Raw genomic sequence first — 57,671 nt, 5'->3', positions numbered from 1 at the left:
CCGCGAGGGCGGAGGGAGAAAAAATGGATTTAATTGTTCAGAGACGAATTAAACAAGTAATAAAAGGAGATCAAAATGCGTTTGGAGAAATTGTCGAGCTTTATAAGGACAAAGTGTACCAAATCTGTTTTCGAATGCTCTGGGATCGTTACGAGGCGGAGGACGCGGCTCAGGAAACCTTTTTAAAGGCCTTTTTAAATATTCATACGTACAATCAGGACAAAAAGTTCTCGACCTGGCTTTACCGGATCGCGACCAATTTATGCATCGATAAAATTCGCAAAAAAAAGCCGGATTATCATCTGGATGCAGAAATTGCCGGTACGGATGGCCTGAATATGTATGCTCACCTGGCTTCTGGAGATCAGCTTCCTGAAGATGAAGTGGAAAGCCTGGAGGTGCAAGCGTCGATTCATGAGGCGATTTTACTGCTTCCTGATAAGTATCGTGCGGTCATTGTGTTGAAATATATTGAAGAATTGCCGCTGCAGGAAATAGCAGATATATTAGAACTGCCCCTTGGTACGGTGAAAACACGTGTTCATCGGGGACGTGAAGCACTGCGAAAGCATTTGCGGCATTTGTGAGAAAGGGTGCGGTGAACGATGACATCTTGTTCAAAACAGATTGTTCATTCTATGCATGAATATCTGGATGGGGATATTCAAGAGGAAAAAAAGCAAGAGCTTAAATTTCATATAGAAACGTGTGCAGATTGTAAACAGCATTTTACGGAGTTGGAAAAAACAATCGCGCTTGTGCAAAGCGCTTCTCATATTGAAGCACCAGCAGGGTTTACATCGAGAGTAATGGCGCTGCTTCCAAGGGAAGGAAAAAAGGTCGGCATTGAACGGTGGTTTCGCCATCATCCGTTTCTTACCGCAGCTGCATTATTTCTGATCCTTATGAGCGGCGGATTTGCTTCTTTATTCACCCAGGAGGATGAACATTTTGCTTTCACGAAAAACAGTGAATTAAAGGTGGAAAATGAAACGGTTATTGTCCCGGCTGGTGCTATTATTGAAGAAGACATTGTCGTGAAAAACGGAGATATCCGAATTGAGGGATCTGTTGATGGAAATGTCACGGTCATTAACGGAGAACGGTATATGGCGTCTGCGGGAAATGTAACAGGCGAAATTGAGGAAATTGACCAGTTATTTGGACGGATCTGGTATGAAATGAAGTCATTATTCCGATAAGAAGCAGGCGAGTATCGTCTGCTTCTTATTAGGTTGTATGTTATAATGGACAGGTTAAGGAAGAAAGTGATTTTCTTCACGGCTCCGTAATTCCAACCTGGAGGATCTAGTATGCCGTTTACGACTTATTTTCAAGATTATACGTTTATTGATTATTTATCGAATGCGATTGATATATTGCTCGTTTGGTACGTTGTGTACAAATTATTAATGGTCATCAGAGGGACAAAAGCAGTCCAGTTATTAAAAGGGATTTTTGTTATCGTCATTATTCGAACGGTGGCTGGTTTTGCCGGTCTGGACACATTAAGCTGGATTATGCAGCAGGCGCTCACATGGGGCTTCCTGGCGGTCATCATCATCTTTCAGCCAGAGGTTCGGCGCGCGCTTGAGCAGCTAGGGCGCGGGCGGATTTTCTCCCGCAGTGCGATTCAAGAAGATGAAGAGCAGCGGAAGATTATCGATGCACTAGTTAAATCCGTCCGGTATATGGGCAAGCGGCGCATCGGTGCCCTGATTTCCATTGAAAAGGAAACGGGCATGAATGATTACATCGAAACCGGTATTCCGATGCATTCCGTTATCACATCAGAATTGCTCATTAATATTTTTATTCCGAATACTCCGCTGCATGATGGAGCGGTCATTATTCAAAAAGATCAGATTGCGGCGGCAGCCTGTTACTTGCCGTTGTCAGAAAACCCGTTTATCTCAAAGGAGCTCGGTACACGTCACCGGGCGGCCCTTGGCATTAGTGAAGTAACCGACAGCTTGACGATTATCGTCTCGGAAGAAACAGGCGCTATTTCCGTCACGCGAAATGGTGATCTGTACCGTGATTTAACGGAAGAAGAATTTCAAGACATTTTAGAGCATCAATTGTTAACCGGCCTTGTTAAAAATGAATCTCCAAATCGCTGGACGTGGAAGGGGCGCAGAAACAATGGATAGTTTTGTAGAAAGCAAATGGTTCGTACGGATTGTCGCATTTCTATTGGCCTTTTTACTTTATATGACGGTGAATTTTGGTGACTTTGAAGCTGTCCAGCAGGCGGGAGATTCTGCACTTGATACAACAGAGGTATTGACGAATGTACCGTTAAAGACCTATTATGATACAGAAAATTTATATGTATCCGGGGTTCCGGAGCAGGTACGGGTTGAACTGTCCGGTCCTAAAAGCATTATCGAGTCCACAAAGCGGCTGCGTGACTTTGAACTGGCCCTTGATTTAACAGATTATGAAATCGGCGAGCACCGTGTGGCGATCAAACACAATAACTTCTCTGAAAAGCTGGACGTTTCCATTCTGCCGGCTTCCGTCGATGTAAATATTGAGGAAAAAGTCACAACGACCAAAACGGTGACGCCTGAGTTTAATGATTCTGCTCTTGCTGAAGGGTTTCAAGTGGAGAATGTCACCGTGGCGCCGCGTGAAGTAAAAGTAACCGGATCAGAATCTGACATTGAGAAAATTGCGTTTGTCCGGACTGCGCTGACAAGCGAAGATGAGATCAACGAAGAAACAACTGCGACGGCCGCTGTTCAAGTGCTGGATGGAAACTTGAATAAGCTGGATGTCAAAGTGGAGCCGGCGACAGTTCAAGTATCGATTTCGGTTAAAAATCCAAGCAAAAAAGTACCGCTTAAAGCTGTCTCAAAAGGAACACCAGCAGATGATGTGACGATTACCTCGCTGGAGCCGGATGTCGATGAGATCACCATTTATGGAAAAGAATCGGCTCTTGAGGAGCTGGAAGAACTTTCTCTTCCGGTAGATGTAAGCGGCGTAACAAAGGATACAACACTGACGGTACCGGTTAATCTCGGAGAGCAATTTAATTTTTCATCACCGCAAGAAGTAAAGGTGAAGGTAACAGTGGAAAAATCAACGGATGAATCATAAAAAGGCCGTTTGAATAAAAGGAGAGAAAACAATAGATGGGTAAGTATTTTGGTACAGATGGTGTCAGAGGTGTCGCGAATGCAGAGCTGACACCGGAACTTGCATTTAAGCTTGGCCGGTTCGGTGGCTATGTATTAACGAAAGACGCTGAACGTCCGAAGGTATTAATTGGACGGGACACCCGTATTTCAGGACCGATGCTTGAAGGAGCGCTAGTTGCAGGGCTTCTTTCTATTGGAGCAGAAGTCATGCGCCTCGGCGTGATTTCTACGCCGGGGGTTGCGTATTTAACAAAAGCAATGGATGCGCAGGCGGGCGTCATGATTTCGGCTTCTCATAATCCGGTTCAGGATAACGGCATTAAGTTTTTCGGTTCAGACGGTTTTAAGCTTTCTGATCAACAGGAAGCAGAAATTGAAGCGTTGCTTGACCAGCAGGAAGACATACTGCCACGCCCTTCAGGAGCCGATCTGGGTTCTTTAAATGATTATTTTGAAGGCGGGCAAAAATACATTCAATTCTTGAAGCAGTCGGTTGATGAAGATTTCGAAGGCATTCATGTGGCGCTAGATTGTGCTCACGGTGCGACCTCCTCTCTTGCTGCTCATTTGTTTGCGGATCTTGAAGCGGATATTTCCACAATGGGTGCATCGCCAAACGGGTTAAACATCAATGAGGGTGTAGGGTCTACACATCCAGAAAAGCTGGCTCAGTTTGTAAAGGAAAAAGGCGCAAACCTCGGCCTTGCCTTTGATGGAGATGGCGACCGTCTCATTGCCGTGGATGAAAAAGGGAACATCGTCGACGGTGATCAGATTATGTTCATCTGTGCCCGTTTTATGAAAGATCAGGGAACGTTGAATAACGATACCATTGTGTCAACCGTTATGAGCAATCTCGGCTTTTACAAGGGCATCGAAGAGCATGGTATCCAAAGCGAACAAACGGCCGTTGGGGACAGATATGTAGTAGAAGCAATGAAGAAATACAACTACAACCTGGGCGGCGAGCAGTCCGGTCATATTATTTTCCTTGATTACAATACAACAGGTGACGGTCTTTTGAGCGGCCTGCAGCTTGTAAACATTATGAAAGCAACGAAAAAGCCGCTGTCTGAGCTTGCTGCTGAGATGAAAAAATTCCCGCAGACGCTCGTAAATGTCCGTGTGACAGATAAGCATCATGTGACAGATAATGAAAAGGTAAAAGCGGAAATTGAGCAGGTGGAAGCAGAAATGGCTGGAAATGGCCGTGTGCTTGTGCGTCCATCCGGAACAGAGCCGCTTGTGCGTGTGATGGTTGAAGCCGCAACGGAAGAGCAGTGCCGTTCGTATACAGACCGCATCGCGAAAATTGTGGAAGAAGAAATGGGTCTTCGCGTATAAGCTTCAAAAAAAGAGTCCAGCTGGGCTCTTTTTTTGGTTCTGCTCAAAGGGTTGAAATGTACGGAGAACTGCATAATAATAGAAGGAAAGCGCTTTACATGGTGGGAAAGGCAGGATGGAGATGCAAAAAGAGGGTTCACAGCCGGTGATTGGGCGAAAAGACCATGCGTTTTTCCTGGCAGCGGTGTTTTGTTTTTGGTTTGCGATTTATATTTATGCGCCCGTCTTTGGCGTGTACCTTCAAGAAAAAGGGTTCAGCTTTTCAGCGATTGGCATTATTCTCGGTGCATACGGCATTACACAGATTCTGCTGCGCTTTCCATTCGGCGTGCTGTCGGATTTTCTTCATAAAATTCGTAAGCAGCTGTTTGTCGGCGGCTTTATCGTTGCGCTTGTCAGCAGCCTCATGCTCGTTTATTTCGATTCGTTTGTGATGGTGCTGACGGCGCGCCTTCTTGCAGGCGTGACGGCATCGATGTGGGTAATGGCTACGGTGCTTTACTCTCACTATTTCAGTGCAGCACGTGCGTCAAACGCGATGGGCATTATGCAGTTTGTAACGGTGGCAACACAATTCCTCAGCATGGCGGTCAGCGGCTGGCTCGTTCACCAGTTCGGCTGGGTATTCCCCTTTTGGGTCGGTGCCGCCGCGTCCATTTTAGGGGCGATATTTGCCTGGAATATTCAAGAAGCGAGAACAGAGGTCACGTCTTCTCCGGCGAATGCCCTTCGTCACATAAAAGAAACGGTGCAAATGCCTCATTTAAAAATGCTGACGTTTTTGTCCCTAGTGGCACATGCTGTTTTGTTTATTACGATTTTCGGGTTTAGCCCGATTTATGCGACGGCACTTGGCGTAGAAGAGCAGTCCTTTATCTGGCTGACGTGTGCTTTTTTTATTCCGCATGCGGCAGCTTCGCTCAGCCTTGTTTTTTACCGGCTTGATCCGCGCTTCAACAAGCGGGTGCTGGCTGTTTGCTTTATTGTCACCGCTTTTTTCCTTATCGCCGTTCCGTTTGCCGGTTCACTTGCATCTCTTAGTGGTGTGCACTTCTTTATTGGTCTGGCATTGGGCTTTATTTTTCCGATTTTGCTCAGCGAAGTGGTGCTTGTCAGTCCGCCTGCGTTTAAAATGTCAGCGATGGGGTTTTTTCAGTCGTTTTATGCCCTGGGTATTTTTCTCGGACCGCTCGGAGCAGGTGTGATTGCCGATCAATGGAGTCTTGGCGCTGTTTTTATGCTGACCGGTGTTTTGTGTTTGGCAGCAGCACTCCTTGTTTTCCTGTTTTTGGGACAGCGGAAATGAGTTTTTGATTGACGAAACAGATAGAACACGGTATGATTATCGTGTTTTTATCTGTACATAGAAAGGAGCGAAAGAGCAGGCAAGGATTTCAACCAAAAGCGCCAGGACTGAGCGGGACGACCATGCGCTCAGTTGACGAGGAGGAGGTTTATCGATGATTCGGCGGATACCTCCCGGCTGCAGGCACACAGCTGTTACGTTCATCCTTAAAACAGGGGGGCAACCTCTTGCACAAAGGGAGCGGACATGTGCTTAAACTAAAAAACGAGGAGCGCGGCAGGCATTGTGCCCCAGCCGGCGCTTGTTTGCCGACGCCTCTACTCAGGAGGAAACAGTTATGTGCGGAATAGTTGGATATATCGGCAGCGAGGATACGAAGGAAATTTTATTGAAAGGGCTTGAGAAGCTCGAATACCGCGGCTATGACTCAGCCGGTATTGCTGTGCGCAACGAAGAGGGTGTGCACATTTTCAAAGAAAAGGGACGTATCGCTGATTTGCGTGAAGTGGTGGACACAGCTGTTCAATCTCATGCAGGAATCGGTCACACTCGCTGGGCGACTCACGGCGTACCAAGCCGTTACAACGCGCATCCACACCAAAATGAATACAGCCGCTACACGCTCGTTCATAACGGCGTCATTGAAAACGATGAGCAGCTGAAAAGCGAATACTTGCTCGATGTCGCTCTTCAAAGTGACACCGATACAGAAGTGATCGTGCAGCTTATCGGTCTGTTCGCAAAAGAAGGCCTTTCAACAGAAGAAGCATTCCGTAAAACGCTCGGCTTGCTAAAAGGCTCTTATGCGATCGCGCTTTTAGACAATGAAGACGAAGAAACGATTTACGTAGCGAAAAACAAAAGTCCACTTCTTGTTGGTCTTGGCGAAGACTGCAATGTTGTCGCGTCTGATGCGATGGCAATGCTGCAAGTAACAAACCAATTTGTCGAGTTGATGGATAAAGAAATGGTCATCGTCACAAAAGAATCTGTAACCATTAAAAGTGAAAACGGCGAACCTATTGAACGCGCTCCTTATACAGCGGAACTTGATGCCGGTGATATTGAAAAAGGCACATATCCGCATTACATGTTAAAAGAAACGGATGAACAGCCATTCGTCATCCGTAAAATTATGCAGGCGTACCAAAATGAGCAGGGCGACCTTCATGTAGACGAAAGCATTCTGAATGCAGTCAATGAAGCAGACCGCCTGTACATCGTCGCATGCGGCACAAGCTACCATGCCGGTCTTGTTGGAAAGCAATATTTGGAACAAATGGCGAATATTCCGGTTGAAGTGCATGTCGCGAGCGAATTCGTGTACAACATGCCGCTTCTGTCGAAAAAGCCGTTGTTCATCTTTATTTCCCAGAGTGGCGAAACAGCAGACAGCCGTGCCGTCCTGGTAAAAGTAAAAGAGTTGGGCTATGAAGCACTCACGATCACAAACGTAGCAGGCTCTACGCTGTCACGTGAAGCGGATTACACGCTTCTGCTGCATGCAGGTCCTGAAATCGCGGTGGCGTCTACAAAGGCGTATACAGCGCAAATTGCGGTCCTGTCAATTTTGGCAGACGCGGCAGCGAAAAAAGCAGGCATCGACACAGGCTTTGATCTAGCTCACGAGCTCGGTATTGTTGCCAACGCAATGGAAGTGCTTTGTGACGGCAAGGAAGAGTTCGAGCAAATCGCGCGCGACTACTTGTCAACAACACGCAACTGCTTCTTTATCGGCCGTTCAGTTGACTACTATGTCGGCTTAGAGGGTGCCTTGAAGCTAAAAGAAATTTCGTACATTCAAGCAGAAGGCTTTGCCGGCGGTGAACTGAAGCACGGCACAATCGCGCTCATTGAAGACGGCACACCGGTCATTGCCCTTGCAACACAGGGGTCCGTCAACCTGAACATCCGTGGCAACGTGAAGGAAGTCGCAGCACGCGGCGCCAACACGTGCGTCATCTCGATGAAAGGCCTTGAGCAGGAAGGCGACCGTTTCGTCCTGCCAGCCGTTCATGAGCTGCTGTCACCGCTAGCCGCCGTCGTTCCATTCCAGCTGATTGCTTACTACGCAGCGCTTCACCGCGACTGCGACGTGGATAAGCCGCGGAATTTGGCCAAATCCGTGACGGTTGAATAAGCGAATTGAAAACAGTGTAAAAAAGTGTGGCTTTTTAAAAAAGCTCGATAATTTATAAAAAAGATTGATCATTTTAAAAAAAGTTCGATAATTTATAATAAAGTTTGATAAAAAAGACCCCTTAGGATAATCTTTCCTTAAGGGGTTTTTTGCTTTTTGAAAAAATAAAAGAGAACGGAGCTGAAGCTGTGTCTTATCCAAAATACGATCCAACTAATCCACAATTATTAGAATCAATTGTGTGTTTTGCTGATATTTTAGGTTTTTCTAACTTAATTATCCAAAGCGATCAGCAAGATAAAGGAACTGATTTACTGAGGGACTTACATAATATACTATCTAATCAATATAGAGAGATGTCTGAGTTGAATCCATTAGGCTCTTTCAAATCTTTTACTGACAACGTTATATTGGCTTATCCAAAGGTTGAAGATGGAGAAGGGCAGTCAGGAAGTATTTTCATGTCATTTGTATATTTTCAATTAACAATGACGCTTAATAGTTACTTCATACGCGGTGGAATTTCTTTAAATAAATATTATGGTGACGAACACTTCGCCTACGGCCCAGCGTTAATCGAAGCTCACGATTTAGAATGTAAAGATGCAATATATCCACGGATAATATTAAGTGCAGAAATGATTAAAATGGTTAAAGTGCATCTGGATTATTACGGAAAAGTCAGTTATGCTCCGCAATACTGGCATTTACTCCGTGATAACGAAGATGGTCAATGGTTTATTAATTATTTACATGGTCTCCAGGAAGATTATGATGAAACTCGGGATTTTGAAAATTATGCAGACCTCTTAAAAAAACATAAAAACTGCATAGAAGTTAAACTAAAAGAATTCCAAGGTATTGAAAAGATTTTAACGAAATATGAGTGGACTGCAAAATATCATAATTATTTCTGCTCAATGCACATTACAGAAGAAGGACTTCAGAAATACGACCTATTAATTGATGGCATAGAAGATGGAAATTTTTCTAGAATCGTGGAGGATTCTGACAGTTATTAAATAATACACAGGGGAGGGTGTAATGGCCAAGCGTACCAGATCGAATTCAATCGATAAAAAACTCAAAGACGGCAGAGGACAAGGAATTGAAGTTAACTACACACCATGGCTAAAGATCCAAGATGTTTCTTCCTCAGGAAGGGCTACTCGTCTAAAAGGAATGAAAATACCAAGACAATTTGAATTTCTTTCTGATTTGGAACAGAACTATTTTTATCTGTTAGAATATTCTGATTTAGTTATTGATATTCGTGAGCAATATCCTCTCTTGCCTATTGAGGAAACTTTATTGATTGCAGAAGAGTTAGGAATTATACATCCAAGGGATCCGAAAACGAAAGAGCCTATTGTTATGACTACCGATTTTCTTGTGACAGTTTCGGAAAACAAAGAACGAAAAGAATATGCACGTACAGTTAAAAGCAAGAACGACTTGATGAATGAACGTGTGCTAGAGAAGTTCGAAATTGAACGTGTGTTTTGGAAACGTCGTAATGTAGATTGGAGTATTGTAACGGAAAAAGAGATTCACAAAACGATGGCATTTAATATTAAGAATGTTAGAGAATATAAAGAGCTTCACGACATTGAAGGATTTGACATGATGATTACAGAGCATCTAGAAGATTTGATTATTGATTATATCGGCCGATTGCTAACAAAAGATGATTCAATACGCGCTCTGTCCTATGAATTTGAGAAGGATTTCGATTTGCTCTTGGGAAGCGGTATCGGTATTTTTAAGCATCTTGTCATTAATAAAATCATTGAAGTAGATCTTTTAGAAAAGATCGATGTAAATCAAGCTATTCCTATAAAGGCGGTGCATAAGGATTTTTCACAGAAGGTGAAGTCAATATGATTTTTAACAATCAAGTGTACCAATATGTGAACAGAGATGAGAAAGATAGAATCCGGATTATTGAGTTGGATGATTCCATTGTTTATTACGTGGAACTTCATGGCGATACAGCAATGCCTAAGAAAATTTCTTCTGCAACAATTGAGGCTGAGGTCCAAGGTGAAGTATTAATAGCCATTTCTGATCCATATTTTAAGAGCTATGCTGAAAAAGATCTATCCGAGAAGCAAATTAAGAAGCGAGACAAGGATTGGCAGGTTGTCTCAACTTATTGGAATGTATACAAAGAAAGCTTATTAGAGAAAAAGAGAAGAGAAGATGCGTTTGAGAAAATAGCGGCTGAAACAAATTTAAGTAAGCTGAAGCTCAAACGCATCTTTACTCGTTTTTGGCAGCGGGGACTTAATAAAAATGCTTTGCTTCCTGACTATATACACTCCGGCGGGAAAGGAAAAGAAAAATTACTATCCGGCAAAAAAATAGGAAGACCACGTAAATTAAATGTAGCCGATGATATGAAACAAGGCATTAATATTACAGAAGAAGTGAAGAAGCAATTTGCTTATGTCATTAAAAAGTATTATCGACGAAAAAATCAAGTAACTCTAAAAGAGACTTATGATTATTTGTTAAAAGAATTTTATTCAAATTCTTATATTGAAAACAATATAGTGAAATTTAAGATATACGATAGTTCCAGAATTCCGACATACAATCAATTTTATTATTGGTTTAAAAAACATGAAGATCCGCAGCTCGACATTGTGCTTAGAACAAGCTCGAAAGAATATGACCTAAAGCATCGACCTATTTTAAATAATTCGACGAATGAAACAGATGGACCGGGTACCCGTTTTCAGATCGATTCCACTATTGCGGATATTTATTTGGTAAGCTCATTTGATCGAACACTAATTATTGGGAGGCCGATTATTTATGCAGTAATAGATGTATATTCGCGTATGATTGCAGGAATCTATGTAGGTTTAGAGGGTCCCTCTTGGGTGGGTGCAATGATGGCATTAGACAATATGGCTGCTGATAAAGTTGAATTTTGCAAAGAGTACAATATTGATATCAATGTTTCTCAATGGCCGGTAAAGCATTTGCCTGAAATTATTATTGCTGACAGGGGAGAATTTGAGGGTTATTCAGTTGAAAACTTGATTAACAATTTAAATATTAAAATCGAAAATACCTCGGCATACCGGGGAGATTTAAAAGGAATTGTAGAACGTCAATTTCATACAATAAACGGCAAGATAAAGAGAAAAGCACCCGGTGCCATTCAAAAAGAGTACCGGGAACGTGGAGATCGTGACTACCGTTTAGACGCTAATTTAAATTTAGATGAATTTATAAAGATCGTTATTCACCTTGTATTGCAACATAACCAGAAGGTTATTGAGAAATATCCTTTAGAAAAAGGAATGGTGGCCAGCGGCTTAACAGCTACACCACTTAATTTATGGAATTGGGGCATTGCGAATAAAAAAGGACGGCTTAGAATGATCACAGATCGGAATGTTTTTAGGCTGAATCTTCTTCCAAGAGGTAATGCAAGAATTACAAGAGCTGGTATCCGGTTTAAAAGCTTATTTTACGGTTCAGACACAGCACTGAATGAACAATGGTACACAAAATATAAAAATATAAGCATTGAAGTTCTTTATGATCCACGAGATATGAGTTACATATACATTCCTCATGCTGACGGGAAAAGCTATGATTCATGTTACTTGCTTTCAACGAGTGAGCAATACCAGGGAGACACATTAGAAGAAATTGAATTTTACCAAGAGATGATAAATGAGCTTAAGTTGGTTCAAGTTGCTGAACAACATGAATCAGCAATTAATACAGATGCGGTCATCGAAGAGATTGTAAAGTGTGCAATGAGAGAAAAGAGAAAAGTAGAGCAAAAAGAGATCAATAAATCAGAAAAATTAAAAAATATCCGTAATAATAGAGAAGCCGAAAAAGTGGTGAATCGAAAAGAGGAAAGATTTGATTTAACATCTTCTTTTGTGGAAACAAGAGCGAAATTAATTGATTTGTCAACGAATCAAAAAAATGATGAAGCTAAGCCTAGGAGCAATTCTCGGTTAATGGAAAAACTGAGAAAGAAAAGAGATGAGGAATTTGAAAAAAAATGAAGACATTGTTGTTTTAAAAGGAGAATTTGAGAAGGCTCAATATAAACAACAGGTTCTGTCTGAATATAAACAAAATCCATTTATTGAGGCACTGCCCCCAATTTTCACAGAAAACGATGTATTGGAACGTTTTATGGTAGCTCCACGCATTACAAGTCAGGACAAAGCCCAGGAAACGAACATCCGTTATCATATTTTAAAAAGGATAAAAACCTTTATACAGCCGCTGCCGATTCATTTTGAAGTGGAACGTAAATTAGCTACTTTAATTCGCGGAGGATATTTGGCAAGAAACCCATTAAATAAAACTTACTTTGAACGGCTTCGTGTTTTAAATGAACTGCAAGCGGAGGAAAAAAAATCGCTCCGAGATATAGATCAAAGACTAAACTATATTCGCTCGACTGCTGACAGCTTATCAATAATCGGCATTTCGGGCATCGGCAAAACGACAGCGATTGAACGATTATTGCTGATGTATCCGCAAGTGATTAAACATGATGAGTACAATGGTCACCCGTTTAACCGCACTCAAATTGTATGGCTTAAAATTGATTGTCCATATGATGGAAGTCTATCAACACTATGTAAAAGCTTCTTTAAAGCAATTGATGACTTATTAGGAACCCGTTATCTTGAGAAATTCGGCTATTTAAACAGAGTTACGTCAACAATGTTATTGCACATGACATCATTAGCAAGTATGTATGGCATTGGAGTGCTAGTCATCGATGAAATACAGCACTTACTGCATGCAAAAAATGACCAGGAAGAAATGCTTAATTTCTTTGTCACTTTATCCAATACAGTTGGCATCCCAACAATTCTGATCGGAACCACCAAAGCCGAGAAGCTGTTTAAGGGCAACTTCCGACAAGCAAGACGAGCTGCCAGTGAGGGATCTATCTTTTGGGATCGCATGAAGGAAGATAGCGAGGAATGGCAATTCTTTTTAGAAACATTATGGGAGCTGAACTGTTTAAAACAATGTTCAGAATTAACCGAGGAAGTTAAAAAGACATTTTATGAAGAATGTCAGGGGATTACAGCTATTGCGGTTAACTTGTTTATATTAGCGCAGGAACGTGCTTTATTTGATGAAAGTAATCCTAATGAAGTCTTAATCTCGCGGACAATAAAACAAACAGCTAAAAAGGATATGAAAATGATCCAGCCAATGCTAAAGGCAGTCCGAACAAATAATTGGCGAGACATGATGAAGTATGAGGATATTATGTTTAGCTTGGATGAAGTCATGTTGCAACACAAGCGTGATACGGAGCTGACAGGCCGTATTCAAGAAGCATTTAGAGAAAGAAAAAAGACGATGGACTTCAAAAGACGTGATACAACCGAAAGTTTGGTGGTGGAGCTATTTTCTCTTGGCATTTTTGACAGTCTAAAAGAAGCTGATATGAAAAAGCTTGTTCAGAAAATTGTAGAAAACCAGCCAATGGATACTGACTACAATTTGCTAAAAACAGATGCTGTTCAAGCAGCACTTATGTTGAACCAGCAGAAAAAAGAACAACAAAAAAAGCCAAGACAGAAGAATACTGATATATTGCCGTTGTTGACACTCAGGAAAAAAGCATTGGATCAAAAAAAACATCCATACGAATTGCTAAAAGCAAGCGGATATATTAAAAATCCGATAGAAGAATTTTATTAATAACTTTTGGCATAGCAGCCTATTAATTTAGCAAGTAGAACAAGAGGAGTGAAATACGGTATAGGAGCTAACGTCTCTAAAGAAAGGAAAAATAATTATGGGAAAAGACTATTCAATGAATCAAAGTACATTTGACTTTATTATAGAATATGAAAAAGATATTGCTTCCGGAAAGTTGGTAACAGTGGATGAGTTGATTAAACTATTCGAAAAAAGCCGTTACTATAACGCAATTATTAAAACTTATGCAAAAACACCGCATAGCTCAATTTGGTATGCACTAAAGCGCAGTGGAAACTGGGAACGTGTTAAACCTGGGTTATATCAGAGAACCTAAATATTTCACTTACCTGAGCCAAAGATTCTTATTTTGACATAAGCAGGAGGCGATTTAAATGCTGTCGTTTTTTCCAGAACCATATCCTGGTGAATTAATCTATTCAACCATAGCCCGTTACCATTTATACAGCGGTAATTTGGACTGTAAAGATACATTAGAGGAAGTGTTTCAAAAGCGCACTGTCATACCAAGCGTGGAAATTGGTAGTCATTTAAACATTCTTGCGCAGCAAATGGGACCGCACTTTTCGATGGAGAATCTTTTAGGAAACCACACTATTTATTCGTTTTATGCATTATTTCTTTCGTGTGAAAAACGACAACAGATCCTCAAAGATGTTCAAAAAGATGGCAAAGGGCTATATGCAAGGCTTGGGATGCTGGCAGGGAGTATATGCAGGAAGGACGGTCTTTATTATTGCCCTCAATGTGCCGTTAATGATATCGACCAATATGGTGAACCATATATTCATAGAGAGCATCAATTGCAAGGAATTGATGTCTGCCCACATCACCAGTTGCTGCTAAAAAAGTACCCCATTAATCCTTCTGTACAAAGCAGAATTGCTTTTATCCGCTTTGAAGCCAAACGAATGAATTTATCCTTCTTACAAAGCACAGAGCCTTATTTTTATGATCTTCAAGTTATGCTGGCTAAAATGTCGTATAAGCTTTTACAAGTGAATATAAATCAGATCTCACGTGAAAAAATTGCTAAAAAGTATAGATTACTTTTGAGAGAACGAGGCTTGATTACAACTTCTAATCATGTGAGGCAGAATGATTTATATCAAATGTTCATAAGCAAATTTCCGATCGGTTTTTTAGAAAAATATGAATCTGCTCTTGATATGGACAATGAATATAACTGGCTGAGAGTTATAACAAGAAATACAAAGCGCCACGTTCATCCATTCCGCCACTTGCTGTTTCTTTATTTTTTAGAGAAAGACATAGAAGAATTTTTTAAAGATGTTAAGGAAGACCATGGACCTTTCGGAAGCGGACCGTGGCCATGCCTAAATAAAGCTGCTGCTCATTATAAAGAACATATCATTCAGGAAGTTTCGGTTACAAGAGACTTTAAATCGAAATTTCCTATTGGCACTTTCTCTTGTTCTTGTGGTTTTGTTTACGTTAGAAAAGGACCAGACACATCTTTAAAAAATATATATCGTATTGGGCGGACAAAAGTATTTGGAGAAGTTTGGCAGGCTAAATTAAAGCAGTTAAAGGGAGACGGGACATATAACGCAAGAGAGATAGGTAGAATACTTGGTGTAGATTCTAAAACAATCAAAAAATTTTTAGAAACGAGCATTGAAACATCAAATCCATCAAAAACCAATGGTTATTCTCAACGGTTACAGCAGTATCGTCAGCAACTATTAGAAGGGCTAAAAGAATACTCTGATTACACCCGCACTCAAATTCGGAATCTTTTTTCTAAAGAATACTCTTATCTATACCGTAATGATAAAGAATGGCTTTTTGATAATTTGCCTCAAAAGCAATCGAGAGTAATGCCAACAGGACATGTTGATTGGGAAGCACGGGACAAAGAATATTTATCAAAGATAAAGGCGCTTTATAGACAGTTGATCGTTAAAGACAAGCCGGTTCGAATCACCATATCCCTTATTGGCAAACAAACGGGTATATTATCAAATCTAGAAAAACGTTTAGATAAGCTGCCGAAAACAGCGAGGTATCTTGAAGAAATTACAGAATCTACACAAGAATTTCAATTTCGACGCTGTTGCAAAATTATTGAGCTGTTTTTGCATAAAGGAGAACCTGTGCTGCTTTGGAAAGTACAGCGTATTGGCGCTGTGAAATCGTATCATTTTCAGGAGATAAAACCCCTTTTAGAAAAGTATTTACGAGCAAGACAAGCAGTGGATAACTATAAGCAAACAACAAGTTAAAAGTTGCTTGGCTTTTTCCCGGAAATGAAGAGGCTCAGCATATTTGGATTAGTGCCCATTCCCTTTGTTGGCAATTGATATACTCCACAATGGTTTCTCGAAGGAGTTGATTAAATGTTACCGTTCTTTACTGATCCATATCCTGATGAATTGTTGTATTCATCGATTGCTCGTTATCATTTTTATAGCGGAAATACAAATTATAGAGATACAATAGAGGAATTATTTAAAAAACGTTCTGTAATTCCAAGTGTAGAAATTGGAAGCAACTTTTCTATATTAGCTAAGCAACTCGGTCCAAGTTATTCAATAGAAAGTTTACTGAATAAGCATACCATTTATCCATACTACTCTCTTTTTCTTTCTAAGCAACGCCAACAGGAAATTATAGAGGACGTTCAAGGAGACGGAAAAGGTCTGTATGGGAGGCTTGGAATGGTCTCGGGAGGCATTTGTAAAAAAAATGCTTTATATTATTGTCCAAAATGTGTAATTAAAGATATTCATCAATACGGAGAACCTTATATTCATCGTGAACATCAATTAGAAGGAATAGATTACTGTGCTCACCATGAATTAAAACTAAAGAAGTACATTACTGAATTTGAAACTCAGAGTAGATTCGAATATATTCGATTTGATAGTAAACATCTGGATTTATCTCCACCAAAAGAAAGTGAATTAGATAAATTTGAAGTAATTCAAGTTAAATTAGCGAAGATGGCTTATCAGTTGTTGCAACTACCGATTAATCAATTCTCTAGAGAAACAATTAATCTTAAATACCGCACCCTTTTAAGAGATCGTAATTTAATTGCACTTTCAAATACAGTTCGACAGAACCAATTACAGAAGGAATTTCAGTCGAAGCTCCCTTTTACATTCCTGGAAAAATACGAATCGCGTATTGATGGAGATGATACCTATAATTGGCTGAAAGTAATTGTAAGGAATTTAAAACGTCATGTGCACCCATTCCGACATTTACTAATGCTGTATTTTTTGGAGCAAGATGTTGATTCCTTTATTCAAGTGGAAATAGACAAAGGTCCATTCGGCGAAGGTCCGTGGCCATGTTTAAATAAAGTTGCTTTACATTACAGGCAAAATGTAATTGATACGGTAACGCTTAAAAGAGATTTTACTGGAACGAAACCTGCGGGGTTCTTTTCATGTTCTTGCGGCTCTGTATATACTCGAAAAGGTCCTGATAAGGTAGAATACGACAAATATCATATTAATTACATAAAAGAGTATGGTCATATTTGGATGGAGAAATTATATCAATTAGAAAAAGAGGGACTACACTTAAAGTTAATTGCAAAGGAGTTAGGTGTTCATCCACAAACAGCAAAAAGTTATTTAGATGCAAAAGAAGAATTAATAGAAAGAAAAACGGAGACCAATGAAAGGCTCATTAAACAATACAGAGAAGAATTGTTACAAGCTATGGAACGCTTTCCTAACTATAGAAGAACACAACTTCTGGAACAATTTAGAAAGCCATATAGATATTTATATAAACATGATAAAGAATGGATGTTGGCTAACTTACCAGCAAAGAAAGAGGTGACATAATCTAATAAAAGAGTTGATTGGAATATGCGAGATCAAGAATATTATGAAAAAATAAAGCTTCTATATAAAGAATTATTAGATCTTAAAAGGCCATTAAGAATTACAAAATCAGTAATCGGTAAAAGATTAAATATCCTTGCAAACTTAGAAAGACGTGGACATAAGTTACCTAAGACGACTCAACTGTTAAATGAGATTACTGAATCGGTCAGAGAATTTCAGATACGTCGCTGTTGTCAAGTAATTGATCAGATGATTGAAGAAAATGAGCCGGTTCTTTTTTCGGGGGTAAGAGCAATTTCTAATATACAAGCACATCATTTTAAAGCAATAAAGCCACAATTAGAGGCTTATATTAAATTAAAAATCATGGCAGAAATAGATAAGTAAAAAATTAGCCAAAAGGAAAATAATTTGATTAGTGCATTGACAGAAGGAGGGCTTTTCATGGAGCAAATAGCTATTTCAATGATGCCAGCATCATATGGAGATTCTTTTTTAATTTCTTGTAAAAATTTATCAGATACGAATATCCTAATAGATACAGGATTCATTTCAACATATACAAATTATTTAAAGCCAAGACTATTAAAAATGAACAAAGCTGGTAAATCCTTAGACTTAATGATTATTACTCATATTGATGCAGATCATATTTCAGGTGCCTTAAAACTTCTACAAGAAAATGGTTTTTCAAGTGACAGTAAAATCATAAATATTAAAGAAATTTGGCACAATAGCTATAGGCATTTACACAAAAAAGATTTAGAAAATGCGGAGATTGAAAATGAAATAGATAAAAATATTATTAAAGATATTAATAAAATGGGGTATCCCACAGAAATTATTATTAATAAAGATTTTAAGAAGGATATAGGAGCTAAGCAAGGGTCTTCCCTGGCAGCGTTAATAAAACATGGTGGATACGCATGGAATAGTAGTTTTGGAGGTGAATCCATTAATATAGAGAACAAGAACGTAATTGATATCGGAAAAGAAATAAGAATAAGACTTTTGTCTCCTGATGTAGACAAATTAAATAGTTTGGAGGAATACTGGAAGAAGGAATTAAGAAAATTGGGCTTTAAAAGTAAGCTGGATGGTAAAGCATTATTCGATGATGCGTTTGAATTTTTAATGGCATATGAAAAAACATTGATACCAAAAGATTTTCAACAGAATATATCTTCTTCCAAAAAAGAAATCGAAAGTTTAGTAAAAGAAGGATTTATTGAAGATAACAGCCCTACTAACGGGAGTTCAATAGCATTTGTTCTAGAAACAAAAAATAAAAAAATTTTATTTCTTGCAGACTCTCACCCAAGTATAATCACTAAAGAATTAAAAAAGATATACGGTAATAATTTAATTTGGTTCGATGCAATAAAAATCTCTCATCATGGATCTAAGGGGAACACAAGTCCTGAATTATTAGAAATTATTGATTCGAATAACTTCTTTATATCTACTAATGGTATGAAATTCAATCATCCTGATCTCGTAACTTTAAGCAGAATTATTTATAGAAAAACAGATAGGACTAGAAATATCATTTTCAATTTCGACACTGCTGTTTCAGATTATTTAAATCAAAAGGTACTTGCAGAAAAATACAACTACAAAGTAAAAGTTCTTAGAGAAGGAGAAAACTATTATATCTAGGATAGGGAGAATTTGAAATGAGAACAGAAAAATATATAGCCAGGATTGAATGTGGTACTGAAAGCGGTACAGGTTTTTTAATAAAAAATAACCGAGTACTGACTGCTTTACATACAGTTTCCGAACATAATTCAAATAACATTTCTATTTCTTTTCCCTACAACAAATCTTTAAGGGAAGAAATATGCGCAAGAATACTTGATTATAATGCAGACTTCGATATAGCGTTATTGGAATTAGAAACGGAACTCGAAAATGATGAGTATTTGCATATTAACGTATCTAAAACTGCCGAGAATGAAATATGGGAGACATTTGGATTTCCTGTGAGTAAATGGACTCCGGGAGCAAAGCTTACAGGTTCAATATTAAGATCTAATATAGAGAATGATCAGTTATTGTGGGATACAGACCTAAGTTATAATCAAAAATTTGAAAGATTTGATGGATTTTCAGGTGCTCCTCTTATTGTCAAAGATCATATTAAAGGAGTTATTTTACAAAAATTAGACGGTACTATAGCTGCAATTAGTACGTTCAAAATTAAAACATTCCTAGATAGCAATAATATTGAGTATGAAAATGATGCTGATTTGCTAGGTTTGGAACCTAGTGAAGAAAATATAGAATTACCAGTAAATAAAACAATAGTTACAGAACTTGAGAAAAAGTTTGATGAGCAAGAGAATGGCTATATATTTTTAAAAGGGAGCCCGGGATCTGGAAAAAGTACATTCGTTATGGAATACACTCCTATTAAAGCGGGTGTGAAAGTAATTGGTAAGTACCTTGTAAGAAATAAACAAGATGGTCTACCAATCGCTTTTAAATCTTCTGAATTAGTGTTTGCTGAATGGTTGGAAAAAGCTTTGTGGAATGAACTTTATGTAGAGATGCCGCCTAAACAAGATAGAAAACTTCATGAGTGGATAGCTGATATACAAAAATTGTTTGCTTTACTTTCACAAAAGCTAACAAAAAGTCAAACTGAAGGAATAATTTTTATTGACGGAATAGAAGATGTCTATTTTTCAAATAAAATTCAAGATTTCTTAAGTTTATTACCAGAAGAGTTACCTAGTAATATTTTTATAGTTCTTGCTTGTCAAAATGAAGAGTTTTTACCTGTTTTATTTAAGTCTCGTATAAAAGAGAGTAACATTGTAAAGGTTGTCCCCTTAGCTGTTAGTCAAACAAGATACATAGTTAATAGAAAATTACGTAATACAAGTTTGTCGTTTTCGCTTAGGGAGGCTATTGTAACTAAGTCAGAAGGTCACCCGCTATATTTAAGGTACTTACTAGAAGAGTCCATTCATTTAAAAAATGAAGAAATAATAATTGAATGGTTAAATCAAGTTCCCTACATTGGGGGAGATATCGAAGTTTATTACGAATCTTTGTGGAACAGGCTGCAGGAAAAACCGAATGAACTATATGCCTTGGCTACAATCGCAAGGCTAAGAGAGCGTGTAGATGAAAATATATTAAAAAAAGTATTGCCACCTCATATTGGAAGCATGTTGATGATTTTTTCACCAAAAATAAGATATTTATTAGACTTAGATCAAGGTATTTCCATTTATCACGCTTCATTTGCTAACTTTATAGTCAATAAGACAACGATGATAAGTGAAGAAATTCATTATCAAATTACGAAATTTTGTAAAGAGGAAGATAACCATTTATATTCAATAAAAAATATTTTATATCACATGTTGAGGCAAACCGAAGATCTAAGTATTGAAGCCATAATATACTGTAATCAAACCTGGGCAGATAAATGTACAACATACCATATAAAACCTGATTTAATAGTTTCTGATTTAGATGAGGTAATAGATTTCGCACTGAATAATAAAATAGAGATTAAAGAAACTATGAGGTTGTTGCTGTTATCTCAAAGAATTAAATTTAGATACAATAATCTTTTTGTCAGGTATGCTTCTGAATTTGCTAATTTGTTGATTCAGAAAAAAGAGTTTAATGAAGCAATGACATATATAGTAAGACAAGGATTCTTGATTATTGAGGATGATAATGCTATTGACTTTTTAATTAAATTTCTCGAGAACCATGCTAATGAAGAAGCTCAGGAAATTTTTCATATTTTAAGACAAAGGTTAATACTAGCCATGGAATCAGGTGAAATAAAATATAAAGTTATGGATTCTTATTACAAAGCATTGGCCATATTAACTTCATATCAATCAGATAATTCAGGAAATGCATTTTCTAAAGAGTATTCATTTTTGTTGTCGCAATTAGAATATATAGCTGATGATGATCAAGAAAGTTATATGGACTTTTGCTTATCGATAGTCTCATATCAGAAGGCGTTCTTAATTTTTAACAAAGATATATATACACCCATTGAAGCTTATGAAAAGCAAGGTATTCCCATTGATAGTAAAATGATTAGGGTTTTATTTTTTACCCTAATAGAATTATTAAAATTGGAAGAGACTTATGGAAGCAAAAATAACCTTTCCGGAAAAATAAACTTGTTGAAAGATACTAAATATTTATTTGAAAAATTTAATTTTAATAACGATAACCGTGAGATTTTCTTAATGGGGCTCGTCGATAATGAGTTTGATGTTAATATCATTGAAAGCTTAATTCAAGAGGTAATTATTGAAAATAACTCATTCTCTATAAGAGAAAAAAACGGCGTGGATTTAAATTATCAATCATTATATAAATTTAGTGCACTTTGGCAGTATCGAGGGTTTATTAATTATGGAGAACAACACCCAGAATTAGAGAACAATACACCAAGTACATGGGAAAATTACCTTGAAAGTGTTATTTCATTGGTAGGCTCTATTAAAGGAAATGCTTGGAGAGCAAGGTGCCATGGCACGGAGACTAAGTTTAACGAATTAGCAGATACAATAAAAAACATTTTGTATCCAAGCTTAAGCTTGGAGTTGAAAGAAAGAGTGTCTTGGGATAGAAGTTATTTTATTCCCGAAGATACCTTGGTTTATGTATATCAAGAAATAGCTGAATTTTACAAAGAATACTGTCCAACAAGAGTTCATGACTTCTTAGATTTTTTAATGAATAATTTAGAGAATCAGTTAGGGATGTATACTGAGGGATTTAGGGAAGCTATATTCTCAGTTATAATGATTTTGAAAAAAATCAAAGGTATAAAAAGAAAAATTTATGATTTAAGTAAGGGCTTAGAGAAGCATATTTTACTAGGAGTTCAGAACAGATGGGAACGTACAGAGGATTTAATTAACTTATCAAATATATATGTTTATTTGGACAATGAAGGAAGCACTCAGCGGGTTTTTCAAGAACTATTAAACAGCTCTATGGGACCCTCATGGTACAAAGAAGATCAATTGTCATTAATAAGAAGTTCATTGGTAAATCTACAACAATCAAATCAAATTGAAAGTTATTTGGCTAATATAGCGAGTATTTTAGAACATGCCTCTGGGGAAATGACTTTTCAAAGATATGTACGTGTAGAAAAAGAGGAATTTATAGGAGTTTTATGTAAGATAGGAAATTTAGGTAATGCAGTGGAATTTCTTAAAGAACAAGTACTGCCTCTACCTAAGGTACTTCAGGAAAAAGCAGAATCACCACAAATAGATTATACAGACAGAGGTAAAGGATACAAATTCGGTATAGGAAACTTAGAAGAACAGAATGCCATCCTCGAGATTCTGGAAAATAATTCGGACATGCATCCTTTGCTAAAATGGGGGTTTTGTGAACTGTTTTTGATTGGTGATACAAGGTATTTAGATCGTTTTGCCTCGATAATGGGAGATATAATATGTAAAAGCTCTACAGATAACAGTAGAGAAATACTTTTTAAAAGGTTATTGAAAATCTTAATTTCCGATATGACAAAAAATGAAAGAGAGACGTTTTTGATATCCATTAAATCTTTTATGGTGCCTGAACATTATAACCACCTATTAGAATTGATACAGAAAAATAATATTGAGGTGGAAATAGGTTCAAAAGAAATTCAGGATAGTGAGGAAGGTGCAGAAGTTCCACCAATGTCTTCAGATCATGAAGAGAGTAAAGACATAGCAGAAGATTTTTTTCTTCCTGGTACTTTTGGGAAAAGCTCTTCAATTAATAATTCGAATCAAGCTTTCTCTCAAGCAATGGACGAAATGCAAATGGATAATAATATAGGAGCAAAAGAAAAATTTATTGAAGGGCTAAGGACATTACAAGAAGGAGGATGGCAAATTTGGTCTGGAAATGTTAGTTCTGAAGCGAATCAAGCTTTTGAACATTTAGCAAATATATGTGATGTACAAGAGTTTGCAATTTCAATAAGATCACTGATTGTAGAAGAAAAATATGCACATGACTGGCAAATTGTGAAGAAAATATTAGATTTAATAGGAAGTAGATTCAATGAAGAAGAGGCAAAAGATATATTAAGTGTTGTAGTGGAACACTTAAATCTAATGGTAAGGCCACCAGAAGAACTTAAAGAATACTATCATTGGTTGAACGAAAAACAGCTTGTAAAGTCTTCTAATATTGAATTAGCGCAACTTTTCATCTGGTTTTTAGATAGTCCTTCAAGCCATATTCCGTATAGGGGACCAGAAATTTTAAAGGGCCTTACCAGAATAGATCCTAATTTCTTTGTTCCGATTATTTTAGATTATAGTTTTAACTTAAACACAAATGTTGCAGCAGAAATATGTGCGGGTATCATATACAGTTTAGCCCTTGAAAATATTGAATCGATTTGGTTGTATATTAATCAAAGTTACATCACTGACCGTATAAAAGAGTGTGAACATTTTACCGTAAAATACACTTTTGTGAAAATTCTTGAATTAGGAGGAGTGTCTCTTTCTACTATAGATGGCTCTTCACCGCCTGAAATAGATATACATTCAATAGAAGTAAATGAAAAATTTTGGAGGGAATCACATCCAATATTCGCTACTTTAGAGAAAATTAATTGTTGGAACAAAGATAATTATAAAGAGATACAACAATGTATTTTGGAGAAAAATCAGGCTTTAAGTATTGATGATTTGATTAAAATTGATAGTTACCTAGTTAGCGCATATCGAAAACAAGGACAATCGGTAATACTAAAATCAGAAGTTTATAGATCAATTAACAAGGTATTAGTAAGAAAGGTATATGATGAAGATGCCTCAAAGATATTTAAAGCCTTATGTAGAGTTAATCCTATATTTCCATCAGAACAAATTAGATTAAATAGTAAGCCGAGTAAGGAAAGAGAAATAATGAAATTTGTTTTAGGTAATTTAAGTCCAGAAGACTTCTTATTTGAGGGTAAATATCAGCACGTTCACTATACGGAAATTCTATATTCTGCAGAAGAAAACTGCATGAAGTCTGTTGAAATTATAGGATTTGCTAGAAAAGAAGAAGAGATCATAAATAATGAATTTGACCTTGAAGTAATGGCTTTAAAGTTTAAAGTAAATGATTTGCCTGATTTTACAAAAGGCAAGATAAATACTACATCATCCTATATACCTTTAATTTATAAAGGAGAATTTGACACTACTTATTATGGTGGAACTTTTACGCCTGCATATTTAAACAACGAATTAGATATCTCATCAAGTATAAATGAGAAAGATATAATTAGAGAAAGTTGGATTGAAGGAAGAAGCTGGGAGTTTGGTAAAGTAGGAATGCCCCTGAGGGAGGGTTCACGATTGCTTATATCTAAAGAAAAGATGAACTTAATTAGAAGCTTGGGTTGGAAACTAGGATGGTTTGTAAATTACAATGATGAAAATGCTTTTATAATAGACCGTGAAAAAAGAGAAATTGTTCAGTTGTGGTAAGGAGGAATGACAAGTGAGAATGACAGCTATGAATACACCGACTAACAGGAGAGAATTTGAAAGGAATTTTCATCTAACTGCTGAATTGATGAGAGAAGGAAAAATGCATTTTTCCGATAGAGTAAGTGGAACAGTCGAGGGTTTATTAAAAGTAAGGCATCTTCCAAATGGCAGAATAGATTTTTTAAGTGTTAATGAAATGGCTAGATTACATGTAAATATGACTGCAAATTTTTCAAGTGAAATGTCCTTTGAAGAATTACAAGAGAATGATTGATCGCGCTGTATATTTTAATCAATCTTTTTTATTTGCGACCAAATGCAACTTCGCGTAGCGCTTTGGGTCAGACTTTGTTCCAAACCCACATTAAGTACCAGTTTAAAATAAAGTCGCATCGTTTCACCCCTTTGGATATAATTGTCTAAAGGGGTATTTTATGTATGGGAGATAAAGAGTATTAAAACAATGCTATTAAAACATGATTTGAAATCATAAACTTGGAGAGGAAATGTATAATATGAGAAATTATTTATTAATAGACACGTTTGATATCATCTCTATAGATAAAGGTGTGAATATAAAGTTTGATTATGCCCAATTCTTAGAAGGCTTGCTTTTTTATGAAAAAATTTACTTTTCAGTGAGTAAAGCATCTATAGGACATACTGTGAAAGCAATAATAAATTTAGTAGGAGAGGAGGTATACTTTAAACTCTTAGATAAAGATATTATTAATTTTTTCATAGATGATGTAGGTTATGCACTTCAAGATAAAGGCTCTTCAAAGGATATGAAATTAGGAAAGTTTGAAATGAGAATTTTACCCTCTGGAACAGACATTGAGAGAAATATACAAGAAGCAACTGAGAGTCGGCACATTTCTAATAAAACGATCCCTTATATAAATAAAAACGCTATTGAAATAAGTTTAGAAAATACAAATCCAGCTTCTTATCAAGGGAATATTTTTAGTGCATTATCTAATAACGAGTTGATGAAGTCACTTATGCATACTTATTTTCCCTTTGTATTAGTATCTGAGGAGATATTTGATTCTTATAAATTAAAGTTTAATCAGGGAGTTATAACTATCGATTCTAATTTAGATGATGAGAGTCAGTCGAATCTATTTATCATGCTTGGAATAATGGGATTTGGTATATTAAGGGTTGAAGGATTCAAAATAATTGCAGCAAAGTCTAAGGTTAATAATCTTTCGGGAAATCCCAGTACACAACAAGTTCTTGAAACTCAATTTTATGATTTGAATAAAACACACTCAAACCTCGCTGAAATAATAGAAATAGATGAGCTTCCTGAACTTCGCACATTAAATTTGTCTTTTGAGGACATTTTAACTTTGCGAAAACAAACAGTAGGTATTCGGAAGCTGTTAGCTAATTATAAAGACTATGATCCAGCTAAATTTAAAGCCGAATATATAAATGCACTTACAAAAAAGAATTTCTACTTAGATAACGGTGTAATGAAGACAGTACGTTGGGTAGTTCCTACAGTAATAGGAATTGTTCATACTCCAGCAGGAGTAGCTGTTTCTCTTGCAGAAACAGCATTAGCAAATTTGATTGAGCAGAAGAAAGTAATTCGCTTGAAAAACATTTTCGAGAAGAATAATCTGATTTAATTACGTAGTTTTTAAGAAGGTAAACTAGTGGGAGTGATATGCTGTAACCGTCAACCCCAATTGGTTCTTACGTATTTTTGGTGAAGGCCTCTTATAAGTACTTTTCGGGTATAGTATCTGTAAAAAGCCAAAGGAGTGATCTAACATGACAGGCTCTGTAGCTGCGTTCCTTCATTTGGATGATTCTATTGAAATTCGTCACGAATCGATCACGAGCGAGGAACTGGTTTACGTCATCGAAGCAGCTTCTTCGTCTGCCCGATGCCCTTCATGCAATTCGCTTTCACACCGTGCGCATAGCCGTTATATACGTACAATTAAAGATCTTCCGATCGTAGATCGTTCGGTCTCCTTTCATATTCGCTTGCATAAATGGTTTTGTGATGAACCTTCTTGCCCAAAGAAGATTTTTACAGAAAGACTGTCATGGGCTGATCCATACAAGCGAAAGACGGTCCGTCTTGAAAATACGTTAACTGAATTGGCGCTTTCTACGAATTGTCTAGCAGCTGAAAAAGCCTGTAAGGCGCTTCATATTCAAGTGAGTCATGATACGCTTCTGCGGCTTGTCAAACGGATAGAAGTAACAGGAAAAACCCCTTCTCCCTTTTGTCGGAATCGATGACTTTGCCTTTAAAAAGCGGACATCTTACGGAACAATTATTGTGGATTTAACCTCACATCAGCTGCTGGATATCCTTCCTACTAGAAACAAAGAAGACGTAACTGCATGGCTGAAACAGTATCCGGAGATTCAGGTGGTCAGCCGGGATGGCTCCAAAACATATGCCAAAGCCATTAAAGCAGCGTGTTGCGATATCAAGCAAGTAGGGGATCGATGGCACATTCTCAAGCAGTTGTTTGATGCGGTAAAAAAAACTATTTATGACTATGTGCCTTCAAGATGGATACCGCCAGAAAAAAATCCTCCTTCTTCTAACCAAGAACAGAATCAGGAATTTTTTCTTCGAAAAACAGATCTTATACGCCTTCAAAATGAAGAAAAGCGGTGGAAGAGGATTCAGGCTGTACAGGAAATGGCTAGTCAGAACTATTCCATCGCGGCCATTGCCCGATTGATAAATATTTCTCGAAATACAGTCTATCAAGACTTAAAGACGTTTCAAAAACCTTCTCATAAACGGGAACCTTTTTATGATGAATACCGGTCGCTTATTCGCGCACTGATCCAAAAAGAACAGAAAGCCAAGCATATTGAAGCCGCATGCCGGGCTCGTGGTTATAAAGGCTCCACTTCTACTTTAAACACGATGATTGCAACAGAACGAAGGTGCCTCAAAGAGAAGAGAGCGAAGCCTCTTTATTTGCGCCAAAAGCTCCTTAGCATGATGTGGAATTTCACTATACCTAGCCATAAAGCTTATTTCAAGCACATTCATCCCCAGCTGCTAGCGACTTTTCCGGATATCTTGCTTTTGGATGAACTAGTCTTTTCTTTCCGCCAGCTTTTTTACTCAAAAAATCCTTCAGACTTGATAGAGTGGATAGAACGATATGAAAGAAGTCATTTTTCATTTATTCACTCTTTCATTACCGGATTGCGCCAGGACCTGCCCGCTGTTCTCAATAGTGTTCAAGAACCATGGAGTAATGGTGTAGTAGAAGGGCATGTAAATCGGCTCAAAACAATCAAACGCATGATGTATGGCCGGGCCAGCTTTCCTCTTTTGAGAAAAAGGCTGCTTCTCGGGCCATAAACTATTTCACAAAAATAGGGGATAGACGCTAGAATGCCGGATATATATTATCACCGAATTTGCGTAAGAACCACTTTATTCTAGCGGTTACATATGCTACTATTCTTCACTAACCCATATCCAAATGAGTGGCTGTATTCAGTAATTGCGCGCTACCGCTTTTGCAGTGGCGAGATTGATTACCAAGACATGTTAGAAGAAGATTTTCAAGATTTTTCTATAATTCGGGGTGTGGAGATTGGTAGCTATTTTCCGATATTGGCTTAAGAGATAGGCTTCTCTACATATGTAAATCAGGATTTCGAGAAGTACAGAGAGCCTTTTATTCATTGTGAATATCAGCTGCATGGAATTGATTATTTTGTTTATTTTAACAGTGGAACTGACATTTATCATGCAATGAAGCTAAGGAGATAATTCTAACAACCCATTTTAATCAAACTTTTTTATAAAAACTAAATCTAAATTAGTCCTAGAGAAATCCATTTTGATCAAACTTTTTTCAAAATGGATTCTTTTTTATTTGCGATAAAATGCAACCTCGTGTAGTGCTTTTGATCAGACTTTGTTCCAAACCTACAAAAAGTGGTGTTAAATTTAAGCCGCCTTGTTTATAAAGAAATCGGAACCGAATCCCTCATCAACGAGGGGTTCGGTTTTTTGTATGCCATTCAATATTTAGATTGTGTGGCTTTTTTGTGCATGGTACGATAGCTGAAATCTATTGTAAGGAGACGATCTAGATGAGGATCCCGATTTATCAGATTGACGCATTCACAAATGAACAATTCAAAGGCAACCCTGCGGCAGTGTGCCCGTTACCGGAGTGGATAAACGAGGATGTTATGCAAAAGATCGCAACGGAAAATAACTTGTCTGAAACGGCCTTTTTTGTTCAGGCACCCAGCGGCTATGAATTAAGATGGTTTACGCCAAAGGGAGAAATTGACTTGTGCGGCCATGCCACGCTGGCCACGGCGTTCGTCATCTGTACATATTTGGATCATGAGGGAAAGGATATTGCCTTTCAAACAAAAAGCGGGCTTCTCGAGGTATCGAGGGAGGGCAGCTTGTTTACACTTCTTTTTCCTTCCAGAGAAGGCGAAAAATGCGACGAGATCCCCGAGTCGTTAGTAAAGGGGTTGGGCAAAGCACCTAAGGAAGTATTGAAATCCAGAGATTATATGGCCGTTTTTGAAACAGAGCAGGACGTGTTGGATCTTGAATTAAACATGGAGGAATTGAAAAAACTTGATGCCTTTGGTGTCATCGCAACAGCGAAAGGAAAAGAGGTAGACTTTGTGTCACGGTTTTTCGCACCGAAAGCAGGTGTGGATGAAGATCCCGTCACCGGCTCTGCCCATTGCACGCTGATCCCCTATTGGAAGAAAAAATTGAATAAACGTGAATTGACGGCTTTGCAGGTGTCAGAAAGAGGCGGAAAGCTCTACTGTGCGGATTTAGGAGAAAAGGTTAAAATGTCCGGAGAAGCAGTCACGTATTTAGAAGGGCATATAAACGTGTAAGGACATTCAAAAGTAATAAGACATTGGTATAGGATAAGGTCTTCGAGGAGGTAAGCATGAAGATCAGAAAACTGAACGAGGGTGAAAAGCCGCCAATAGATTTGCTGCTGTTAGCTGATCCGTCCGAGAAAATCATTAAAGGATATATAGGGAGAGGCGCGTGTTTTGTGGCTGAAAATGATAATCGTGTGGTCGGTGTATATGTGCTGCTGCCGACCAGACCCGAAACCGTCGAGCTGGTGAACGTAGCTGTTTTACCGGACCAGCAGGGAAAGGGGCTCGGCAAAGCGCTGATTGGGCATGCTGTTCGAACAGCTCAGGAAGATGGCTATAAAATTATTGAAGTGGGGACCGGAAATTCAGGCATTGGACAGCTGGCCCTGTATCAGAAATGCGGGTTTAGGATAACAGGTGTTGACCGGGATTTTTTCGTGAAGCACTACCCGGAAGACATAGTTGAAAACGGTATTCCTTGCAGAGATATGATTCGGCTGGCTCTAGACTTGTAGCTTTTCCCAGAAAGGATACGAAAACCAACCAACTGTTTTAGTGAGGGAGTGGATCACGTGATAAGAAAAGCAAATGTGTCTGATATTTCAACAATTGCACAACTAAAATTGAACATGTTCAAAGAGACAGGGATGGAGCATGTTCTCGGGGAAAACTTCATTCAAAAGGTCCAATCAGTTTATCGAGATATGTATGAAAAAGAAAAAGCTCAACACTTTGTGATTGAACATGAAGGTCAGCTAATCGCCTGTGGTGGTGCTTTCATCAAAGAAGATCTCCCGTACTGCTTTTATCGCGAGCCTCAGTATGGTTTTATTGGTGATGTCTACGTCGAAGAACAGTTTAGAAGACAGGGCTATGCAAAAGAGCTAACGAACGCTGTTCTCGAATGGCTTTTCGATCGGGACATACAAACTGTGCGTTTGCTAGCGAGCGATCAGGCCAGGAAATTATATGAATCAATCGGATTTATCGAAACGGATCAAATGATTCTTCATAAGTAAGAAGAATTGTTTTCTGCAAATCCGCCTAAACTATTGAATTTCTCTAACTTCCTTGCCAGTACCAATGGATGTCAAAACAAGCTGTGCGAATGCTTCTGCTGCTGGAGATATTTACTGTAAAGGTTGCTCCTGTATTCTGTAGCGGCTGTTTTTCTTTAATCATGTGCGAAGGCTGCCAGTCGATTCGGTTGGCGGTCTTGTTGCCGTTCATATGAGCAATCGCTAAAAGTGACATGATTTTGTATGAAAGAAATCGGGGTGAAAGCGCTTTTCTTTGTTGGTATACTTACCAAAACATGAAAGAAAAGAGGAATAACCGATGAAATTCAGCAATGGCAACTGGATGGACCGTGAAGGATTTACGATGCACTATCCGGCACAGCTTCATGAAGCAGACGTACAGCGCGATCGCGCAACTTTATATGCACCGTTTGTTCCGATTGTACACCGGGGAAATACACTGGACGGCGGCATGATGACGATTGAACTGACCGCGCCGGCAGCGGACGTAGTCGGTGTGAAGATGATTCATCATAAGGGAAGAGTGAAAGAATATCCGACCTTTGCTGTTCAAGCAGAAGGGACGCCGTTTCAAACGACGGAAACCGATGAGGCGTTCACCTTTCAAAGCGGCCGTTTGCAGACTGTTGTCAATAAATCCGGCTGGTCGGTTCAGTTTAAAAGCGGTGATGAGCTTTTAGTGGAAACAGGGTCAAGAAACATGAGTTATATTGTAAGCGATAACAAAAAAACATATATGCGAGAGCAGCTGTCGCTTGATGTGGGCGAGCTGATTTACGGTCTCGGTGAGCGCTTTGCCCCGTTTGTGAAAAACGGACAAACGATTGATATTTGGAATGAAGATGGTGGCACGGGCAGTGAGCAGGCGTACAAAAGCATTCCGTTTTATATGAGCAATAAAGGATACGGAGTATTTGTGAATCAGCCGGAAAATGTGTCATTCGAAGTCGGATCGGAAAAAGTGTCGAACGTGCAGTTCAGTGTCGAAGGAGAGTCGCTAGAATACTACGTTATTTATGGCCCGACGATGAAGGAAGTGCTGACGAAATACACTGCGTTAACGGGCAAGCCGGCATTACCGCCTGCGTGGTCATTCGGGCTGTGGCTGAGCACGTCGTTCACGACCGAATACGATGAAGATACCGTGAATGAGTTCGTGGATGGAATGATAGAGCGAGATATCCCGCTTGATGTGTTTCATTTTGACTGCTTCTGGATGAAAGAGTTTGAATGGTGCAATTTCGAGTGGGATGACCGGGTGTTCCCGGAGCCGGAAAGCATGCTGAAGCGCTTAAAGGACAAAGGGCTAAAAATTTGCGTTTGGATCAACCCGTACATTGGCCAGAAGTCGCCGCTTTTTGAAGAAGGAATGAAGGCAGGCTACTTCTTAAAGCGGGGGGACGGCTCGGTTTGGCAGTGGGATAAATGGCAGGCGGGCCAGGCGATCGTCGATTTCACCAATCCGGACGCGTGCCGCTGGTTTGAAGAGAAATTGAGTGTACTGATGGACATGGGCGTTGATTCGTTTAAAACAGACTTTGGCGAGCGGATTCCAACAGACGTTGTGTATCATAACGGAGCGGACCCGGATAAAATGCACAATTACTACACGTACTTGTACAACGAAACGGTCTTTAACCTGCTGGAGCGCAAAAAAGGAAAAGGCGAAGCGGCTCTTTTTGCCCGGTCGGCGACAGTCGGGAGCCAGAAATTCCCTGTTCATTGGGGAGGCGACTGCTGGTCCAATTACCGTTCCATGGCGGAAACGCTGCGCGGCGGCTTGTCGTTCAGCTTATCGGGCTTCAGCTTTTGGAGCCATGACATTTCAGGGTTCGAGCACGGAGCGACACCGGATTTATTTAAACGCTGGACGCAGTTTGGTCTGCTGTCTTCGCACAGCCGCTACCATGGCAGTACAGAATACAAGGTGCCATGGAAGTACGGAGAAGAAGCGGTCGATGTCGCGCGCCGCTTTACGAAGCTGAAAAACAGCTTGATGCCGTACTTGTTTGCCCATGCCTGTGAAGCAACGAAAACGGGTGTGGCAATGATGCGTCCGATGGTGCTGGAATTCCCGGAGGATGAGACGTGTTATTATCTCGACCGCCAGTACATGCTCGGCGAGGCCTTACTTGTGGCGCCAATTTTCAACGATAAAGGGACTGCGCGCTACTACGTTCCGGAAGGCAGCTGGACGAATTATTTAACCGGAGACAAGGTTGCCGGCGGCCGCTGGTATAAAGAAACACACGGCTATATGACATTGCCGCTTCTTGTGAAAGGGTCGTCCCTGCTCATTACCGGAGCAGAAGAACAAACGGCAGAGTATGACTTCACGAAAAATGTAACCTTGCATGTGTTTGACCTGCAGGACGGAGAAACAGCGCAAGCGGACGTCTGGACAAAAGACGGCGTGAAAGCAGGCGGAGCCAGCGTATCGCGTACAGGCCGTTCTCTTGTGGTGAAAACAAAGGGATTGTCCGGCTGCACGGTCCAGCTGCATCATGAGTCGGCTGTGGAAAGTGTGGAAGGCGGCAAACCGGAAGGCGGTGGCGGAATGTTTGTTGTTTTAACGGCGGAACAGGCGACAATCACGCTGAACGAAAGCGGTGAAGCGGAGGCATGATTCATGAAAAAGTAACCAAAGTGCTGTACGGAGGCGATTATAATCCGGAGCAGTGGCCGAGGGACATTTGGGAAGAGGACATGCGGCTGACGAAGCTCGCGGGCATGGACATCATGACAGTGAACGTGTTTGCCTGGGCGATGCTGCAGCCGGACGAAGACACGTATGACTTCACTGCGCTTGATGCCGTGATGGATATGCTGGCTGCTGAAAACCGGTTTGCCTGTCTGGCCACAGCGACGGCGGTCCACCCGGCCTGGATGGCAAACCGTTTTCCAGACGTGCTGCGGACAGACTTCGACGGACATAAGAGGAAGTTCGGGCTCAGGCACAACTCGTGCCCGAACAGTCCGTCCTACCGTCGATTTGCCGGCGCGCTTGTGGAGAGACTTGCGGAGCGTTATCATGACCATCCAGCGCTCCTGCTCTGGCATGTCTCGAACGAATTCGGCGGCGACTGCTACTGTGATCAGTGTGAACGAACGTTTCGCATCTGGCTGAAGGAGAAATACGGCTCACTTGAGGAGCTGAACCGTGTGTGGAATACCGCGTTCTGGGGCCATACGTTTTACAGCTGGGATGAAATTGTCGTACCGAATAATTTGAGCGAGCATTTAGGAAATGCCGATTACACAGCGTTTCAAGGCATCTCGCTAGATTACCGCCGCTTCAATTCTGACAGCATGCTGGACTGCTTCCGACTGGAGCGCGATATCGTAAAAAAATGGACACCGGACATTCGGGTGACGACGAACCTGATGGGTACGTATAAGCCGCTTGACTACCAGAAATGGGCGAAAGAAATGGACATTGTGTCATGGGACAGCTACCCGGAGGTCGGGTCTTCTCCACTTTTGAATTCAATGAGCCACGATTTAATGCGCGGATTAAAGCAGGGACAGCCGTTTATGCTGATGGAGCAAACGCCGAGTGTAACCAACTGGCATCCCTATAATGCGTTAAAGCGACCGGGTGAAATGCGGTTGCACAGCTGGCAGGCGATTGCCCACGGGGCGGATACGGTAATGTTTTTTCAAATCCGCCGGTCCATCGGGGCATGTGAAAAATTCCACGGAGCTGTCATCGACCACGCCGGGCACGAGCATACGCGTGTTTTCCGTGAATGCGCCGCGCTCGGTGAAGAGCTTTCGGCGCTGGGAGATACGCTGGTTCACGCGACGTCACCAGCAAAGGCGGCGATTGTGTTTGACTGGGATAACTGGTGGGCGATTGAGCTGTCAAGCGGTCCGAGCCGTGACTTAAAGTATGTGGATGAAGTGTTTAACTACTATAAAGCGTTTCAGCGCTGCAACGTACCGGTTGACATGATCAGTCCGGAAGATGACTTGAGCGGCTATGCGATTGTGATAGCGCCTGTTTTGTATATGGTGAAGAAAGGAATGGCGGAGAAGCTTGAAGCGTTTACCGAGCAGGGAGGTCTGTTTGTCACGACGTTTTTCAGCGGCATTGTCGACGAGCATGACCTTGTGGTGACGGGTGGCTATCCGGGCAGTCTGCGTGCGCTCCTCGGCATTTGGGTGGAGGAAATCGACTCACTGCCGCCGGGCAAAACAAACGACGTCATACTGTCAGGCGACGAAAGTGTATATAAGGCGTCGGTTTTGTGTGACTTGATTCATCTGGAAGGGGCAGACGCTGCTGCTGTATATGGCAGTGATTTTTATAAAGGGATGCCGGCCCTGACGAAAAACCGCTTTGGGCAAGGTGAAGCATGGTATGTCGCTGCGAGTATGGACGAGCGGTTTATGGAGCGGCTGGCAGCGGACTTGTGCGCATCCCGTGGTATTGAACCGCTTCTTGGCCGGACGGCACCAGCGGAAGTAGAAGTAACAGCGCGCGAGAAGGACGGCACATCCTTCATCTTTTTGCTGAACCATTCAGCTGAAGAACAAGCGGTGCCTCTGCACAAAGCGTATACGAATGTTTTGGACGGCCGCGTGTACGACGGCGCGATTTGTCTGCCGGCTTACGGTGTCGCCGTTTTAAAGGAGAATGGATCATGATTCGGGCCGAGATGATTCCACGACACGGAACGCACAGCTTAACACCGGCCGATACGTGGGCTTTCGGTCATATGACGGGCAACGGCGAGATGGGTGCCATTCAATATGGACCGCCGGAGCAGGAAAAATTTGTTTTCACTCATGCGGAGCTGTTTTTGCCGCTTGGCAGCCCGAATCACATCCCTGATATGGCGCCCTACCTGGACGATGTGCGCACGATCAGCCGCTCACAAGGATACCGGGCTGGCCATGATTATTTTATCCGTAAAGGCGAGGAGCTGGGTCATACCATTGTGAACACGGATCCGTTCCATCCTGCTTTAACGCTTGTCATCGAACAGGACGATGGAGCAGGGGCGGAAGCATACTGCCGTTCGGTGGATTTCGCAACGGGGGAAATCCGGTCTTCTAGCGGTGCTTCTGAGCGAAAGCTGTTTGTCTCGCGTCCAGATGGCTGTGTGCTGCTGAACATCTCATCAGACTGTCCTATGCCGGAAGTCCGCTTGTTCATTGAAGAAGAGGACCATCCACTTTTACACACAGAGTTCGCATACAAGGCGACTGAGTGGAGCGGCGTGCACACGTATACACATGGCGGCGGCTATAAAAGCCGGATTCGGGTCGAGCATAATGGCGCATCAGAGCTTGAGAAGGGACAGCTTGTGATTAGCGGGGCAGAGGAAATTGTGCTGAAGATCACCGCTGCACCTGAAACGGGACGAATAAAGCCATTTCCAGAAGGAACATACGAAGAATGCTTTGAGCGGCACAAAAGGGAGCATGCAGCGCTTTTTTTCAAAGCCTCTCTCGATTTAAATGGAGGAGAACGGCGAAGCTGGACGGGAGAAGCGCTGCTGCAGGAAGTGAAGGAAACAGGCCTTCTGCATCCGGCGCTCATTGAAAAGTGCTACGATGCTGGCCGATATATGTTTTTATGCAGTGCAGGTGCGCGGCCACCGAACCTGCAGGGCATCTGGACAGGCACATTTGATCCTCCCTGGTCGTCAGACTACACGATGGATACGAATGTGCAGTTGGCGATGGCTTCTGTATTCAGCGGCAATATGCTGCATGGCATGGAGCCATACACAAAGCTGCTGGAATCATATATGGACGATTTTCGGTATAACGCGCGGCAAATGTTTGGCTGCCGGGGGATTTTGTCTGGCGTGTGCGCTTCGTCAAACGGCCGCCATCTTCACTGGGGCGACTCTAGCTGGGGGGATAGGGAATGCGATACGTTTTTCGGCGCTTTTTGGACATGCGGCGCCGGCTGGTTGGCCCACTGGCTTTATGAATACTATGTGTATACAGGGGATCGTGCGTATTTACAGGATCATGCGCTGCCCTTTATGAAAGAAGCGATTCTGTTTTATGAAGACTTCTTGTTTGAAGAAAAGGGACAGCTTGTTTTTCTCCCGTCTTATTCAGCTGAAAATGGGATTGCAGCAAACAGTACGATGGACATTGCGGTTTTACAGGAGCTGCTGACGAACGCAATCACCGCCTGCAGCCAGCTCGGGGTCGAGGGAGTCAATGTTCAGCGATGGCAGGAATTGCTCGGGAAGCTGCCGCCTTATTTGCTGGATGCAGACGGATCTTTAAAAGAATGGGCGGTGGCTGATCACGAGGAAAATCATAACCACCGTCACTTTTCACACTTGTATCCGCTGTTCCAAAGCTATGCTTTCTCACCGGAGGAAACCCCTGAGTTATGGAGCGCAGCGAAGAAAACGTTTGAAAACAAGCTGAAGCATTGGCTGTATAATCCGGCTGCGGACACGTCCTCACACGGTCGTATGCATGCAGCACTTTGTGCAGCCAGGCTCGGGCGGGGAGATGTTATTGCCGATAGTATGAAGATGATGCTGGCGGGCGGTGCCGTGTATCCGAGTTTTATGACAGCGCATTACGATCACCATGAAGTGTTTAACGTCGATGCAAACGGTGCTTTTCCTGAGCTGATTCATCAGACCGTTCTTTTTTCATTGCCTGGCCGTATTGAACTGCTGCCGGCACTGCCGGAGGAGATGAAAAAGGGAACAGTGAAGGGAATGCGGTGCCGTGGCCAGCTGACGGTGCGTCAGCTTGAATGGGATGCACAAATCGGACGCATCTATCTCGTTATCCAGTCTGAAATGGAGCAGGAGGTCGTCTTTCACATTCGCCAGCAGGGCTGGTTAATGAACGAAGGGGCAGGAACAGAATGGTCTGTGAAGATTCCGGCCCATGAGCCGGTACAATTTGAATGGAGGAGATCGTATGCAGATGGGGGGCATGCTTGGCAGTGTACACCGGGTGGCGGGCTGGCTGACAAAAGGAGCGGGCGTTAATTTACTTTGGTTTTTATGCAACGCGCCGCTTTTCTTTATTGTGATGGACATTTTAATGAACGGTGGCCAGCTTGAAGCCGGGATTGGGGCATTGCTTGTGCTCGTGCCGCTTCTGCTGTTTCCTTCTACGGCTGCTTTATTCGGGGTCGTGCGGAAGTGGGTGCTGCAGGAGGACGAGCCGGCGTGGGCCTTTTTCCGTTATTTTAAAGAAAACGTTTGGCAGAGCCTGACGGGCGGCGTGTTTTTTACCATTGTCTGGACAGGCTGGCTGGCTCAGTCAAGCTCGTTCCCGCTCGTGGTGTTCTGGCTGATCAGTGGCTGGCTTTCAGCTTGGACACTTTTTTTCTTTGCTTTTCAGGTTCACTTCCATCTCAAAACGGTACACATCATCAAAAACGCCCTTGTTATGACAGCTATTCGGCCACTTTCGGTTTTCATGACAGCCGGCATCACGTTCACACTCGTTTATATTTGGTCTATTTACCCGTTCCTGCTTCCATTTTGTTCAGCGGTTGTGCTGGCGTACATATCATTCGGTGTTTTTCACCGCTTTAGTGAACAGCGTTTTCCCCATCACTAATTTTGACATGAAAAGGTATGCAGTATACACTTTCAGAAGGCATACGAGATCATGTTAAAATAAGGAGAAGAAATATGGAAGCGCTTACCGAAGGGCGGAGAGTGGAAAAAGTGAAGAAATGGCTGCTGCAGCGCTTTAATAACATGAAACTGCCGGAAAAACTCATTTGGCTGTTCTTGATTGTCGTCGTCGTGCCGATCATTTCAGCAGGAATTTATTTAACGAACGAATTGCGTGAAGATGCGCTGGATGAAGCGATTAGCCAGGCGGCACTCAACAATGAACGGGTGCGGCAGCGGACGGCAGAGGTGCTGCGAGTTCCTGTGTTTGTCTCGAATAATCTCATGTTTGAGGACCGGATTAGAACGCTTGTAAATACACGGTTTACAAGCACATTTGACGTTGTGCAGGCCTATCGCCAATTCAATGTCTTTTCTTATTATAAACAGTACTATCCGGACATTCAGTCGATGCGCATGTATATAGAAAATGACACGATGATCAACAACTGGGAGTTTATTCCGGTAACAGAGACGATCCGGGAACGTGCCTGGTATAAAGAAGCCGAGGCGAACGCGGGATTCATGAAATGGTATTACGTACAGGATGAAACAAACGGAGGCCATCCGTATTTAAGCTTGATCCGGCGCATGAACTTTTTAGAAGAAAAAACATTCGGCGTTTTAATGATCACGATCAAGCCGGCTGTTCTGGACTGGATGCTGAATCAGGAAATGTACTTAACGATGATTGTGGATGAGCACGATAACGTTGTCGCCTCAAATGATCAAACGAAAAAAGGGCAAAAGCTCGGAAGCGTGCTGGAAAATAGTGAAGAAAAGGAAGGACAGGCGTTGTATGAAGCTGTCGTGGACGGAAGCAAGTCACAAATTATTGCAAGTGATATTGTTGTGGATGAATTAAGCCAGAATCGTCTTCGTGTCGTGTCAGCGGTTCAACATTATCATATCGTCGGGAATGCGAATACACTGGCTGCCAAAGGAGCGTTGATTACCTTTTTGGCTGCTCTGGCCGCCTTCGGAATTATCACTCTTATGTCGCATTTGTTTTCAAAGCGGCTGGCAGAGCTGAGCAGTAAAATCAAGCTGGTCGCGAAGGGAGACTTGTCAACCAGCGTTGAAATGGACGGAAAGGATGAGATCGGTGAGCTTTCCCGCCAGTTTCAGCATATGGTGGCGGAGCTGAATGCCTCCATCCAGACGTTAAAGGAAACCAATCGCCAGAAAGTAGAGCTTCAGCAAAACCAGTCGGACATTAAGCTGAAGATGATGGCGAGCCAGATTAATCCGCATTTCCTATTTAACACGCTTGAATCCATCCGCATGAAAGCCCATATGGAAGGGGCAAAGGAAGCGGCTGGCATCGTCAAGCTTCTCGGAAAGCTGATGCGCAAAAGCATCGAAACGGGCGGGCGGCCGATTCCGGTCGAGCAGGAGATGGAAATGGTCCGCTGCTATTTAGACATTCAGTCGTTCCGCTATGAACAGCGCCTTTCCTATAAGCTAGATCTCGATCCAGCGGCGAAAGGGCTGTTAATTGAGCCGCTCATTATTCAGCCGCTCGTTGAAAACTCTGTTATTCACGGGCTTGAAGATAAAGGAGAGGGAGGCACTGTTTCGGTTTTTGTCCACTTAGAAACGAGTGGTTTGCGGGTGGTCGTGAAGGATGATGGAAAAGGCTTTGCCGCAGAGCGTCTGGCAGAGGTCCAGCACTTCATTAACGATACAGAGGAAGAAGCTCGAATCGGCCTGCGGAATGTTCATCAGCGGCTGCTGCTCACATACGGAAGGGGAGCCGGCTTACAAGTTGAAAGCCAGGAAGGAGAAGGCACGATGATTCAATTTGTGATTCCGTTAAAAGGAGAGGGACGAGATGCGTAGTGTGCTCATTGTAGACGACGAACCGATGATTCGGGAGGGACTGCGTACACTGATTGACTGGGAAAAGTACGGATACGAGGTGGCGGGGCTGGCGCGCAACGGAAAAGAGGGCTATAAAAAATTCCAGTCTTTAAAGCCGGACTTGATCATTGCAGATATCAAAATGCCGGAGATGGACGGCATTACACTGCTGGAAAACATTCGCGACCAAAACAAACGTACACGGTTTATTTTGCTCAGCGGCTATGCCGATTTTGACTACGCCAAACGAGCGATCAGCTGCGGGGCAGAAGCTTACTTGCTCAAGCCGATTGATGAAGAGGAACTGATTGATAAGCTGATTGAGCTTCAGGCTTCTTTGCCGCCGCGTGAGCAAGCACTAGCAGATTCCTTTTACGTTCAAGAGCAAAGCGTACTGACACCAGAGACCGAAGCTGTTGAACCGGTGCTCTCGGATTGGAATCCAGGTATGTATCGGGACCGTTTTTGCCTTGCACTCGAAGCTTCCAATGCAGATGCTGTAGACATCATGCTAGAAGAAGCCGTCGCGGACTGGAGGGCCAGAAGACCGCCGGAACAGGAAGTGAAAAAAGAAGCGGCTTCGCTTTGCAGTCAGATCATCAATAAGATGGCTGCGGCGCATCCGAAAAAGCAAACGGAGCTGCTGGATGTCGGCTCAAAGGCTGGCGATGTATTTGCCGCCTCATCGCTCGCTGCCTTGCAGGACGTCTGCCGCGCGTTTTTTGCTTCTATTCTATTAGTGATGGATGACGGGACGCCCGACAGCCAGATGAAAAAAATGACCGACCTGATCCATGCCCGCTACAGCGAAAACTTAAGGCTTGAGACGCTGGCCGGCATCTTTAACTACAACAGTGCTTATCTCGGCAAGCTGTTTAAAAGTCATACAGGTGAATACTTTAATACGTATGTAGATAAAGTGCGCGTCGAAAAAGCGAAAGAGCTGCTGAACGAAGGGTATAAAGTGTACGAAGCGGCAGAAAAGGTCGGCTATGCCAACGTTGATTACTTTCACCGGAAATTTAAAAAACATGCGGGTGTCTCACCGACCGCCTTTAAGCATCAGCATGGAAAATAAGCTTGGGGCAAAAGGTTTCGAATGGGAAAAGCTGAACGGTCATGCGAACTCGCAGTCGTTCGGCTTTTTTTTGATCGTTCCGCCTCTTTAATTTTGACATGATTTTTGACGAAAAAAAGCAGGTATTTATAAAAGCGCTTTCTTTATAAAATAAAGCTATAGAACAGGAGGAGATGACGTGGAGACGGTTGAAAAGAAAGCGTATTCAAAAGCGGGCCGTTCTGCTAAAAGAAGGCGCCCCTTCTGGCAAACGATGAAACAGCAAAAGTATTTATATGCGATGTCTGTTCCATTCGTGCTGTGGGTGCTTGTATTTAACTATTTGCCGCTTTGGGGCTGGACGATGGCGTTTCAGGATTTCAAGCCGGCACGGTCCTTCTGGGAGCAGGAATGGGTCGGCCTTGAGCATTTTATTACCCTTTTTCAAGATGAACGGTTTTATCTTGTGCTTCGCAACACACTCGCGATGAGCATTATGGGGTTGTTAATCGGGTTTGTTGTTCCGATTATCTTCGCTATTTTCCTGAATGAAGTCCGCGTTCAATCCTTTAAGCGGACGGTGCAAACCGTTTCCTATTTGCCTCACTTCGTGTCGTGGGTGGTTGTCGCAGGGATTGTAACGAAAATGCTTTCCGTAGATGGCGGGGTGGTCAATGAGCTTTTAATGACAACCGGGCTTATCAGCGAACCCGTTCAGTTTATGACAAAAGGCGAATGGTTTTGGGTGATCGTCACCTTATCAGACTTGTGGAAGGAAATGGGCTGGAACTCGATTATCTTCCTCGCAGCGATGGCGGGCATTGACCCGCAGCTTTACGAGGCAGCGAAGGTCGACGGAGCGAGCCGGCTGCGCCAGATCTGGCACATTACGCTTCCTGGTATTCGGCCGACGATTCTCGTCGTCTTGATTTTGTCCATCGGGCATTTGATTACCATTGGATTTGAGAAGCAGTTTTTATTGGGTAATCCGACGGTTGTCGATTATGCGGAAGTACTCGACTTGTATGCCTTGAATTATGGAATTGGGCTTGGCCGCTTTTCCTACGGGACCGCCATTGGGATATTCAATTCACTGGTGAGTATTATTTTGCTGTTTCTTGCAAACGGCATTTTCAAGCGCTTTGCCAATCAAAGTGTAATGTAAAGGAGTGAACACACATGACTGGAAGCCGGAAAGGGTGGGATGACCGTTTATTTGACATCGTCAATTACTTGTTTTTAACGGTGGTTTTGCTGGCTACGCTATACCCCTTTTTAAACGTACTGGCGATTTCATTGAATGAATCGACCGATACAGTCAGAGGCGGCATTACGATTTTTCCGCGGGAGTTCACTTTCGCCAACTACCAGGCGATTTTTGAATACGATAACCTGGTAACCGGCTTTATGAACTCGACCCTTCGGACAGTGATCGGAACGGTGCTGGGCGTTTTCTCGTCCGCTATGGTAGCCTTTACATTAAGCAGAGGGGATTTTCAAGGAAGAAAAATGTTCTCTACTGTACTCGTTTTGACGCTTTATTTTTCGGGCGGATTAATTCCAGGCTATATGCTCATGCGCGATTTACACCTGGTCGATTCCTTCTGGGTATACGTGCTGCCGGGAATGGTGAACGCGTTTAACATTATTATCGTCCGTTCATTTATGGATGGTCTGCCGTTCGCCTTGCAGGAATCAGCGAAAATGGATGGTGCCAATGACTTCGCGATTTTTTGGCGCATTATCCTGCCGCTTTGTACGCCGGTGCTGGCGACAATTGCCCTGTTTATCGCAGTTGGCCAGTGGAATTCATGGTTTGATACGTATTTATACAATAGCTCCAATCCGGATTTAACGACTCTTCAATTTGAGCTGATGAAGATTTTGCAGAACACGACAGTCGGTTCCACCGATGCAAATGCGTTTCGGAGTACACAGGGGCAGGAATCAACAGCCGCCGCTGTTTCCCCGGAGTCGATTAAAATGGCAATCTCAATGGTAACGATTATTCCGATTTTAATCGTGTATCCATTTTTACAGCGGTTCTTCGTACAGGGCATGACGCTCGGTGCAGTAAAAAGCTAATGATAAAGGGGAGAAAACGATGAAGACAAAGTGGAAAAAAACAAGTGCAGCTTTTATTATGGGAACCGTGCTAATGATGGCGGGCTGTCAGGGAGACGATTCAGCGAATACAAAAGAAGAATCCACCGGACCGGTTACGTTCTCGATGTTCAATGCCGACCCTCATTCACAGTGGGACAACATGGAGAGCCCGGTTAGCCAGATCGTGAAAGAAAAAACAGAGGTAACTTTGGAGCCTGAGTTTGACGTAGCGGGCGGTGAGCAGAAAATCCCGCTTATGATCGCGAGCGGCGAGTATCCGGATTTGATTGCACCGAAAGGGAATGCGGGCAAGCTGGTGGACGCAGGGGCCCTTATTGATTTAACCGATCTTATCGAAGAACACGCGCCAAACCTGCAAAAAATTTACGGCGATTATTTCAGTCGCTTAAAGTGGAGCGGTGAAGACGAATCGATTTATATTTTGCCAACTGCAGCGGTGGATCACACCTACTGGGCGCCAGGCACTGGCTTTATGCTGCAGCATGATGTCGTCAAGCAGCTGGGCTATCCGGAGATTCGGACGGTAAAGGATTTTGAAAATGCGATTCGAGAATACAAGGAGAAAAACCCAACCATCGATGGACAGCCAACCATTGGCCTGTCACTGCTGGCAGATGATTGGCGCATTATGATTTCAACGACCAATCCGGCTTTTTACGCAACAGGTGCACCGGATGACGGCGAATTTTATATTGATCCAGACACACATGAAGCGACGATGCATTACCGACGTCCGGCAGAAAAGGAATACTTTAAATGGCTGAACCATATGAATGCGGAAGGGCTGCTTGATAAAGAAAGCTTCGTGCAGAAATATGATCAGTATCTGGCAAAAATCTCATCAGGCCGTACGATCGGCTTGATCGACACAGACTGGGAAGTAGCGGATGCACAGCGTGCTCTTCGTGAATCAGGCAAGGCAGAACGGATGCATGGCATGTACCCGGTGACATTGACAGAAGAGTACAAGCACGCCAACTTCCAGGATACAGGCTACCTGGGCGGCTGGGGCATCGGCATCACAGTGGACTGCGAGGACCCAATTCGTGCGATTAAATTCCTTGATTATCTAGCCTCTGAAGAAGGTCAAATTCTTCAAAACTGGGGAATTGAAGGCGAGCATTATACAATCGAAGACGGCAAGCGTGTGATTTCTGACGAGGAAATGAATGAGCGCAACAACAATGCAAACTACGTGAAAGAAACAGGCATCGGTGTTTTAAAAGGATTCGCCCCTATTTATGGTGATGGTGTAACTGATTCAACAGGCCAAACGTATTCGATTGCCAGTCCCGATCAAATTAAAAATGCGTACACGGACGTTGAAAAAGAAGTTCTGGCGAATTACGATGTGGAAATGTGGAAGGATTTGTACCCGCAGAAGGAAGAGTTTCCGGTTAAGCCGTGGGGAGCTGCCTACAACATGCCGGTGGAAGCAGGGTCTGATCTTGAGCTGATCATGCAAAAATCAATGGATATTGTGAAGAAACGGATTCCAGAAGCTATTCTGGCGGATCCGGCCGAATTTGACGCAGTATGGGATGAATTCATGGCTGATCTGGAAAAAGCGGGCGTTGAGCAGGCCGAAGCCGATTACACCGAAATGGTTAAAAATCGAGTGGAGCTTTGGAAATAAAAACAAAAAGGGTGTAAAAAAGGTGTCAGTCCCCCAGCGCTTTAACGCGGCGGGGGACTGACACCCTTCTTTTTGATCAGCCTTCCAACCCCAGCATCACTTTTAGGAAGTCCTTGAAATCATCTATATGCTTTTCTAAAATTGCCTCTAAAATATCAAGCTCCAGTGCCTGGTAATCATGAACTGCAATGTTGCGAAACCCGACCATGTTCATCATCGTTTTAGAAAGAAGAGGATTCAATAAGCCAGCCTTTTCTAATAACTGAAACGCTTCACGGCTTGTTCTCGGTACACCGAGCTTTCGTTCACTCACCACGTGCATTGCAAGATCAATACTTGCTTCACAAGCACGTTGAATATTTAAAATGATGCTCTCTTGTTTTGTGAAATCCTTTAAGTTTTTGGGGTTTCCGTCATATACTTCATGAATCCGGTTTAAACAGCGCTCAATCGTCGCTGTTTTGTTCAACACCACATCATTCATGACCAAATACACTTCCTCTTTTTTTTATGGCATCAAGAACCGGTTTACGCTGCTCATTTAAAGTGGCATACATACTATATGCTCGCATTTTTTGTTGGGTCCATACCTCTTGATTTTTCACATAAATTGGTTCTCCCTGTGAAAAAATTTGCATCGTAAAAATGGTGTCCGCTTTCTTTAAATCGACCAAATCCACTTCCCGGCCGGTGATAATCGCAAGTTCTCCTGCTAACTCGAAACGTTCATATGAAGACAGTGCCTTCTCGCTAAAATAAGCAAGATCCAGGTCGCTTTCCGGCCGGTTTCTTTCTTTAGCAAACGAACCAAACAAAATAATAAACGCCGGGTCAACAGTTTGGACAATGGTTGCAATCAAGCTTGTTTTCGTTTCTTCTGCAAGCACGAACATCACCGTCCTTTTTCAAATTGCGTTCACTTGTTATCGTTATTGTACGCGAAACTTGGGCTGTTTTAAAACGATTACGATTAAAAAGGGTGTCAGTCCCCCAGCGCTTTAACGCGGCGGGGGACTGACACCTTTTTTTAAAGCGGGCCGTTTGCCTGGATAAAAAACTGGGACTGCTCGAAGTTGTAGGTGACCTTGGAGAAGTCAAAGGGCTGCCCGTTTGTCAGGTGAAAGAGCGTTTCGACGTAAAACTTTGGAAACCCTTTTTCCAGTCCTAAATAACCGGCTTCTTCCTCATTCAGCCGGCCAGCCTGCAAGTAGATGTCGGAAAAGCCAACGTTTAAGCCGAGTCCTTCCCGAATGTAGTCAAAGATCGATTCAGAGACAATTTCTTTGTTTAAAAAGGTGATGATCGATTTGCTGTAGTACGATTCCTCGAGGCACAGTGTCTGGCCGTTAATGTAACGGACCCTTTTCACATAATAAACGTCTTCTTCCTGGCTGATATTTAAATTGTCCGCTGCTTCCTGCGTCGGTTTTCGTACATCGAATTCAATAATTTTCGAGGTGATCTGGAAGCCCTCCAGATCTTTTTTGAATCCTTGATTGGACAAAAGGCTGATGTAGCCCTTTCGTTTGTGGCGTCTGACGAAGATGCCGCTGCCTCTTACCTGATAAACAACGCCTTTTTTCTCCAGCAGATCGAGTGATTTCGTAATCGTGCTTTTGCTCACCTCAAAGCGGGCCATCAGCGCCTCTAGCACAGGCAGCTTATCGCCTTGCTGCAGGGCGTTTTCTTCAATATATCGTTCAATGTCTGATGCGATTTGCTGATACTTTAACATATAAAATCCTCATTTGTTCCATATTTCGTTCTGCTCGTATTATAACACAATTTTACAAAAGACCCTTCAATTAAATTAAACGCAAACAAAATTATTATTTGGTTATTGATTAATTGTACCGGTACAATTATAATGTGAATATACAAAAGATCAAGGGAGGTTCATTATGTCAAGTAAAGTAAGAGATTATAAACAGCTTGCGGGTGATATTTTAGAAGCAGTCGGCGGCGAGGAAAATCTCGTTGGCGCGACACGCTGCGCGACTCGTCTCCGGCTTGTGCTGAAGCGTTCGAATCCGAAAGCGAAGGAGCAGGTAGCGGCAATGCCGGGTGTTATCACTGTCGTGGAAAATAACGGACAGTTCCAGGTCGTCATCGGTCAGCACGTTGGTGAAGTGTTTGAGGCATTCTCAAGCATGACGAACATTCAGTCATCTGAAATTGAAAGCGAAAACAAAGGAACGATTGTCAACCGGATTATTGCGACCATGTCTGCAGTATTCGCACCGTTTATTTACATTTTGGCGGCAGCGGGGATTTTGCAGGGAGCCCTTATTTTAATTGGTTTGTTTTTTGACGGCTTCACAGAAACCGGCACGTATCAAGTGTTCAGCTTTATTTCATGGGCACCGTTTACGTTCCTGCCAATTTTCATCGCGATTACCGCGTCGCAGCATTTTAAAACCAATATGTATATTGCGGTCGCATGCAGTGCGGCGCTTGTCAGTCCGACGTGGGCAGAGATGGCGGCGCAGATTGCAGAAGGAAATACGATTTCATTCTTTGGACTGGCGCTGTCAGAAACGACTTATACGTCATCTGTTCTGCCTCCATTGTTTTTAGTTTGGATTTTGTCTTATCTGGAGCGCTTCTTAAACAAGCGCATGAACGAAGTGATCAGACCTCTGTTCGTGCCATTGCTATGTCTTGTTATTATGGTGCCGATTACGATTGCATTTATCGGACCGGTGACAACAGCGGGTGCAACAGGTATTGCGAATGGCTACAACTTCCTGGCTGAAAATGTACCGGCACTGGCAGGTGCGATCATTGGCGCATTCTGGCAGGTTATCGTGATCTTCGGTGTCCACTGGGGCATTACGCCGATGGTTTTGGCGAATTATGATTTGTACGGACGGGATTCCTTCCAGGCGTATCAGACGATTGCCGTTATTGCGCAGGTTGGAGCGGTCCTTGGCGTTGTATTGAAGGCGAAAAACCAGGAAACACGCAAGGTCGGTGTATCGGCCGGGATTACCGGGCTGTTTGGAATTACCGAACCGGCTATCTACGGCGTAACACTCCGGTTTAAAAAGCCATTTATCTTCGGTTGTATTTCAGGTGCGATTGGCGCCGTTGTGGCAAGCTTTTTCACGCCATACTACTTCGCTTATGCAGGTCTACCAGGCCCGCTGACGATTGTGAATGGTATTAATGCAGATTACCCTTCATCTATCTGGGGGATTTTAATTGGGTGTGCGATTGCGATCATCCTTCCAGTGGTATTAATTCAAATTTTCGGCTATGGAGAAGATACAGCAAAAACGGCAGAACCGGCTGCTCCAGAAAAAAGCACAGACACCGCTTCTGTTCAAGTAAACGAAGAAGCCGTTCACGCTCCTTTAAGCGGGCAAATTGTGTCACTGTCAGATGTGCCGGATGAAGTATTCAGTTCGGGTGCAATGGGGGAAGGATTTGCGATTGTTCCATCAGATAATAAAGTACACGGACCGTTTGACGGCTCGGTTGTGATGGTAGCCCCGACCAAGCATGCGATCGGCCTCCGCTCAAAAACAGGCGTCGAGCTGCTCGTGCACGTCGGACTTGATACGGTGAAATTAAACGGCGAGCCGTTTACGCTGCATATTAAAGAAGGCGATGAGTTTAAAAAAGGCGATGTGCTGGTGGAGTTTGATCAGGCATTGATCGAAAAGCACGGCTTGCAGACCATTACACCGGTGATCGTCACAAACTCAGCGGCTTACGAAGAAGTCATTATGGAAGAAACGACCGAAAGCGTATTGAATCAAAAGCTTCTAACGGTTGTAAAATAAGGAGGACAACAACATGGCACAATTACCAGCAGACTTTTTATGGGGCGGCGCGTTAGCTGCCCACCAGTTTGAAGGCGGATGGGATCAAGGCGGCAAAGGCCCGAGCGTTGTCGATGTATTGACAGCGGGCGAGCATGGCGTGGCGAGAAGAATTACCGATAAAGTGGAAGCGGATGAGTTTTACCCGAACCATGAAGCGATTGACTTTTACAGCCGCTACAAGGAAGATATTGCGCTGTTTGCGGAAATGGGCTTGAAGTGCCTGCGCACGTCGATCGGCTGGAGCCGTATCTTCCCAAAAGGCGATGAGCTGGAGCCGAACGAGGAAGGCCTTCAGTTTTATGATGATGTATTTGATGAATTGTTAAAGCACGGTATTGAGCCGGTAATTACGCTGTCCCACTTTGAAATGCCGCTTCACCTGGCGCGGGAATACGGCGGCTTCAGAAGCCGGAAAGTAACCGAGTTTTTCGCACGCTTCGCGGAGGTTTGCTTTACGCGTTACAAGGACAAGGTGAAATATTGGATGACATTTAATGAAATTAACAACAAGATGGATGTCAACAACCCGCTGTTTTTATGGACGAATTCCGGCGTGATTGTGAAAGAAGGCGAGAATGCCAAGGAGATTATGTATCAAGCAGGGCATCATGAGCTTTTAGCCAGCGCATTGGCGGTCGCAAAAGGAAAAGAGATTAATCCGGATTTCCAAATCGGGGCGATGGTATCACACGTGCCGATTTATCCATACTCATCGAACCCGGAAGATGTGATGCTCGCCGAAGAAATGATGAGACAGCGCTACTTCTTCCCGGATGTGCACGTTCGTGGCTACTACCCGAGCTATGCGCTGAAGGAATTCGAGCGGGAAGGTTTCTCGATTCCATTTGAAGATGGCGATCAAGAGATTTTACGCAATGGAACAGTGGATTATTTAGGCTTCAGCTATTATATGTCCACAACGGTTAAAAGTGATGTGGAAAACGACAATACAGGCGATATTGTCAATGGCGGACTGCCAAACAGCATTGAGAATCCGTACATTAAGTCGAGCGACTGGGGCTGGTCGATCGACCCGACCGGCTTACGCTACACGCTGAACCGTTTTTATGACCGCTATCAGGTTCCATTGTTTATCGTGGAAAACGGCTTCGGGGCAATTGATACGGTGGAAGAAGACGGCTCGATTCACGACGATTCAAGAATTGATTACTTGAAATCGCATATCGAAGCGCTCGAAAAAGCGGTGACGTATGATGGCGTCGACTTAATGGGCTACACACCATGGGGCATTATCGATATCGTGTCTTTCACAACGGGCGAAATGAAAAAACGTTACGGCATGATTTATGTCGATCGTGACAATGAAGGAAACGGCTCCATGGAGCGCTCGAAAAAGGATTCCTTTAACTGGTACAAGGGCGTCATTGCATCAAACGGTGTAACAGCGGAAAAAGAAAAAGCCGCCAACTAACCGGTTATCTTCAAAGAAAAGAGGCAGAACATGAGCCTGTTTACGATCATCGGCATACTGGGTGCTTCCTTAACGACGCTTTCCTTTTTGCCGCAGACGATTAAAACGATGAAAGAAAAAAACACAGAAGGCATTTCGCTGCTCATGTACAGCATGTTCGCAGCGGGCCTCGCCCTCTGGGTTGTGTACGGCGTGTTTACAAACGATCTCCCTGTTATTCTTGCTAACTCGGTTACGTTGTTTTTCGCGCTCATTATTTTGCGATTAAAGCTGAAGTACCGTTAAAACGAGTGTCAGTCCCCCACTGCGTCAAAGCGCTGGGGGACTGGCGCTTTTTTTCGTATAATAAGGATAATGATGAGCGAAAGAAAGGACCATGTTCATGAAGCAGCTATGGCACAACGGAACCATTTACACGATGGAACGAGAGGACGAAACAGTTGAATCAGTGCTCGTTGAGGCTGGCGACATTATCGATACGGGTACTTTTGAACGTCTGAGTACACAGGCCGATGAGTATGTGGATTTGGAAGGGGCCGTGATGTATCCGGGTTTTGTGGACAGCCACCTGCATATGCTGTATGAAGGCGAGACGTTTGTCCGGCTTGATGTATCCGGGGCGTCTTCAGCCGAGGAAATGCTCGAGCTGGTCAGGGAAGCTGCGAGCCGCACACCCGAGGATCAGTGGCTGTTCGGGGAAGGCTGGAATGAAAACAGCTTTGTCGACCCGCGCATCCCGACGATGGAAGAGCTTGACGCGATTCGCCGGGAACCGATTTTTTTAACAAGAGTGTGTCATCACGCGGCGCTCGGCAACACAGCGGCGTTTGCGGCAGGAGGAATTGATGCTGACCGCATCCCGCCAGCTGGCGGTGAAATCGGGCTGGATGAAAAGGGCGCATTAAACGGTCTTTTATATGACAAAGCAATGGAGCTCGTAACGGATGCAATCCCCAAGAAGGGGGAGGCGTATGTCGATTACTTGACGGACGTTTTGGAACGGGCAGTGGAGGAAATGCTGTCGTACGGCTTAACCGGCGGGCACACGGAGGATTTGCACTATTTCGGTGTGTACACGAATCCGCTCACAGCGTTTAAGCGGGTGATAAGCGAAAAGCGCCCTTTTCGTGTGAATTTGCTTCGCCATCATGAAGTGTTTGAAGACATGATGAAAGCAGAAACAGTATATGATGAGCCTTTTGTTGAACCGGGTGCGATGAAAATTTTTGCTGACGGGGCACTCGGCGGTTCGACCGCTGCTTTAAACGAGCCATACGCCGATCAGCCCGAAAATAATGGGCTGCTCATCCATACAGATGAAGAAATGGCAGCGCTTGTTAAGCTGGCGAGAAGGTATGGAGAAGCAGTGGCGGTCCATATTATCGGTGACCGCGCCGCAGAGCAGGTGCTGACCGCGATTGAACAGCATCCGGCTCCTGCAGGCAAGCGGGACCGGCTCATTCATGCGTGTGTGCTGACCGACTCATTGCTGGATCGACTGGCGCAGCTGCCGGTCGTGATTGATATTCAGCCGGCTTTTGTGCCATCTGATTTTCCCTGGGTGATCGACCGGCTTGGAAAAGATCGGATCAGCAGCGCCTATCAATGGAAAACGCTCCTGCAAAAAGGCATTATGTGTGCTGCCGGCACCGATGCTCCGATTGAAAGCCTTAATCCGCTTGATACTGTTTATGCCGCTGTTGAACGGAAAAAACCGGGCACGCAGCAAGAGAGCTGGGGAGAGGATCAAGGGCTGTCCCGCTTTGAAGCAGTCCGGCTTTACACGTACGGCAGTGCTCAGGCAATTGGAAAAGAGCACGAGCGCGGCTTTATAAAAACAGGCTACGCAGCGGATTTCTCTATCTTTGACAGGGATTTATTTACAGGCACATCAGAGGAAATGCGTACCGCGCAGGCAGTGAAAACAGTGGTGGATGGCCGCATTGTTTTTGAACGGTCAGAATCAGGAGAAAAGCAGTCCAGCCGTTTGCCCGATGACTGAAAGGGGTAGGTAAGGGGAAAATAACCATTTTATTTCACGGCTCTGGTTGGTGTGGGGGAAAATGCAGGAGGACATATGGATATTAATCGATACAAGGTAGAAGCCGGCGAGTCTGTGGATTTGAAAAAATATGCAGCATCAGAAGATCATGGAATGACAGAGGAAGAACTGCTTGAAAAGCATATTCCAGGAAGTGTGGCACATTTAAAGGACTTGCACTGGCGGCTTCATGCCGATTCGAAAAAAGGCATTCTCGTTGTGCTGCAGGCGATGGACGCAGCAGGCAAGGATGAAGCGATCAGCTATATTTTTTCCAATTTAAATGCGCAGGGCTTGAAAACGACTTCTTTTCAAAAGCCGTCCGATACAGAGCTCAGCCATGATTACTTGTGGAGAATCCATGAAGGGCTTCCGGCAAGAGGACAGATTGGCATTTTAAATCGTTCTCACTATGAGGAAGTCATTGCTCCGCGACTTCACGACCTGCTTGGAGACGAAACCATTCCGGATTTTACGGATAAAGAAGGCGTATGGAAAGTCCGGTTCCGCCAAATTAACGACTTTGAGCGGTACATGGACGAAAACGGATTTCATGTCATTAAATTTTTCTTCAATGTCTCAAAGGATGAACAGAAAAAGCGGCTGCTCGAGCGTATGAAGGACCCGAAAAAGAACTGGGAGTTTTCCTTCAGTGATGTGGAGGAGCGGCAACATTGGGATGACTATCAGGAAATCTTCGAGGAAATGCTCAGTCATACGTCGTCGGAATATGCCCCGTGGTACATCTTGCCGGCGGACGATGAGTGGTATTCACGCTACATTATTACAAAAGTGATGATCAGCTGTTTGGAGCAAATTGATCCGCAGTTCCCGGAAATCACAGACGAAGACCGGAAAAAGCTGGATGAATATATTGAATTGCTGGAAAATGAATAACGTCAAACAAGCACACGGCGGATTGAGCCGTGTGCTTGTTTGATTTAAGCCGCTTGTTTCTTTTGAAGGGCTGATTTCCGGTCTGCGATGTAAATGAGCCGAAGAGCGGCCAGCATGAGGACAATCGCTACGCCACGCTGCCAGTCAAATGGAATCTGAAGGCCGCCAAACCAGCCGTAATGATCAATAAGAATGCCCATTGACAGCTGTCCGATAACCGTAGAAATATTTGTAGCAATGACACCGATCTTCGGCACGGCAAGGACCGTCAGAAACAAATAGCCAACACCGAACCAAACGGCGCTCAGCTGCCATTTCGGTGCATCCAAAATCGCGGAAATATCCCCCTGCCCAAAAAACAAAATTCCGACAAACAAAACAAGTGCACCGGATGCAAACGTTAGAAAGGTGCTTTCATACGTCCCGGCCTGCTTGCTGAAGGCGCCATTAATGGATGACTGAGCGCTAAGTAAAACCCCGCCAATCACAGCGGCAGCTAAAATAAGAATCGACATGATGCTTCACTTCCTTAAAAAATTAAAAATAATGAGGCGGCCATTAGCACAACAGCCGCAGCTTTTTCTTTTTGAATCTTTGAGGGGCTGCTGCCGAGCCAGCCCTTGTGCTCAATCACAATGCTCATGATCATTTGACCGACGATGACGCTGATCATAGAGAGGCCGACGCCGACGAGCGGAATGCTGACAATTAAAATGGTTAAATAAAAAATACCGAGCAGCCCGCCCGTCAGCTGCCACTTCGGTGCTTTAAAGGTATGGGAAAGTGAGCCTTTTCCAAAAAATAAAAGAACAACAGCTAAAATGATGGTTCCAACAAAAAAGTTATAAAAGCTGCTTTCAAGCTTTCCGATCGATTTGCCAAGCTCTCCGTAAATCGCGCCTTCTATACTTAAGGACATGCCTGCAAAAAGGGCTGCGGCGTATATCATTAGTTTCATTCTGCTTCACCTCATATCTTTATTTCGAGAAAAATCGATTTATAACGGATGAAAAAGAACGTTAAAGCTCTTTTTCAATAAATGCGGCGACTTCTTGAATGCGCTCTTCATTTCGGCGGTAGTACGTCCACTTTCCATGGCGTTCTGATTCGACCAGGCCCACCTTCTGCATCATCGTTAAATAATGCGAGACCGTAGACTGTGACAAGCCGGCTTTCTCCGTAATATCTCCGACGCAAATGCCACCTCTTTCATTCAAGCTTTTCGAGAGAAGCTCGGCTGGCTGATCGAAATGCTCCATTGGATGTTTAAGCCACTTCAACATATCAAGTCTCGTTTCGTTGCTCAGCACTTTAAAAAGTTCAACTGGATTTTTCATATACATATACTAATCGATAAATCTCGATATGTAAATGAATTTGTTTCAAGTACATTTCGCAATCTTGATCAAAAAAAGGCGCAGGAAACTTGGTAGGATAAAAGAGAGGTGAGCGGAGTGCATTATAGTGAAGCAACACAAAGGGCGATTACGTTTATCGAAGAACGTTTAACAGAAGAATGCCGGCTGGCTGAGCTTCCGTGTGCCGCAGGTTATTCCAAATATCATCTGCTTCGGATTTTCAAGCAGGAAACAGGAAAATCCATTGGAGAATACATTCGAACACGCCGTCTGGCTACAGCCGCAGCCTGGCTGCTTCATACGGATGAATCGATCTTAACGATTGCTTTTTTGTTTCAGTTTCAATCGCAGGAGGCATTTACGAGAGCATTTAAAGAGCAGTACAGTCTACCGCCTGGGAAGTATCGAAAATGGATGAAGGATATCAGAATGGAGGAGAAGGAGAAGATGAAAACAACGGAGCAGGTAGCTGGGTGGAGCTTAAGTGGGTCGAATCCAGAGCTGTATGAACTGACACTAGATACAACGGTATTCCACACGGGAACTGGTTCAGGTTTGCTTCATGGAAGAAAAGAAGCAAATGAGCAGCAATTCGGTACTATGATGCAAGGGTTTCAGGCAAAGGAATTCAAGGGCAAGCGTCTGAAGCTTTTCTGTTACTTAAAAACAGAGGATGCCTTTAAGTGTGGCGCATGGATGCGTGTCGACAATTCGGCAGGTGACTCTCTCCAATTCGACAACATGGACAGCCGCTCGATTAGCGGGACCACGGATTGGAATTATTATATGATCGTGCTGGATGTGCCGGAGGAAAGTGAGTCTATCCACTTTGGCGTTCTTTTGATTGGCAGCGGCAGCGTATGGGCGGATGGCTTTTGTTTTGACATTGTGGATGAAAAAACGGCTGTGACCAACATGCTGCAAGAAAACCTGCTCCCGGAGCAGCCGGTTAATCTGGATTTTAGCGAGTAAATGAAGGGGCCACTGACTATTTTAGCGTCAGTGGTTTTTTTATTGACAGTTATATCATTTAACGATATATTATATTTAATGATATATCGTTAAATGATATAAAAAGGGGGCTAGGAGTATGGCAAGACAAGATGCGCTGGAATCTGGTGAACTGACCGATACGTCCTATTACATTTTACTTTCGTTAGTGGAAGCGCGTCATGGCTATTTAATTATGAAGACGATTGAAGAGCTGACGGATCGGCAGGTTGCAATTGGACCGGCTTCCATGTACACCACGATTAAAAAGTTGCTGAAAGCGGAGTTGATTGAACAGCTCGGTGAGGATCAGGACAAAAAGAAAACGTACATTGCCACACAAAAAGGACTTAATCTGTTGAAAAAGGACATTCAAAGACGAGAAAAAATGATTCAGCATGCCAGAGGAATTTTAAAATGGGAAGGGGACGAATCAAAATGAAACAAACAAAGTATGTGATGAGCGGCGGCCTGGCGTTTGATGAAGAAAGGGATATGAAGAGATTGGCTTCACTTGCACAGAAAGGATGGCTGTTTGAGAAATTTTCTCCTATGGGTTACACACTCCGTAAAGGGGAGCCGGCACACTTGCAATACGCGATTGACTACCGGAAGCAGCCGGATCGAGATTATTTCGCTTATTTTGAAGAAGCGGGCTGGACGCATGAAGGTTCAGCAGGCGACTCCATTCATCTTTTTAGTGCACCGGAAGACGTAGCGCCTATCTACTCTGACATCGAGACGATGGTCGAAAAGTATCGGTCCGAGCAGCGTTTGATGGGCAAAAGCGCGGTCGTGGCTTTATTGTTCACACTAGTATTATGGTGGATGAGCCAATGGGGTATTGGCGGTCTGGCAGAGGGTGTGGTCTCTATCCTGCTTGTTTTCTCACTCATTGCCCTCGTGTTCACCGGTCTTCCTTATCTCGGCTATACATTTAAGCTGAGCAAGCTTCAAAAATAAAAAGAGAGGCGGCCGCCTCTCTTTTTGTCATAAAGACTGATCAAGCTCTTTTTCTGCTTGTCCAGCGTCATACCGGTCGCCGAACCAGCTTTTCATCCGGTCGCGGGCAGCGCGTCGCATATCGTCATCAATCATATTGTAGACTGTGACGAGCGCGGTCACAATAATCGCGGCGTCATCAACAAGACCGACGGCCGGCAGAAAGTCTGGCACAGCATCCGCCGGCAGGATCAAATAGCCGAGTGCGCCGAGAATGGTCAGCCGCGTTTTTGTCGGCAGCTTCGAGCTTTTTAATGCTTCAAATAAAAGCAGCGCGGCATATACGGCTTTTTGTCCGAGATTGCTGCCGGATGCGGTCAGCTTATTCGTGAATTTTTCATCTGTATAGTGCTGCTCTTTTCCTTCGATTTGCTGTTCGAATTCTTCTTTTTTCTTTTTTTTCAACCACATCATCATCCACTCCTTGCTTCTGTATACTTCTTTTCCTTTAAAAAAGTTTCCTTAAACAAGAAAAAATTCGTTAGTGAATGTCACGCTTTTTAAAGTTGCCGCCGCGTACTTCGGATACGTCAGAGATGACCACAAAGGCATTCTCATCATGCTCTTTAATGATCGAGACGAGTTTGTTTTCTTCCATGCGGTTAATAACGCAGTGCAAAATATCTGTCGGTTCGTTGGAAAAGCCGCCGCGCCCTTGCGTGAATGTAACTCCGCGTCCTAAGCGTGCGCCAATGGCCTCACCGATTTGAGCAGATTTTGCGCTGACCACCTGCACCGATTTCGATTTTTCCAGCCCGACTTGAATAATGTCGATAACGTTTTTCGCGATGTAGTAGGTAATAGCGGAATAAAGGGCACTTTCAAGGCCGTAAATAAAGCTGGCGCCGATAAAAATAAAGGCATTTAGGAATAAAATAATGTCTCCGACGGAAAAAGGGA

Annotated in this window: 47 protein-coding genes and 1 pseudogene (1 of these 48 cut by a window edge); 40 read left to right on the top strand and 8 right to left on the bottom strand. The window is 42.8% G+C overall.

The window, feature by feature from the left end:
• Window positions 1–23 precede the first annotated feature (23 nt).
• The 32 genes and pseudogenes from sigW (at window position 24) to BW952_RS14890 (ending at window position 45,221) form a co-directional block, all read left to right on the top strand.
• Window positions 24–587 (top strand): RNA polymerase sigma factor SigW, encoded by a 564-nt coding sequence (sigW, locus tag BW952_RS15050; protein WP_045852196.1) that lies wholly within the window; start codon window positions 24–26, stop codon window positions 585–587.
• 18 nt (window positions 588–605) lie between these two features.
• Complete coding sequence (locus BW952_RS15045; RefSeq protein ID WP_045852197.1) at window positions 606–1,202, top strand: anti-sigma factor family protein; 597 nt, start codon at window positions 606–608, stop codon at window positions 1,200–1,202.
• A gap of 111 nt (window positions 1,203–1,313) precedes the next feature.
• Window positions 1,314–2,153, top strand: coding sequence for a diadenylate cyclase CdaA (gene cdaA / locus BW952_RS15040; RefSeq protein WP_045852198.1), 840 nt, complete (start codon window positions 1,314–1,316; stop codon window positions 2,151–2,153).
• Window positions 2,146–3,108, top strand: a complete 963-nt coding sequence (locus BW952_RS15035; protein WP_045852231.1) for a CdaR family protein — start codon at window positions 2,146–2,148, stop codon at window positions 3,106–3,108. Before cdaA ends, BW952_RS15035 begins: the two co-directional genes overlap by 8 nt.
• Window positions 3,109–3,143: 35 nt before the next feature.
• Complete coding sequence (gene glmM, locus BW952_RS15030) at window positions 3,144–4,493, top strand: phosphoglucosamine mutase (RefSeq protein ID WP_045852199.1); 1,350 nt, start codon at window positions 3,144–3,146, stop codon at window positions 4,491–4,493.
• 115 nt (window positions 4,494–4,608) lie between these two features.
• Complete coding sequence (locus BW952_RS15025; RefSeq protein ID WP_052698533.1) at window positions 4,609–5,799, top strand: MFS transporter; 1,191 nt, start codon at window positions 4,609–4,611, stop codon at window positions 5,797–5,799.
• 337 nt (window positions 5,800–6,136) lie between these two features.
• Window positions 6,137–7,939 carry a glutamine--fructose-6-phosphate transaminase (isomerizing) gene (gene glmS / locus BW952_RS15020; protein ID WP_045852200.1) on the top strand — a complete coding sequence of 601 codons (1,803 nt, stop codon included), beginning with the start codon at window positions 6,137–6,139 and terminating at the stop codon, window positions 7,937–7,939.
• A gap of 149 nt (window positions 7,940–8,088) precedes the next feature.
• On the top strand, window positions 8,089–8,961 hold the full coding sequence (locus tag BW952_RS15015) for a hypothetical protein (protein WP_231581503.1): 873 nt from the start codon (window positions 8,089–8,091) through the stop codon (window positions 8,959–8,961).
• A 22-nt stretch (window positions 8,962–8,983) separates the two neighbouring features.
• Window positions 8,984–9,823: a heteromeric transposase endonuclease subunit TnsA gene (locus tag BW952_RS15010; protein ID WP_045852201.1), complete on the top strand. Its 840-nt coding sequence runs from the start codon at window positions 8,984–8,986 to the stop codon at window positions 9,821–9,823.
• Window positions 9,820–11,979, top strand: a complete 2,160-nt coding sequence (locus BW952_RS15005; RefSeq protein WP_045852202.1) for a Mu transposase C-terminal domain-containing protein — start codon at window positions 9,820–9,822, stop codon at window positions 11,977–11,979. The genes BW952_RS15010 and BW952_RS15005 overlap by 4 nt, the downstream gene beginning before the upstream one ends.
• Complete coding sequence (locus BW952_RS15000; RefSeq protein WP_045852203.1) at window positions 11,957–13,651, top strand: ATP-binding protein; 1,695 nt, start codon at window positions 11,957–11,959, stop codon at window positions 13,649–13,651. Before BW952_RS15005 ends, BW952_RS15000 begins: the two co-directional genes overlap by 23 nt.
• A 97-nt stretch (window positions 13,652–13,748) precedes the next feature.
• Window positions 13,749–13,988 (top strand): hypothetical protein, encoded by a 240-nt coding sequence (locus tag BW952_RS14995; RefSeq protein ID WP_045852204.1) that lies wholly within the window; start codon window positions 13,749–13,751, stop codon window positions 13,986–13,988.
• Between the two features lie 58 nt (window positions 13,989–14,046).
• On the top strand, window positions 14,047–15,918 hold the full coding sequence (locus BW952_RS14990) for a TnsD family Tn7-like transposition protein (protein ID WP_045852205.1): 1,872 nt from the start codon (window positions 14,047–14,049) through the stop codon (window positions 15,916–15,918).
• A gap of 114 nt (window positions 15,919–16,032) precedes the next feature.
• Window positions 16,033–17,886, top strand: a pseudogene (locus BW952_RS14985) (TnsD family Tn7-like transposition protein).
• A 57-nt stretch (window positions 17,887–17,943) separates the two neighbouring features.
• Complete coding sequence (gene avs1a, locus BW952_RS14980; protein ID WP_045852207.1) at window positions 17,944–19,158, top strand: AVAST type 1 anti-phage system MBL fold metallo-hydrolase Avs1a; 1,215 nt, start codon at window positions 17,944–17,946, stop codon at window positions 19,156–19,158.
• 17 nt (window positions 19,159–19,175) lie between these two features.
• A complete protein-coding gene (locus tag BW952_RS14975) occupies window positions 19,176–24,992 on the top strand; it encodes a S1 family serine peptidase (RefSeq protein ID WP_045852208.1) in 5,817 nt (1,938 codons plus the stop codon).
• Window positions 24,993–25,011: 19 nt separating this feature from the next.
• Window positions 25,012–25,269, top strand: coding sequence for an AVAST type 1 anti-phage system protein Avs1c (gene avs1c / locus BW952_RS14970; RefSeq protein WP_045852233.1), 258 nt, complete (start codon window positions 25,012–25,014; stop codon window positions 25,267–25,269).
• 241 nt (window positions 25,270–25,510) lie between these two features.
• The gene (locus tag BW952_RS14965) at window positions 25,511–26,638 is read left to right on the top strand and encodes a hypothetical protein (protein WP_045852209.1); all 1,128 of its coding nucleotides are present in this window, start codon (window positions 25,511–25,513) and stop codon (window positions 26,636–26,638) included.
• 145 nt (window positions 26,639–26,783) lie between these two features.
• Complete coding sequence (locus BW952_RS14960) at window positions 26,784–27,263, top strand: transposase family protein (protein ID WP_052698536.1); 480 nt, start codon at window positions 26,784–26,786, stop codon at window positions 27,261–27,263.
• Window positions 27,256–28,356, top strand: a complete 1,101-nt coding sequence (locus tag BW952_RS14955) for an ISL3 family transposase (RefSeq protein WP_139325450.1) — start codon at window positions 27,256–27,258, stop codon at window positions 28,354–28,356. The genes BW952_RS14960 and BW952_RS14955 overlap by 8 nt, the downstream gene beginning before the upstream one ends.
• Before the next feature lie 743 nt (window positions 28,357–29,099).
• On the top strand, window positions 29,100–29,882 hold the full coding sequence (locus tag BW952_RS14950) for a PhzF family phenazine biosynthesis protein (RefSeq protein WP_045852210.1): 783 nt from the start codon (window positions 29,100–29,102) through the stop codon (window positions 29,880–29,882).
• Between the two features lie 56 nt (window positions 29,883–29,938).
• Window positions 29,939–30,391, top strand: coding sequence for a GNAT family N-acetyltransferase (locus tag BW952_RS14945; protein WP_045852211.1), 453 nt, complete (start codon window positions 29,939–29,941; stop codon window positions 30,389–30,391).
• A gap of 57 nt (window positions 30,392–30,448) precedes the next feature.
• The gene (locus BW952_RS14940) at window positions 30,449–30,895 is read left to right on the top strand and encodes a GNAT family N-acetyltransferase (RefSeq protein WP_045852212.1); all 447 of its coding nucleotides are present in this window, start codon (window positions 30,449–30,451) and stop codon (window positions 30,893–30,895) included.
• A 319-nt stretch (window positions 30,896–31,214) separates the two neighbouring features.
• A complete protein-coding gene (gene yicI, locus BW952_RS14935; protein WP_045852213.1) occupies window positions 31,215–33,542 on the top strand; it encodes an alpha-xylosidase in 2,328 nt (775 codons plus the stop codon).
• On the top strand, window positions 33,539–35,566 hold the full coding sequence (locus BW952_RS14930) for a beta-galactosidase (RefSeq protein ID WP_045852214.1): 2,028 nt from the start codon (window positions 33,539–33,541) through the stop codon (window positions 35,564–35,566). Before yicI ends, BW952_RS14930 begins: the two co-directional genes overlap by 4 nt.
• On the top strand, window positions 35,563–37,899 hold the full coding sequence (locus tag BW952_RS14925; protein WP_045852215.1) for a glycosyl hydrolase family 95 catalytic domain-containing protein: 2,337 nt from the start codon (window positions 35,563–35,565) through the stop codon (window positions 37,897–37,899). Before BW952_RS14930 ends, BW952_RS14925 begins: the two co-directional genes overlap by 4 nt.
• Window positions 37,829–38,479 carry a YesL family protein gene (locus tag BW952_RS14920; protein ID WP_169714111.1) on the top strand — a complete coding sequence of 217 codons (651 nt, stop codon included), beginning with the start codon at window positions 37,829–37,831 and terminating at the stop codon, window positions 38,477–38,479. Before BW952_RS14925 ends, BW952_RS14920 begins: the two co-directional genes overlap by 71 nt.
• Window positions 38,480–38,553: 74 nt before the next feature.
• Window positions 38,554–40,380: a sensor histidine kinase gene (locus tag BW952_RS14915; protein ID WP_045852217.1), complete on the top strand. Its 1,827-nt coding sequence runs from the start codon at window positions 38,554–38,556 to the stop codon at window positions 40,378–40,380.
• The gene (locus tag BW952_RS19725) at window positions 40,373–41,479 is read left to right on the top strand and encodes a response regulator transcription factor (protein ID WP_052698538.1); all 1,107 of its coding nucleotides are present in this window, start codon (window positions 40,373–40,375) and stop codon (window positions 41,477–41,479) included. Before BW952_RS14915 ends, BW952_RS19725 begins: the two co-directional genes overlap by 8 nt.
• A gap of 178 nt (window positions 41,480–41,657) precedes the next feature.
• Entirely contained in the window at window positions 41,658–42,623 is a 966-nt protein-coding gene (locus BW952_RS14900) for an ABC transporter permease (RefSeq protein WP_045852218.1), read from the top strand.
• Between the two features lie 14 nt (window positions 42,624–42,637).
• Window positions 42,638–43,543, top strand: coding sequence for a carbohydrate ABC transporter permease (locus tag BW952_RS14895; RefSeq protein ID WP_045852219.1), 906 nt, complete (start codon window positions 42,638–42,640; stop codon window positions 43,541–43,543).
• Between the two features lie 19 nt (window positions 43,544–43,562).
• A complete protein-coding gene (locus tag BW952_RS14890; RefSeq protein WP_045852220.1) occupies window positions 43,563–45,221 on the top strand; it encodes an ABC transporter substrate-binding protein in 1,659 nt (552 codons plus the stop codon).
• Window positions 45,222–45,297: 76 nt separating this feature from the next.
• On the opposite strand, the gene hepT is transcribed toward BW952_RS14890, so the two are convergent.
• The 3 genes from hepT to BW952_RS14875 form a co-directional block, all read right to left on the bottom strand.
• On the bottom strand, window positions 45,298–45,705 hold the full coding sequence (gene hepT / locus BW952_RS14885) for a type VII toxin-antitoxin system HepT family RNase toxin (RefSeq protein ID WP_045852235.1): 408 nt from the start codon (window positions 45,703–45,705) through the stop codon (window positions 45,298–45,300).
• A complete protein-coding gene (mntA, locus tag BW952_RS14880) occupies window positions 45,698–46,114 on the bottom strand; it encodes a type VII toxin-antitoxin system MntA family adenylyltransferase antitoxin (RefSeq protein ID WP_094031989.1) in 417 nt (138 codons plus the stop codon). Before mntA ends, hepT begins: the two co-directional genes overlap by 8 nt.
• A 134-nt stretch (window positions 46,115–46,248) precedes the next feature.
• Window positions 46,249–46,956 carry a GntR family transcriptional regulator gene (locus tag BW952_RS14875; RefSeq protein WP_045852221.1) on the bottom strand — a complete coding sequence of 236 codons (708 nt, stop codon included), beginning with the start codon at window positions 46,954–46,956 and terminating at the stop codon, window positions 46,249–46,251.
• Window positions 46,957–47,122: 166 nt separating this feature from the next.
• On the opposite strand from BW952_RS14875, the gene BW952_RS14870 reads away from it, so the two are divergent.
• From BW952_RS14870 to BW952_RS14850, 5 genes are all read left to right on the top strand, one after another.
• Window positions 47,123–49,009 (top strand): beta-glucoside-specific PTS transporter subunit IIABC, encoded by a 1,887-nt coding sequence (locus BW952_RS14870; RefSeq protein WP_045852222.1) that lies wholly within the window; start codon window positions 47,123–47,125, stop codon window positions 49,007–49,009.
• Window positions 49,010–49,022: 13 nt separating this feature from the next.
• Complete coding sequence (gene bglA, locus BW952_RS14865; protein WP_045852223.1) at window positions 49,023–50,483, top strand: 6-phospho-beta-glucosidase BglA; 1,461 nt, start codon at window positions 49,023–49,025, stop codon at window positions 50,481–50,483.
• 30 nt (window positions 50,484–50,513) lie between these two features.
• Window positions 50,514–50,768, top strand: a complete 255-nt coding sequence (locus tag BW952_RS14860) for a SemiSWEET transporter (protein ID WP_045852224.1) — start codon at window positions 50,514–50,516, stop codon at window positions 50,766–50,768.
• Window positions 50,769–50,865: 97 nt separating this feature from the next.
• A complete protein-coding gene (locus tag BW952_RS14855) occupies window positions 50,866–52,485 on the top strand; it encodes an amidohydrolase (protein ID WP_045852225.1) in 1,620 nt (539 codons plus the stop codon).
• A gap of 75 nt (window positions 52,486–52,560) precedes the next feature.
• On the top strand, window positions 52,561–53,421 hold the full coding sequence (locus tag BW952_RS14850; RefSeq protein ID WP_045852226.1) for a PPK2 family polyphosphate kinase: 861 nt from the start codon (window positions 52,561–52,563) through the stop codon (window positions 53,419–53,421).
• Window positions 53,422–53,465: 44 nt separating this feature from the next.
• Here the strand turns inward: BW952_RS14850 and BW952_RS14845 are convergent, their stop codons facing one another.
• The 3 genes from BW952_RS14845 to BW952_RS14835 form a co-directional block, all read right to left on the bottom strand.
• Entirely contained in the window at window positions 53,466–53,936 is a 471-nt protein-coding gene (locus BW952_RS14845; protein WP_045852227.1) for a DMT family transporter, read from the bottom strand.
• A gap of 14 nt (window positions 53,937–53,950) precedes the next feature.
• Window positions 53,951–54,379, bottom strand: a complete 429-nt coding sequence (locus BW952_RS14840; RefSeq protein ID WP_045852228.1) for a DMT family transporter — start codon at window positions 54,377–54,379, stop codon at window positions 53,951–53,953.
• 61 nt (window positions 54,380–54,440) lie between these two features.
• Window positions 54,441–54,758 carry an ArsR/SmtB family transcription factor gene (locus BW952_RS14835; protein WP_094031992.1) on the bottom strand — a complete coding sequence of 106 codons (318 nt, stop codon included), beginning with the start codon at window positions 54,756–54,758 and terminating at the stop codon, window positions 54,441–54,443.
• 117 nt (window positions 54,759–54,875) lie between these two features.
• Between BW952_RS14835 and BW952_RS14830 the strand changes: the two genes are divergently transcribed.
• From BW952_RS14830 to BW952_RS14820, 3 genes are all read left to right on the top strand, one after another.
• Window positions 54,876–55,751, top strand: a complete 876-nt coding sequence (locus BW952_RS14830; RefSeq protein ID WP_045852230.1) for a helix-turn-helix domain-containing protein — start codon at window positions 54,876–54,878, stop codon at window positions 55,749–55,751.
• 118 nt (window positions 55,752–55,869) lie between these two features.
• Window positions 55,870–56,211 carry a PadR family transcriptional regulator gene (locus tag BW952_RS14825; protein ID WP_045849479.1) on the top strand — a complete coding sequence of 114 codons (342 nt, stop codon included), beginning with the start codon at window positions 55,870–55,872 and terminating at the stop codon, window positions 56,209–56,211.
• Window positions 56,208–56,732 (top strand): DUF2812 domain-containing protein, encoded by a 525-nt coding sequence (locus BW952_RS14820; protein WP_045849478.1) that lies wholly within the window; start codon window positions 56,208–56,210, stop codon window positions 56,730–56,732. Before BW952_RS14825 ends, BW952_RS14820 begins: the two co-directional genes overlap by 4 nt.
• A gap of 27 nt (window positions 56,733–56,759) precedes the next feature.
• On the opposite strand, the gene BW952_RS14815 is transcribed toward BW952_RS14820, so the two are convergent.
• Both BW952_RS14815 and BW952_RS14810 read right to left on the bottom strand, forming a co-directional pair.
• Window positions 56,760–57,185 carry a YkvA family protein gene (locus BW952_RS14815; protein ID WP_240514999.1) on the bottom strand — a complete coding sequence of 142 codons (426 nt, stop codon included), beginning with the start codon at window positions 57,183–57,185 and terminating at the stop codon, window positions 56,760–56,762.
• 67 nt (window positions 57,186–57,252) lie between these two features.
• Window positions 57,253–57,671, bottom strand: the 3' portion of a protein-coding gene (locus BW952_RS14810; RefSeq protein ID WP_414735773.1) for a YitT family protein. The gene runs 400 nt beyond the window's last position; only the last 419 of its 819 coding nucleotides appear in the window; its start codon lies beyond the right edge, outside the window; it ends in the stop codon at window positions 57,253–57,255.

Source organism: Domibacillus enclensis (genome assembly GCF_900156125.1).
Taxonomy (GTDB): Bacteria; Bacillota; Bacilli; order Bacillales; family Domibacillaceae; genus Domibacillus; species Domibacillus enclensis.
This window is presented reverse-complemented; position numbering and strand designations above follow the sequence as displayed.

Excerpts from the sequence above, each read along its gene's own strand:
- BW952_RS14930 (WP_045852214.1), top strand. The coding sequence starts at position 33,539 with ATGATTCATGAAAAAGTAACCAAAGTGCTGTACGGAGGCGATTATAAT.
- sigW (WP_045852196.1), top strand. The coding sequence starts at position 24 with ATGGATTTAATTGTTCAGAGACGAATTAAACAAGTAATAAAAGGAGAT.
- BW952_RS15045 (WP_045852197.1), top strand. The coding sequence starts at position 606 with ATGACATCTTGTTCAAAACAGATTGTTCATTCTATGCATGAATATCTG.
- BW952_RS15000 (WP_045852203.1), top strand. The coding sequence starts at position 11,957 with ATGAGGAATTTGAAAAAAAATGAAGACATTGTTGTTTTAAAAGGAGAA.
- BW952_RS15005 (WP_045852202.1), top strand. The coding sequence starts at position 9,820 with ATGATTTTTAACAATCAAGTGTACCAATATGTGAACAGAGATGAGAAA.
- BW952_RS19725 (WP_052698538.1), top strand. The coding sequence starts at position 40,373 with ATGCGTAGTGTGCTCATTGTAGACGACGAACCGATGATTCGGGAGGGA.
- cdaA (WP_045852198.1), top strand. The coding sequence starts at position 1,314 with ATGCCGTTTACGACTTATTTTCAAGATTATACGTTTATTGATTATTTA.
- BW952_RS14965 (WP_045852209.1), top strand. The coding sequence starts at position 25,511 with ATGAGAAATTATTTATTAATAGACACGTTTGATATCATCTCTATAGAT.
- BW952_RS14825 (WP_045849479.1), top strand. The coding sequence starts at position 55,870 with ATGGCAAGACAAGATGCGCTGGAATCTGGTGAACTGACCGATACGTCC.
- BW952_RS14855 (WP_045852225.1), top strand. The coding sequence starts at position 50,866 with ATGAAGCAGCTATGGCACAACGGAACCATTTACACGATGGAACGAGAG.
- BW952_RS14870 (WP_045852222.1), top strand. The coding sequence starts at position 47,123 with ATGTCAAGTAAAGTAAGAGATTATAAACAGCTTGCGGGTGATATTTTA.
- mntA (WP_094031989.1), bottom strand. The coding sequence starts at position 46,114 with ATGTTCGTGCTTGCAGAAGAAACGAAAACAAGCTTGATTGCAACCATT.
- BW952_RS14960 (WP_052698536.1), top strand. The coding sequence starts at position 26,784 with ATGACAGGCTCTGTAGCTGCGTTCCTTCATTTGGATGATTCTATTGAA.
- BW952_RS14835 (WP_094031992.1), bottom strand. The coding sequence starts at position 54,758 with ATGAAAAATCCAGTTGAACTTTTTAAAGTGCTGAGCAACGAAACGAGA.
- BW952_RS14925 (WP_045852215.1), top strand. The coding sequence starts at position 35,563 with ATGATTCGGGCCGAGATGATTCCACGACACGGAACGCACAGCTTAACA.
- BW952_RS14945 (WP_045852211.1), top strand. The coding sequence starts at position 29,939 with ATGAAGATCAGAAAACTGAACGAGGGTGAAAAGCCGCCAATAGATTTG.
- BW952_RS14845 (WP_045852227.1), bottom strand. The coding sequence starts at position 53,936 with ATGTCGATTCTTATTTTAGCTGCCGCTGTGATTGGCGGGGTTTTACTT.
- BW952_RS14820 (WP_045849478.1), top strand. The coding sequence starts at position 56,208 with ATGAAACAAACAAAGTATGTGATGAGCGGCGGCCTGGCGTTTGATGAA.
- BW952_RS15035 (WP_045852231.1), top strand. The coding sequence starts at position 2,146 with ATGGATAGTTTTGTAGAAAGCAAATGGTTCGTACGGATTGTCGCATTT.
- BW952_RS14975 (WP_045852208.1), top strand. The coding sequence starts at position 19,176 with ATGAGAACAGAAAAATATATAGCCAGGATTGAATGTGGTACTGAAAGC.
- BW952_RS14895 (WP_045852219.1), top strand. The coding sequence starts at position 42,638 with ATGACTGGAAGCCGGAAAGGGTGGGATGACCGTTTATTTGACATCGTC.
- BW952_RS14840 (WP_045852228.1), bottom strand. The coding sequence starts at position 54,379 with ATGAAACTAATGATATACGCCGCAGCCCTTTTTGCAGGCATGTCCTTA.
- BW952_RS14995 (WP_045852204.1), top strand. The coding sequence starts at position 13,749 with ATGGGAAAAGACTATTCAATGAATCAAAGTACATTTGACTTTATTATA.
- avs1a (WP_045852207.1), top strand. The coding sequence starts at position 17,944 with ATGGAGCAAATAGCTATTTCAATGATGCCAGCATCATATGGAGATTCT.
- BW952_RS14990 (WP_045852205.1), top strand. The coding sequence starts at position 14,047 with ATGCTGTCGTTTTTTCCAGAACCATATCCTGGTGAATTAATCTATTCA.
- yicI (WP_045852213.1), top strand. The coding sequence starts at position 31,215 with ATGAAATTCAGCAATGGCAACTGGATGGACCGTGAAGGATTTACGATG.
- glmS (WP_045852200.1), top strand. The coding sequence starts at position 6,137 with ATGTGCGGAATAGTTGGATATATCGGCAGCGAGGATACGAAGGAAATT.
- BW952_RS15025 (WP_052698533.1), top strand. The coding sequence starts at position 4,609 with ATGGAGATGCAAAAAGAGGGTTCACAGCCGGTGATTGGGCGAAAAGAC.
- BW952_RS14860 (WP_045852224.1), top strand. The coding sequence starts at position 50,514 with ATGAGCCTGTTTACGATCATCGGCATACTGGGTGCTTCCTTAACGACG.
- BW952_RS14920 (WP_169714111.1), top strand. The coding sequence starts at position 37,829 with ATGCAGATGGGGGGCATGCTTGGCAGTGTACACCGGGTGGCGGGCTGG.
- BW952_RS14950 (WP_045852210.1), top strand. The coding sequence starts at position 29,100 with ATGAGGATCCCGATTTATCAGATTGACGCATTCACAAATGAACAATTC.
- bglA (WP_045852223.1), top strand. The coding sequence starts at position 49,023 with ATGGCACAATTACCAGCAGACTTTTTATGGGGCGGCGCGTTAGCTGCC.
- BW952_RS14850 (WP_045852226.1), top strand. The coding sequence starts at position 52,561 with ATGGATATTAATCGATACAAGGTAGAAGCCGGCGAGTCTGTGGATTTG.
- avs1c (WP_045852233.1), top strand. The coding sequence starts at position 25,012 with ATGACAGCTATGAATACACCGACTAACAGGAGAGAATTTGAAAGGAAT.
- BW952_RS14915 (WP_045852217.1), top strand. The coding sequence starts at position 38,554 with ATGGAAGCGCTTACCGAAGGGCGGAGAGTGGAAAAAGTGAAGAAATGG.
- BW952_RS15010 (WP_045852201.1), top strand. The coding sequence starts at position 8,984 with ATGGCCAAGCGTACCAGATCGAATTCAATCGATAAAAAACTCAAAGAC.
- BW952_RS14815 (WP_240514999.1), bottom strand. The coding sequence starts at position 57,185 with ATGATGTGGTTGAAAAAAAAGAAAAAAGAAGAATTCGAACAGCAAATC.
- BW952_RS14875 (WP_045852221.1), bottom strand. The coding sequence starts at position 46,956 with ATGTTAAAGTATCAGCAAATCGCATCAGACATTGAACGATATATTGAA.
- glmM (WP_045852199.1), top strand. The coding sequence starts at position 3,144 with ATGGGTAAGTATTTTGGTACAGATGGTGTCAGAGGTGTCGCGAATGCA.
- hepT (WP_045852235.1), bottom strand. The coding sequence starts at position 45,705 with ATGAATGATGTGGTGTTGAACAAAACAGCGACGATTGAGCGCTGTTTA.
- BW952_RS14890 (WP_045852220.1), top strand. The coding sequence starts at position 43,563 with ATGAAGACAAAGTGGAAAAAAACAAGTGCAGCTTTTATTATGGGAACC.